Annotated in this window: 34 protein-coding genes and 3 pseudogenes; 13 read left to right on the plus strand and 24 right to left on the minus strand. The window is 63.0% G+C overall.

Annotated features, from left to right (window positions below; genetic code table 11):
* The 3 genes from AZG88_RS23080 to AZG88_RS23090 form a co-directional block, all read left to right on the plus strand.
* On the plus strand, positions 1 to 597 hold a 597-nt coding region (locus tag AZG88_RS23080; RefSeq protein WP_156517590.1), incomplete at its 5' end, for an aldehyde dehydrogenase family protein.
* Between the two features lie 102 nt (positions 598 to 699).
* On the plus strand, positions 700 to 963 hold the full coding sequence (locus tag AZG88_RS23085) for a hypothetical protein (RefSeq protein ID WP_061699299.1): 264 nt from the start codon (positions 700 to 702) through the stop codon (positions 961 to 963).
* A gap of 861 nt (positions 964 to 1,824) precedes the next feature.
* Entirely contained in the window at positions 1,825 to 5,136 is a 3,312-nt protein-coding gene (locus tag AZG88_RS23090) for a protein kinase domain-containing protein (RefSeq protein ID WP_061699346.1), read from the plus strand.
* 200 nt (positions 5,137 to 5,336) lie between these two features.
* Here AZG88_RS23090 and AZG88_RS23095 read toward each other — a convergent pair whose 3' ends face one another.
* The 21 genes and pseudogenes from AZG88_RS23095 to AZG88_RS23190 form a co-directional block, all read right to left on the minus strand.
* The gene (locus tag AZG88_RS23095; protein WP_156517591.1) at positions 5,337 to 5,744 is read right to left on the minus strand and encodes a hypothetical protein; all 408 of its coding nucleotides are present in this window, start codon (positions 5,742 to 5,744) and stop codon (positions 5,337 to 5,339) included.
* Positions 5,745 to 5,782: 38 nt separating this feature from the next.
* Entirely contained in the window at positions 5,783 to 6,595 is an 813-nt protein-coding gene (locus AZG88_RS23100; protein WP_061699303.1) for an N-acyl homoserine lactonase family protein, read from the minus strand.
* 11 nt (positions 6,596 to 6,606) lie between these two features.
* Positions 6,607 to 7,725, minus strand: a complete 1,119-nt coding sequence (locus AZG88_RS23105) for a zinc-binding dehydrogenase (RefSeq protein ID WP_063886871.1) — start codon at positions 7,723 to 7,725, stop codon at positions 6,607 to 6,609.
* The gene (locus tag AZG88_RS23110) at positions 7,722 to 9,170 is read right to left on the minus strand and encodes an aldehyde dehydrogenase family protein (RefSeq protein WP_061699307.1); all 1,449 of its coding nucleotides are present in this window, start codon (positions 9,168 to 9,170) and stop codon (positions 7,722 to 7,724) included. Before AZG88_RS23110 ends, AZG88_RS23105 begins: the two co-directional genes overlap by 4 nt.
* 1 nt (position 9,171) lies before the next feature.
* Positions 9,172 to 10,890: a flavin-containing monooxygenase gene (locus tag AZG88_RS23115; protein ID WP_061699309.1), complete on the minus strand. Its 1,719-nt coding sequence runs from the start codon at positions 10,888 to 10,890 to the stop codon at positions 9,172 to 9,174.
* A 38-nt stretch (positions 10,891 to 10,928) separates the two neighbouring features.
* Positions 10,929 to 12,371 (minus strand): aldehyde dehydrogenase, encoded by a 1,443-nt coding sequence (locus tag AZG88_RS23120; RefSeq protein ID WP_061699311.1) that lies wholly within the window; start codon positions 12,369 to 12,371, stop codon positions 10,929 to 10,931.
* A gap of 26 nt (positions 12,372 to 12,397) precedes the next feature.
* A complete protein-coding gene (locus tag AZG88_RS23125) occupies positions 12,398 to 13,363 on the minus strand; it encodes a PDR/VanB family oxidoreductase (RefSeq protein WP_061699313.1) in 966 nt (321 codons plus the stop codon).
* A 7-nt stretch (positions 13,364 to 13,370) separates the two neighbouring features.
* Positions 13,371 to 13,886 carry an SRPBCC family protein gene (locus AZG88_RS23130; protein ID WP_082833439.1) on the minus strand — a complete coding sequence of 172 codons (516 nt, stop codon included), beginning with the start codon at positions 13,884 to 13,886 and terminating at the stop codon, positions 13,371 to 13,373.
* Positions 13,850 to 14,050, minus strand: a complete 201-nt coding sequence (locus tag AZG88_RS23135; protein WP_061699317.1) for a ferredoxin — start codon at positions 14,048 to 14,050, stop codon at positions 13,850 to 13,852. The genes AZG88_RS23130 and AZG88_RS23135 overlap by 37 nt, the downstream gene beginning before the upstream one ends.
* A 19-nt stretch (positions 14,051 to 14,069) precedes the next feature.
* The gene (locus tag AZG88_RS23140; protein WP_082833440.1) at positions 14,070 to 15,254 is read right to left on the minus strand and encodes a cytochrome P450; all 1,185 of its coding nucleotides are present in this window, start codon (positions 15,252 to 15,254) and stop codon (positions 14,070 to 14,072) included.
* Between the two features lie 849 nt (positions 15,255 to 16,103).
* Complete coding sequence (locus AZG88_RS23145) at positions 16,104 to 17,243, minus strand: citrate synthase 2 (RefSeq protein ID WP_442971740.1); 1,140 nt, start codon at positions 17,241 to 17,243, stop codon at positions 16,104 to 16,106.
* Positions 17,244 to 17,312: 69 nt separating this feature from the next.
* The gene (locus tag AZG88_RS23150) at positions 17,313 to 18,536 is read right to left on the minus strand and encodes a CaiB/BaiF CoA transferase family protein (RefSeq protein ID WP_063886872.1); all 1,224 of its coding nucleotides are present in this window, start codon (positions 18,534 to 18,536) and stop codon (positions 17,313 to 17,315) included.
* Complete coding sequence (locus AZG88_RS23155) at positions 18,533 to 19,714, minus strand: FAS1-like dehydratase domain-containing protein (protein WP_061699322.1); 1,182 nt, start codon at positions 19,712 to 19,714, stop codon at positions 18,533 to 18,535. Before AZG88_RS23155 ends, AZG88_RS23150 begins: the two co-directional genes overlap by 4 nt.
* A gap of 21 nt (positions 19,715 to 19,735) precedes the next feature.
* Positions 19,736 to 21,073, minus strand: coding sequence for an MmgE/PrpD family protein (locus tag AZG88_RS23160; protein ID WP_061699324.1), 1,338 nt, complete (start codon positions 21,071 to 21,073; stop codon positions 19,736 to 19,738).
* Entirely contained in the window at positions 21,067 to 23,205 is a 2,139-nt protein-coding gene (locus AZG88_RS23165) for an acetate--CoA ligase family protein (protein ID WP_061699327.1), read from the minus strand. The genes AZG88_RS23160 and AZG88_RS23165 overlap by 7 nt, the downstream gene beginning before the upstream one ends.
* Positions 23,206 to 23,559: 354 nt before the next feature.
* The gene (locus AZG88_RS23170) at positions 23,560 to 24,291 is read right to left on the minus strand and encodes a GntR family transcriptional regulator (RefSeq protein ID WP_169695188.1); all 732 of its coding nucleotides are present in this window, start codon (positions 24,289 to 24,291) and stop codon (positions 23,560 to 23,562) included.
* 341 nt (positions 24,292 to 24,632) lie between these two features.
* Positions 24,633 to 25,355: a PaaI family thioesterase gene (locus tag AZG88_RS23175; protein ID WP_231914148.1), complete on the minus strand. Its 723-nt coding sequence runs from the start codon at positions 25,353 to 25,355 to the stop codon at positions 24,633 to 24,635.
* A 383-nt stretch (positions 25,356 to 25,738) separates the two neighbouring features.
* Positions 25,739 to 27,073 carry an MFS transporter gene (locus AZG88_RS23180; protein ID WP_061699333.1) on the minus strand — a complete coding sequence of 445 codons (1,335 nt, stop codon included), beginning with the start codon at positions 27,071 to 27,073 and terminating at the stop codon, positions 25,739 to 25,741.
* An 873-nt stretch (positions 27,074 to 27,946) separates the two neighbouring features.
* Positions 27,947 to 28,567: pseudogene (locus AZG88_RS23185) on the minus strand (hypothetical protein); the annotation flags it as partial.
* A gap of 86 nt (positions 28,568 to 28,653) precedes the next feature.
* Positions 28,654 to 28,824: a hypothetical protein gene (locus AZG88_RS55670; protein WP_082833445.1), complete on the minus strand. Its 171-nt coding sequence runs from the start codon at positions 28,822 to 28,824 to the stop codon at positions 28,654 to 28,656.
* Positions 28,825 to 29,005: 181 nt separating this feature from the next.
* Complete coding sequence (locus AZG88_RS23190) at positions 29,006 to 30,205, minus strand: CaiB/BaiF CoA transferase family protein (RefSeq protein ID WP_061699335.1); 1,200 nt, start codon at positions 30,203 to 30,205, stop codon at positions 29,006 to 29,008.
* 566 nt (positions 30,206 to 30,771) lie between these two features.
* Between AZG88_RS23190 and AZG88_RS55335 the strand changes: the two genes are divergently transcribed.
* The 8 genes from AZG88_RS55335 (at position 30,772) to AZG88_RS23230 (ending at position 41,541) form a co-directional block, all read left to right on the plus strand.
* Positions 30,772 to 31,050 (plus strand): AMP-binding enzyme, encoded by a 279-nt coding sequence (locus AZG88_RS55335; RefSeq protein WP_331712294.1) that lies wholly within the window; start codon positions 30,772 to 30,774, stop codon positions 31,048 to 31,050.
* Positions 31,051 to 31,109: 59 nt separating this feature from the next.
* Positions 31,110 to 32,261 carry an acyl-CoA dehydrogenase family protein gene (locus AZG88_RS23200; protein WP_061699337.1) on the plus strand — a complete coding sequence of 384 codons (1,152 nt, stop codon included), beginning with the start codon at positions 31,110 to 31,112 and terminating at the stop codon, positions 32,259 to 32,261.
* Positions 32,262 to 32,293: 32 nt separating this feature from the next.
* Entirely contained in the window at positions 32,294 to 33,103 is an 810-nt protein-coding gene (locus AZG88_RS23205) for an enoyl-CoA hydratase/isomerase family protein (RefSeq protein ID WP_061699338.1), read from the plus strand.
* A 49-nt stretch (positions 33,104 to 33,152) separates the two neighbouring features.
* Positions 33,153 to 34,715 (plus strand): long-chain-fatty-acid--CoA ligase, encoded by a 1,563-nt coding sequence (locus AZG88_RS23210; protein WP_061699339.1) that lies wholly within the window; start codon positions 33,153 to 33,155, stop codon positions 34,713 to 34,715.
* 350 nt (positions 34,716 to 35,065) lie between these two features.
* Complete coding sequence (locus AZG88_RS23215; RefSeq protein ID WP_061699340.1) at positions 35,066 to 36,373, plus strand: MFS transporter; 1,308 nt, start codon at positions 35,066 to 35,068, stop codon at positions 36,371 to 36,373.
* Between the two features lie 1,133 nt (positions 36,374 to 37,506).
* The gene (locus AZG88_RS23220; protein WP_231914149.1) at positions 37,507 to 38,832 is read left to right on the plus strand and encodes an MFS transporter; all 1,326 of its coding nucleotides are present in this window, start codon (positions 37,507 to 37,509) and stop codon (positions 38,830 to 38,832) included.
* Positions 38,833 to 38,937: 105 nt separating this feature from the next.
* Positions 38,938 to 40,635 (plus strand): AMP-binding protein, encoded by a 1,698-nt coding sequence (locus AZG88_RS23225; protein WP_061699341.1) that lies wholly within the window; start codon positions 38,938 to 38,940, stop codon positions 40,633 to 40,635.
* A gap of 87 nt (positions 40,636 to 40,722) precedes the next feature.
* Complete coding sequence (locus AZG88_RS23230) at positions 40,723 to 41,541, plus strand: NUDIX hydrolase (protein WP_231914150.1); 819 nt, start codon at positions 40,723 to 40,725, stop codon at positions 41,539 to 41,541.
* A 142-nt stretch (positions 41,542 to 41,683) separates the two neighbouring features.
* Here the strand turns inward: AZG88_RS23230 and AZG88_RS55675 are convergent, their stop codons facing one another.
* Both AZG88_RS55675 and AZG88_RS23245 read right to left on the minus strand, forming a co-directional pair.
* Entirely contained in the window at positions 41,684 to 42,628 is a 945-nt protein-coding gene (locus AZG88_RS55675) for a PaaX family transcriptional regulator C-terminal domain-containing protein (protein WP_082833443.1), read from the minus strand.
* A gap of 1,146 nt (positions 42,629 to 43,774) precedes the next feature.
* A complete protein-coding gene (locus AZG88_RS23245) occupies positions 43,775 to 44,047 on the minus strand; it encodes a hypothetical protein (RefSeq protein ID WP_061699344.1) in 273 nt (90 codons plus the stop codon).
* A gap of 250 nt (positions 44,048 to 44,297) precedes the next feature.
* On the opposite strand from AZG88_RS23245, the pseudogene AZG88_RS54025 reads away from it, so the two are divergent.
* Both AZG88_RS54025 and AZG88_RS52805 read left to right on the plus strand, forming a co-directional pair.
* Positions 44,298 to 44,588 (plus strand): annotated as a pseudogene (locus tag AZG88_RS54025) (ATP-dependent DNA ligase); the annotation flags it as partial.
* Positions 44,589 to 44,784: 196 nt separating this feature from the next.
* Positions 44,785 to 45,036: pseudogene (locus AZG88_RS52805) on the plus strand (DDE-type integrase/transposase/recombinase); the annotation flags it as partial.
* A gap of 285 nt (positions 45,037 to 45,321) precedes the next feature.
* On the opposite strand, the gene AZG88_RS52810 reads toward AZG88_RS52805, so the two are convergent.
* Positions 45,322 to 45,492 (minus strand): hypothetical protein, encoded by a 171-nt coding sequence (locus tag AZG88_RS52810; RefSeq protein ID WP_169695495.1) that lies wholly within the window; start codon positions 45,490 to 45,492, stop codon positions 45,322 to 45,324.
* Positions 45,493 to 46,241 lie beyond the last annotated feature (749 nt).

Below are 46,241 nucleotides of genomic sequence, written 5' to 3' on the forward strand. Positions count from 1 at the left end.
CAGATCTGCTGGCTCGGCACCCGCGTCCTCGCACCCCGATCCCGCTACGCCGAGATCGTCGACACCATCACCGACCTCGCCAAAGGACTGACCGTCGGCGACCCGCTGTCCGACGCCACCCAGATGGGACCACTCGTCTCCGCCCGGCAACGTCACCGCGTCGAAAGCTACATCGAAAAGGGCAAATCCGACGGCGGCCGCGTCACCACCGGCGGCCGCAGACCCGACAACACGACACACGGCTGGTTCGTCGAACCCACCGTCTTCGCCGACGTCGACACCGGACACACCATCGCCCAGGAAGAAATCTTCGGACCCGTCCTGTCCGTCATCCCCTACACCGACGAAGCCGAGGCCATCGCGATCGCCAACCACTCCGACTACGGACTCGGCGGCTCCATCTGGACCGCCGACCCCGACCGCGGCGCCCAGTTCGCACGGGGCGTCGCCAGCGGAACCGTCGGCATCAACGGCTACTCCAACGACCCCACCGCACCCTTCGGCGGAATCAAGAGCAGCGGCCTCGGCCGCGAACTCGGACCCGAAGGCCTCGCGAGCTACCAGCAGCTCAAAAGCATCTACCTCGACGTGCGATGACCCGGTGAGTGCGGCCGCGCGACACCCGCACGGCCGCACCCGCGCACCCGCGCACCCGCGCACCCGCGCACCCGCGCACCCGGACAGAAGAACGGAGACGTCGTGACCAAGGAAGAGCTCGCCATGCTCGACTTCGCAGTCAAGTGGGCACCCTTCGGAGGCGGAGACGAACACATCCTCCCCGAATTCGGGATCTTCCCGGCCGTGTTCTACCGCAGGTTGCAACGCCTCCTCACCCACCACCCCACCCTCAACGACACCGTCCGGCGGCGGCTCGACGAACTCTGCACCCTCAAACTCGCGCCGACACATTCCGACAAGCCACCGTCGTATTCGCGCGTCCCCAGCCTGCATTCGGCAACGTAACCTCGACTAGCCACAGTGTCGGTACACGCTAGGTCGTGACCGATCCTCGGATGGAAACGACCGCCTATCCTGTCGGGAAGCTTGACGGCGTCGACGAGGAGTGCGGTGAGCCACCGCGCCCAGACTTGGGTGCCCTCGCGCCGACACGGGAGCTCCGTTTGTAGTCAGTGAACATTCGAGAAGGGGACTTTGGCCGTCCCGGTAAATCGGCCGCTCCCAGCCCGCGCTCGTCGCCCCGCAGCCACCGAGAGAAACAGGCCGGTCGGCTTCCCCGGCAGCAACGGGGCGTGGTTCTTCGACATCACCGACGGGTGCTTCGGTCTCGACGGCGACGGGCACCTGCTACCTCGGATACGAGGCCGAAACCGCGGCGAGGAAGGCCCTCGACGACACGCTGGTGCAGTTCGGCGTTGTAACCGCCACCTTCGCCACCGACCGGTGCGCGGCTCCATCCTGCACCTGCCGGACCATGCAATGCACGGCCGCAGACCTGCGTCACGGGCGGGCCCCTCCTGCGGGATCGGCGACCTCTACGAGATCACCGGAACTCGACGCAATCGTGGGCGCGCTCAGCTACCAAATCCCGAATCCCCACCGCAGGCCGACTTCGACCAAGCCTGGCCCGAAACACCGAGACGCCACCCAAATCGAACCCCACGCCAATGTTGTCGGAGATCGTCTATACCGCGGTCGTCGCCTCGTTCGGTGCGGTGATTTCGAGTGCCTCTGTATCGCGACATGTGCAGCGATATGCTGAAGAGATGCCCTTGGAGGTAAAGGTGGTGCATCTCCAATTGCCATGCCATGCCGTGGAGGGTGAGCCGGAACCTCCGCCAAGGTCGGAATGAGTGGGACAGTATTATGGTCGATCGTGAGCCACTGGATACGCAGCGTCATGTAACTGCCTCTCTCACACCGGAACTCAGTTCGGCCGGTTTCGAGAACGCTGACGAGATCGGCCATGGGGGTTTCGGAGTCGTGTACCGATGCACCCAATCTGCTCTGGACCGCACCGTAGCAGTGAAGGTGCTCACCGCCGACCTCGATGAGGAAAATCGAGAGCGCTTCTTTCGTGAACAGCGCGCGATGGGGCGGTTGACTGGTCATCCGAACATCGTCAACGTCCTTCAGGTCGGCGCCACCGACTCCGATCGGCCCTTCATCGTGATGCCGTACCTATCTCAGGATTCACTAGATACGCGGATCCGCCGCGACGGCCCGCTCGCATTAGACGAAGCCCTGCGGCTCGGGGTCAAGATTGCGGGCGCTGTCGAAAGCGCGCACCGGCTCAACATCCTCCATCGCGACGTCAAACCCGCAAATATCCTGTTCACTGACTACGGTGAGCCTGCATTGACCGACTTCGGCATCGCCCACATCTCCGGAGGTTTCGAGACTGCCACCGGCACCATCACTGGTTCACCGGCATTTATCGCGCCGGAAGTGTTGCGGGGTGATCCACCGAGCGCCGCTTCCGATATCTACGGGCTCGGCGCGACAGTATTCGCTGCTGTCACCGGTCATGCCGCTTTCGAACGCCGACAAGATGAACAAGTGATCGCGCAGTTCCTTCGCATCACCGCACAGCCGATACCGAATCTGCGCGAAAAGGGGTTTCCCGAGGACCTATGTGTCACGATCGAACGAGCCATGTCCGGCGACCCTCAGGAGAGACCCCTTACCGCAGCCGAGTTGGGTGAGGAGTTGAGACAGGTCCAGCTCCGGAACGGCTTCCCGGTCGATGAAATGGCACTGGCTAACGTGCCCGGCGCTCCGGAGCCTCACCGGGACCGTCCCGGTCCGGAAGGTGCCGGGGACACGTCCGCGCGGCGGTACCCGCCGGTGGTGGCAACACCGAGGCGAGGATCCGCCGGGAACCTTCCGTTGGAGTTGACCAGCTTTATCGGTCGCCGACGTGAGCTGACCGAGGTGAAGAAGCGGTTGTCGAGCTGGCGTCTGGTGACACTCACGGGTATCGGAGGCGTCGGTAAGACGCGTCTGGCGCTACGGGCAGCGACGAACGCCCAGCGCACATTCCCCGACGGCGTATGGCTCGTCGAGCTGGGTGAGGTCCGAGATCAATCGCTGGTCATCGATGTGGTGGCCACTGCTCTCGGGTTGAAGGATCAGCCCGCGCGATCACTACAGGCTGTAGTTGTTGAGTTCCTTGCATCGCGCGATCTTCTGCTCATGTTGGATAACTGCGAGCAGGTGGTGGAGGCAGTAGCCGAGCTCGCAGAGACGTTGCTCCGGTCCTGCCCGAGAGTACGGATCCTGGCCACCAGCCGTGAACCGCTCGGCATCGGCGGCGAGACCGTTGTGCGCGTGCCACCACTCGACGCCCCCGCTCCCGGCGACGACCCAACTCTTGAAGGGATGCCGCGATTCGATGCAGTGACGTTATTCACCGAACGAGCCATTGAGGCCGTCCCCGAATTTATCCTGACCGACACAAATCGAGCTGCGGTAGCCGGAATATGTCGCCAGCTTGACGGCCTTCCCCTTGCGATCGAGTTGGCCGCGGCTCGACTACGCGCCATGTCCGCCGAGCAAATCCTGCAACGCCTCACCGACCGATACGCACTGTTGACAACGGGAAGTCGGAGGGCCCCGACACGGCAGCAGACACTGCGGTTGTGCATCGACTGGAGTTACGAGTTGTGCACCGAACAGGAACAATCGGTGTGGAGACGGCTTTCTGTGTTCGCCGGCAGCTTTGAGCTGGACGCGGCCGAGGAAGTAGGCGGCCACGGCCTGGCACCTCAGGATCTCCTGGACTCATTGACCTCACTTGTCGACAAGTCGATCCTGATCCGAGAACAACGTGCCTCGGTGGTGCGGTTTCGAATGCTCGAGACTCTCCGCGACTACGGCCGCGAAAAAGCGGAGAACATCGGCGAGCATCTGGAACAAGCTCGCAGGCACCGGGATTGGTATCAGCAGTTAGCGCTCGAGGCGGAGGCTGACTGGGTCAGCTCGCGACAACTCGAGTGGATCTCCCGACTCGAGTGGGAACAACCCAATCTGCGTGAGGCACTCGAGTTCAGCCTGTTCGAGAAGGCCGAAGAACAGAGCGTCACAGCGCTACGAATTGCCGGCACCCTGTTCACGTTCTGGCTTTCTCGCAACCTTCTCAGCGAGGGACGCTACTGGCTCGGTCGCGCCTTAGCGCACGGCTCCACTCGACCGACAGAGGAACGAGTCAAGGCCCTATACGCCGCCAGCGTGCTGGCCGAACTGCAAAGCGACCTGGACTCCGCAGCCTCCCTGGTCGAGGAAGGACAGGCATTGGCCAAGCAGATGAACGATCCGGTGGTCAACGCGCGCATCGCCCATGCCGAAGGACTTCTGGCGCTATACAGCGGCGATCTCCCGCGCGCAAGCACGAAGCTCGAAGCAGCATACGACGAATTCCACACACGGGGCGATCTTTCCCTGGAAGCGTGGATCCTGATGATGCTCGGTTTGGCGTACGAATTGAGAGGGGATCTCGCACAGGCGATTAGCTACCACGAGAAGGTCCTTGCGATTACAGAGCCTCGAGGCGAATCGGTGTTTCGGTCGTACTCGCTGTGGGCCATGGGTGTTGCGGTCTTTCGGCAAGGTGACTTTCCCCGCGCGGCCCTGCTGCTGGAACAATGTCTGCGGCTTGCCCGACCTGTGGACGAGCCCCTACTGTTGGCGATGTGTCTGGAGGCGGTGGCGTGGGTCACGTGCGCCGATGGCCGTGCGGAGCACGCCGGGGTGCTGTTGGGTGCGGCTGAGGTTCTGGGATCAGGAGTGGGAAGTTCCTCGGTCCTTTTCCATAACTTGGTCGCCGACCACGAGCAGTGTGAACGATCAGCGGTCGGCGCACTCGGTCAGCAAGCCTTTGAAACCGTCCGCGAGCAAGGTCGGGCGTTGACTGCCGAGAAGGCAATCGCCTATGCCCTCGGCGAGCAACCCGCGGCGACGTCTCGATCGTCCGACGGCACAGTGCATCCCCTGACCAGACGTGAACGGGAGGTCGCGGATATGGTGGCCCAAGGGTTTACGAACAAGAAGATCGCTGCCGAGCTCGTGATATCTCCACGAACAGCTCAGGGTCATGTCGAGCATATCCTTGAGAAGCTGGGTTTCAACTCTCGATCGCAGATTGCCGCCTGGGTGGTGGAGCGGACGAAGCACGCCTAGCGAACGGGTCGTGCGTGCGCACGATGACGGGCAGGGTTCCGGCCAATGTTGCATACGAGAGGACCTGGTGGGCTGTTAATTTAGTCCGCTTCCGGAGCCCGTGTCAGCGCTCGAGCGACGCTGTTCGCTTCGCAACAAGACGCAACGCTCAGACGTGCCGCCGCGCACACGTCCTCAGAATGGTCATTGATGAAGGCAATTCACTGAGCCCCCGTCTCCCGCCTTTCGGCGGGTATTCGCACCCAATCACGCATGCGGACGGCAACTCCGATGTTTTCCAGTAGGGAGAGGTCCATCGAAACATCATCGAGTGGGCCGCATGACCCGATCGAAAATTCGATCGCATAGACGGCCTCGCGGAGTACACCCGTGGCCCGATCCGCGGCCTCGGTTCGCATGTGTTCGAGACCGCGGCGATGCTTGTGCCCTGTCGACAACTCCTGCCATCTCCACGAGGTGGTCTCGGCGAGATTGCGCACGTGGACCGAGGACTCACCGAAGTATTCCGTCAGCACACTGCAGGCCTCGCCATGCCACACCTGATCTTCCAGGCTCTCCCGGGACTGGATGAGATCGACGAGTGCGTCGATCGCCGTCTGTGGATTCATGGACGCAACCGCCGAGGAGTTCTTCTCACGCATTCCTTCTACCGCACCCGGAATACTCGTGGCGTTCGGCCCGGCCGCCACAGTGCATCGCCGGTGCCGAACACGTCGAATACCTGGGAGTCATGACCCGGGACGAGGCGATCGCGGGCTCCGCCGATCAAGGTGCGGATCCGGTCATAGCTGTCGTACATCACCGGCAGGTCCGAGAAGACCGTGAACGGGCGGTTGCTGAACACCTCGTCGTAGTAGTGCGCAGCGTCCGCGGCCAGGAGTAGACCGTCGACGCCGCCGACTTGAAGTCCGATCTGCCCCACCGAGTGCCCCGGGAGGTGCCGCACAGTGATGTCCGGGGTGATCGCAGATCCCTCGGTGACGAAGTCGACGCGGCCGTCTCGGATCGCGCGGATCAGGAAGACGATATCGTCCAGTTCGACGATGGAATTAAACTGCGCCCGAGCCAAATTCGGACCGGTCCAGAACTCGACCTCCTTGGGGTGGATAGAGATCCGGGCACCGGGGAAGTCGGGTATCCCTCCCGAGTGGTCGTAATGCAGGTGCGAGATGACCACCGTATCGACCACAGCGGGGTCGATGCCGAGTTCCCTGACACCGTCGGCGACCGAACCCATGTAGTTGATCCCACGTTGACCGGCAACAGCCCTCGATGCTCCGGTGTCGAACAGTGTCAGCCTGCCGGCGTGACTGATCAGCCAGGCGAAGAAGACGAGAGGTCGAACACTGTCCGGCTCGCTGTACGTCTTGAACCGATAGAACTGATCGGAATCCGTTCGTTCGTCCTCCGCCCATGCGATGGCGTAGACCTGCGGGCCTGCTTCTCGGACTGCTGACATTGCACTTAACCTCAGAAGGACACCGCGGGCTTGATCTCGCCCTCGGTGGTCATGGCGGCGATTGCATCGTTGATCTTCTCGAGCGGCCGTACACTGCTGATCATTCGATCCCAGTCGTAGCTGTCGGCGTGCCGACTCAGGAACTCGAGTCCCCGTGCGTAGTGATTGACCGCGCCCGACACCGAGCCGACCACGGTAGCGTGCTTGACAACGATCTGACTCGGATTCACTGGAATGCTATTTGCGTGCAGCTGACCGACCAAGACGTACCGTCCGCCGCGGGCCAGAATGCCCAGTCCTTCTGTGAACGCCGTGGTCGCGCCCGACGCCTCGATGACGACATCCGCGCCCCGACCTCCGGTCAGCTGTCGCGTCACCTCCGCACGGTCCTCGGCCGAGGGCACCTCCGAAATGTCGATGACATTGTCGGCCCCCCATTCCGTCGCCAGCGAAAGCCTGGCGGAAGGTCCACCGACTACCGTGATCGATGAGGCACCCGATTCCTTCGCCAGCGCAACAGCGAACAATCCGAGAGGCCCCGCTCCCTGGATCACCACCGATTGCCGCTCTTGGATCCGCCCGAGCCGATCGAAGGCGTGGACCATAGTCCTCAGGGCACACGATGCAGCGGACGCCACTGCATCGGAAATGTTCGACGGAACCCGAACGCGCCCCGACGTCGGAAACACGTACCCGTACTCTGCGAATGTTCCATTCAGATGGGGATAGATCTCCGGACCTGCCGCCATGTATCCGCGCCGACGTTCACACAGCGTCGGAGAGTTCTCGACCGTGCACTGACGGCAGCTTCCGCAGAATCCGTGAGTCCAGATGACCCGGTCGCCGACCTCAAGGCGGTTCCCGACCGAGTCGTACTCGGTGTTGTTCATATCCACGATCTCGCCCACCGCTTCGTGGCCGGCAACGATGGGAAGAGATTTTCCGACACTGGTGGATGCCATCGCATGACCCGCGCACAGGTGCACGTCGGTGCCGCACACCGTTGCCATCCGGTTGCGCACCAACAGCGCATTGGTTTCGAGTGTGGCCGGAATCGAGACCGTCTGGATCTCGAGAGGACTACCGTACTCGACAAGAACGGCGGCTTTGCACTGCATGGTTTTTGTCATGACTCGTCCGATATCTTCATCTGAATGCTTTTCACCCGTGTCATTTCCATGAATCCGTCGATTCCGCTGACCCTGCCGTAGCCGCTTTCGCCGTAACCGCCAAAAGGGAAGGCCGGATCTGTTCGCCGGTACTGGTTCACCCAGACGCTACCGGCGTGCAGCCGTTGGCTGACCCGGAACGCGCGACTGAGATCCCGCGTCCACACACCGGCCGCGAGCCCGTACCGCGTGTCGTTGGCGATCCGCACCGCCTCCGCCTCGGACGTCGCCGGCAGGCACACCAGTACCGGGCCGAACACCTCCTTCTGCGCGATGTCGGCATCCGCAGGTACACCGGACACGACGGTTGGAGGATAGAAGTTGCCGCCGAGTTCGCGCACGCCGGCCGCCTCGACCACCCGTCCGCCGGCCACCCGTGCCGACTCGACGAGACCGGCGACATACTCGCATTGGGCCGCACTGATCAACGGACCGACATCGGTTGTCGGGTCCCGTGGGTCGCCCACGCGGGCGCCGCCCACCGCAGCCTCGACTCGTTCCCTCACTTCGTCGAAGACGTCGATGTGGACGACCGCCCGTGACCCCGCGACGCAGCTTTGGCCACTGGAACTGAGAATGCCCGCGGCGATCGCTTCCACCGCGCGCTCCAGATCGGCGTCGGGGAAAACCAGGTTCGCGCTCTTCCCGCCGAGTTCGAGTGTCGAGGGCACCAGACGCTCGGCACCCTTGCCGGCAACGATGCGACCAGCTTGTGGGCCACCGGTGAACGCAAGCCGCGCCACGTCGGGGTGATCGCACAGCGCCGCCCCCACCGACGCCCCGTCGCCCGAAACAACGTTCACCACACCGTTCGGGAATCCGGCATCGGCGAACAATTCGGCCAACGCCAACAGCGAACACGGGGCCATCTCGGAGGGCTTGATCACCACGGTGTTGCCCGCGGCCAGGCACATGCTGGCGATCTGGGCGAGTAGGACCGACGGTGAATTCCACGGAACCTGCACGCCGACCACACCGTAGGGCTCACGCACCGTCAGACTCACCACCGAGGGGTCTGCACCAAGCGGGCTCGTGAACGGGAAGGTTTCCGCCACCGATGCCGCGTACCGATACCACTGGGGGCTCTTGGCGATCGACCCCGACACCTCGCGGATCGGCTTCCCGTTGTCGGACGACTCCAGCAGCGCGAACTCCGTAACGCGCGCCTCGATCAGGTCGGCCAACGAGCGCAGACAACGAACGCGCAGCGCGACGTCCGTCGCCCACCCGGAGGACTCGAACGCGCTCACTGCCGCCTTGACCGCCAGGTCGACGTCCTCGGCGGCACCGTCGGGATATGCTCCGACCACGGCTCCGGTGTACGGGTCCCGTGACTGGGCGGCCTCACCGGAGAGCGCGGGGACCAGTTTGCCGTCGATCAGCATCAAATATGCGTGCTGGGTCATGTCAGATAACCGTGCTACTCAGCGACATTCCGAAGCGGGTCTGCAGGTTCGGGTCGTTCGGAGGGCCCGGCCAGTTGTCGGACGAGGACAGAACTCGACTGTCTCCGCTCAAGACCCGGAACCCGGGATATCGATCCTCGGCGACTGACTCACAGATGATCCGATACACGTTGACCCCTCCGATATACGCGAGGTAGACACGAGGCTTCCCTGGGACGTTCGCGCCGACATACTGGGTGTCGTCCCGAGCGATGAGCGTGCTGTTCACCGTGTCCGCGACGTGTTTGGTCCAGAGTTCCTCGGCGGGCGCCGCGACCTCCACCTCGTCGCCGGCGGCCGACTCGATCGACGCGACGAACTCGGAGAGCCAGTCAACCTGTTGCTCGATCGAGACCAGCACATTCGCGCGAATCGACGGGCTGCCGGGCGCCGCGGTCATGAACATGTTCGGAAAGCCCTGGGTCGCCACTCCCAGATAGCTGTTGTGACCGTCCTGCCACTTCTCGGACAACGCCACACCGTCCCGGCCAACCGGGTCGATCGCGAGTAGCGCCCCAGTACCCGAGTCGAATCCGGTTGCAAGAACGATCATATCGAGCTCGATCAACCGACCGGATTCGAGTTCGACGCCGGTCTCGACGACCCGGACGATGGGGTCCTCGGCGATATCGACGAGGTAGACGTTGTCGTAGTTGAACAGCTCGAAGTAGTGGTCCTCGTTGAGGTGCCTTCGTGATCCGATGAAATGTGTTTTTGCACAAAGTTTTTCTGCTAGGTCCGGATCTTTCACCCGTCGGCGGATGTCGGCATGCAGGTATGCCGCGACGCGCCGGTTGGACTCTTCGTCGAGCACGAGATCGCTGATGCCGTTGAGGATCGCTGGACCGCCGATTTTCCACAGCTGATCCATCAGCTCGAAGAGTTCCTCGTCGGTGAGGTCCTTGATCGGGCCTACGGGAACCTCACAGAGCGTTCCCGACCCCGATGTGCGCACCTTGTCCCAGAACTCTGGATACCCGCGCTTGACCTCGCGCATGTCGTCCTCGGAGAGCGGCCGGTTCCCGGCCGGCAGAGCATAGTTCGGGGTTCGCTGGAACGCGAACAGCTCGTCGAAGGATTCGTGTGTGCCGATCTGCGTCACGACCTGCATACCGCTGGATCCGGTACCGATGACGCCGATCCGCTTGTCGGTGTAGTCGACCGCCTCGCGCGGCCATTGGGACGAAAGATACATCTCACCGGTGAAGGACGACAGCCCCTCGATGGCCGGGTGGACCGGCTTCGAGTATGGGCCCGTCGCCAGGATCAGATACTTCGACGTGTACACATGTTGACCATCGGAGGACGAGGTGGGGACGCGCCAGCAACGGTTGCTCTCGTCGTAGACGGCGCCGGTCACCTCTGCGTCGAACGTGAATGCACTACGGATATCGAGTCGGTCGGCGACGAAGTGTGCGTACCGCTCGATCTCGGGCTGCGCCGCGTAGCGCTCGGACCAGTTCCAGTTGCCCCAGATCTCCTCCGAGAACGAGAACGAGTAGTTCACGCTCGGGATATCGCATCGTGCGCCGGGGTAGCGGTTCCAGTACCAGGTGCCGCCCACGTCGGACCCCTTCTCGATCCCGAGAACGGTCAGACCGGCATTGCGGAGCTTGTACGCGGAGTACATTCCGGCCCACCCGGCACCTACAACGATCGCGTCATAGTCGGTAGAGCTCATTTGAGTGCCTTTCACTACTGCCGATTCGAAACGGCAGGTCAATTCTTGAACTGAATAAGCTTCTTCTCGAGGAACGTGTCCATTCCTTCGACGCTGCCCTCCCGGCCGATGCCCGACTGCTTGAATCCACCGAACGGTTCGGAGGTGCACATGTCCCATGAGTTCACCGAGACCTGACCCGTGCGGATGCGGCGCGCGATGCTCTCCGCCAGGTCGTTCTCACTGGCGTAGACGGCGCCCGACAAGCCGAAGTCTGAATCGTTCGCGAGGTCGATCGCTTCCTCAACCGAGTCGAACGGGATCACCCCGACCACCGGACCGAAGATCTCTTCGCGCGCGATTCGCATAGAGTTGTCCACCTGAGCGAACAACGTGGGCTCGACGAACCATCCGGTCGACAGGTGCTGCGGACGACCGCCACCGGTCACCAGCTTCGCGCCCTCGTTCTGGCCCACACCGATGTAGTCCTCGACCCGATCGCGCTGCCGTTCTGCGATCAGCGGCCCGAGGTGGGTACCCGCATCGCGAGGGTTCCCGACGACGACGCTGCGGAACGTCTCGGCGAGGGCCTCCGTTACCTCGTCGTGCCGTTTGCGCGGGACCAGCACGCGCGTCAACGCGGCACACACCTGTCCCGAGTGACCGATGCCCGCGAACGCCAAGTCGGGCAACACCCGATCCAAGGGGACATCGTCGGCGATGATCCCGGCGGACTTGCCCCCGAGCTCGAGCGCGACCCGGGTGATGTTCTGACTGCACAGACTCATCACACGTTTTCCTGCTGCGGTGCTGCCGGTGAATGTCACGGCGTCGACCAGCTTGTGGGACACGATGTACTCGCCGAGTTCGCGACCACCCGGGATGATGCTGACGACCCCCTCGGGCAAGCCGGCCGCCTCGATCGCCTCGGCGAGGACCATCGTGCTGACCGGACTCTCCGGGGCGGGTTTGAGGATCACCGGGCATCCCGCCGCGAGCGCCTGGCCCATCTTGCTCGAAGCCGAACAGATCGGTGCGTTCCACGGGATGACGACCGCCACGACGCCGACCGGTTCCTTCACCAGCAGGCCGTGTCCGCCCGGCCATTGCCGCGGGTCCTCCAATATCGCGCGTTCGGGAAGGCTCGCATTGTCGTCCCACATGTCCATTGCACGGCCGTGGAATGCTGTTGCCGTCGCGAGCGGCGCACCGACCTCGGCGACGAACGTCTCCTCGAGCTCGGCCCGCCGCTTCTTTACTTCGTCGCCGATTCGCCGCAGGTAGGACGCCCGCTCCGCGGGGGCCAGGCGAGGCCATTCGCCGTGGTCGAACGCACGGCGGGCGGCGCGGATCGCGCGCTCCGCATCGGCGGCGGTGCCGTCGGGGACTCGCGCGATGGCCTGCTCGGTCACCGGCGAGATTACCTCGATGAACCCGTTGCCCGCGGGGGCCACCCACTGGCCGCCGATGAACAGCTTGTCGAAGCTCCTGATGTCGTCCATCTTCCGATCCTCCGAGTACGTCGTTTTTACAGATCTAGGGTGAGAGTGTTTCCGGCGGAGCGTGATACGCACACGATGATCGTGTCGCCGGCTTCTCGTTCGTTCTTTGACAGGACCGAGTCCCGGTGATCGGGGACACCGTCGAGCACGCCGACCTCGCAGCTTCCGCAGGTGCCCTCTTCGCAGGAGGACTCCACCTCGTATCCCGACTTCGACAAGGCCCCCAGGATCGAGCACTGCGGCCCGATCTTGATTTGTTCCCCCGTTGAGGCGATGGTGACGAGGAAGGGCTGATCATCGTCGTCCAGGGAGTTCGAGGTGCCGCGGAATCGCTCCATGTGTAGCTCGTCTTCTGGGAATCCGCGCTTGTTGTATGCGGCTTCGACGGCATTGAGCAGCCCGTCGGGTCCACAGCAGTACACGTGCTCGCCGGTGCGCCGACGGGAGAGCAGCTGCTCGATGTCGAGGAACCCGTCACGGTCCTGAGGAACGATGCGGACGTTGTCGCGATATGTCTCCCGAAGAGAGTCGACGAAACTCATCGAATCCAACGATCGTCCTCCGTAGACGAGACTCCAGTCGGCACCGGCCTGTTCCGCTGTCGCGATCATCGGAATCAGTGGAGTGATACCGATCCCACCGCCGATAAACAGGTACCGAGGTGCCTCGACGAATTCGAACCGGTTGACAGGATCCCTGACAACGATCTCGTCACCACACGCCAATTGTCTGTGGATGTGGCGCGAACCGCCACGGCTGTCCGGTTCCTCGAGCACCGCGATCTGCCATCGGGACAGGTCGGCGGGGTCGCCACACAGCGAATACTGGCGCTTCCACTGGCCGGCCAGATCCAGCTCGATATGGGCACCCGGCGCCCAGGCGGGTAGGGTCCCTCCTTCGGGCCGGGCCAGTTCGATGAGCAGGACCGACTCCGCGACCGATTCGCGGCGGGTGACGACGACAGTTGTTCGGTGTTGCGACCTCTCAGTCATGGGCGGCCTATCGCACTTCCCCGGAATGCACCGTTCCGAGAACGGTGTCCAGGTACTCTTGCAGGCCCGTCAGGCCCGCCCGATACATGTGCTCGACCAATGCCGCTGTCTCGGCGCTCGAATCGTCCTTGTCGAACTGTGCCGACCAGGACACCTCCGACGCGTCGGGACCGCACGGGTTGACGGTGAATGTCGAGGTGAAGTTCGACATCGCGAGCGGTCCGTCCACGTACGCGTAGCTGTAGCTGCGGTTGCTGTCGTCGGTGGCGGTGATTCGCTCGAAAATCACCGCACCTCCTTCCATCACTACCTCGCGCACATAGTTTTCGAGCTTCGAAGACGTGATGCCTGGGTGCCACAGGTGGAGGGACGCCGGGCTCTTGGCCACCTCCCAGACCTTCGTGGCCCCATGATTCGTCCGAACCACTTCCGAGATGATTTCCTGTTTCGCGGGCATTGTCGGTGTTCCTATCTGGCCGGCTGACTTCAGTCGTCGAGGATGGTGATCGCGCCTTCTGGGCATGAGTGCGCGCCGTCCTTGGCGTCGCGTTCGAGCGTCGGGGCGATCACGCGGTCCTCGTCTCGACGGTCGCAGAATCCGTCGTCATCTGGTTCGAACACGTCCGGTGCATGGGTGTAGCAGCGTCCGTGTCCCGTGCAGAGGTGGTTTTCTACTCTCAGTTTCATTGGAGTACTTCCGTGACGATTACGATGTGGCCTTGACGCCCGGCTCGAACGTGAGCTGGAGCGACGTAGTGGACCGCAACTGGCTGGTTTCGGTGACCGCCGTAGTGCCGGCCTTGATGATGAAATTCGGCATCCGCTGCAGGATGCGCTCGAGAGTGACGCGCAGTTCGATGCGTGCGAGGTGCGATCCGATGCACCGATGCGGGCCGTAGCCGAAAGCGGCGTGGGCGGCCTCCTCGCGGTCGATGTCCAGAACGGACGGGTTCGGGACCAGCTCCGGGTCACGTGACGCAGCAGCGAAGTTAAGGGCGACCCACTCCCCCTCTTTGAACTCGACGTCGGCGATGGTCGCATCCTTCGTCACGTACCTTGCTGGTGCGATGACGGGGCTGAAGAGCCGCACGAACTCCTCGACAGCTTTCGGGATGAGGCCGTGGTCGGCGACGAGTCGCGCACGCAGGTCCGGGTTCTCGGCGAGATAGCCCATTGCAGCGGTCATGGCGTGGGTGGTGGTGGCCAGGCCACCGAATACGAGGTCCAAGATGACGGCGACCTTGTCGGCTTCGGAAGCAGGCGTTCCGTCGGGTGTGTCGACACCCGCATTGATCGTGTCGACGACGTCGTCACGTGGCGGTTCCGAGCGCCGTGCCGAGAGATAGTCTGCGAGATAGTCGCCGACGAACTTGAAGTGCTTCGCTCGCTCCTCGACGGGTCCGAACGTGCCGCTGTCGATTCCCTCGAACAAGGCGGGCAGGTCCTGCTCCGGCACGCCCATGATGCACTTGAAGAAGACGCGGCCGGGCAGGTGCGCGGAGAAGTCGGCGACGAAGTCGCATTCGCCGCGTTCGATGAATCCGTCGATCAGTTCGTCGGCGATGTCCGTGATCGCGTCTTCGAATCCGGCGACCGTGGTCGGCGACAGGAAGGGGTTGAGCACCTTTCGCCAGGAGTCGTGGTAGGGCGGGTCGCATTCTTCCGGAAGGATCAGCGACGATCCTTCGGGCCGGTTCACCATGTAGCCCTTGGCGGAGCTGAAGGTGCGCCAGTCCTGCGCGGCCTTCTTGACGAGCTGGTAGGTGTTCAGCACCTTGTATCCGTGGCCGGCGTTGCTGTGCGCCACCGGGCAGCTCTGCGCGAAGGCATTGATCACGTCGTCGAATTGCTCGTTGAACTCCGGCGATTCGAAGTCGAAATCGTTGAACATGTCCCGGTCGAAGGGACATTGCCGAGTCTGTTCACTTTGCTCTGTCACCGACAGTTACCTCCTGTTGAATGCCGCACCGTGCGGCGAAGTGCTCCGATTTTTCGGGGTTCCGGCGGAGCTGACGCTGATGGCCTCTTCGCGAGGCTGGCTGTGATGTGAGCCACTGAAACCCTATCCAAGTACTATTGTTAATGCAATAGGTCTTTGGCTGTCTTTGCTTGGATGTACGCTGGGCTCCGCCGACCTTCCCATGCGCGGGCACAGCGGCTATCGACATTCCGAATTATCAAGCGCACCAAGCAGATCGGGCATCCAAGCAAACGAGATCGGTGCCGCTTCAGTGGCAAATGCAGCGCCTCGCCGCCCGGCTCCGCATGCGGTGCGTGCCGATCCAACCGGCGCCCTGCTGACCAAGTGACCCGGTCCTGAGCAGCCCGAGCGCGGCCCGAGAGATTGCCTGGTCCAATAGCTCCACCGCCGGTGTCCGCGAGGCACACATGACGCCTCTATGCGGGACCGGGACGGCGACTAGCGGGACGGCGAATGGTCGGAGGACACGGAACAGCCGGCAGGACTTTCGGTGATCTCGGGTCATGGGCCCTCGGTCGGGTTGCGGAGTGATGGACACCTTCGAGCATCCCCGTCGACGCACCGGCGCACAGCGGCTAAACGACCCCGTGCGGGTACCTATGTTTATCTGTTTCCGGATCCCTATGCAGGTCAGGCCTGTGTCCTGGGCTTGACGGCACTCGGTTGCGACGACTGCATTCGACTCGCGCACCGCCAAACGTACCGTTCGTTCGGTCCGAAACGATCCACGAGATCGAGCCGCCGGTTACCCGCGCGTGATCAGCCGTGCTGCCCGGAGGCGCTGCGGTTCACGGTCGTCGCCCAGTTCTCCACCTGGCGCACCGAGCGTGAATCCGCGCCAACGTAGACAGCAGACGGCCGGACGAGCCGTCCTAGACGCTTCTGCTCGAGGATGTGGGCACACCACCCTGCCGTGCGACCACACGTGAACAACGCCGGCATCATCTGCGGCGGCACGGCCGCGTGGTCCAGTACCACGGCGGCCCAGAACTCGACGTTCGTGTGGAGTACCCGATCGGGGCGGCGAGCCCTCAGTTCTGCGAGCGCTGCCTCCTCGAGCGCGACGGCGACGTCGTATCGGGGGGCGCCGAGCCGTTGTGCGGTCGCCCGGAGAACGGCCGCGCGGGGGTCTTCGGCTCGATATACCCGATGCCCGAACCCCATGAGCCGCTCGCCTCGGTCGAGGAGATTTTTCACGAACCGGTCTGCCCGTCCTGCCTTCTCGACCGCGTCGAGCATGGGAAGCACGCGCGCCGGGGCCCCTCCATGGAGGGGTCCGGACATGGCGCCGACCGCGCCGGACACCGCCGCGGCCACGTCGGCCCCGGTCGAGGCAATGACACGGGCGGTGAAGGTGGACGCGTTCATCCCGTGCTCCGCCGCCGTCACCCAGTAGGTGTCGATCGCCTCGGCATGGTCGGGATTCACCTCGTCCTTCCACTGCGCCAGAAACTGTTCCGACAGGGTGCCGAAGGACTGCACCACCGGTGCCGGCACGGGCGTCTTCTCCGGGCCCCGGGCGGACTGCGCGGCGAACGACAGCGTCGATGCGGACACCTTCGCGAGCTGACCACGGGCCGTCGCGTCGTCGATGTCGAGCAGCGGCTCGAAGCCCCACCGGGATGCCAGTGCGGCGACACCCGACTGGATGTCGATGCGTACATCACCGGCCGTGTACGGCAGCGTTGGGGCCTGTGTCAGGTCGATGCGGTCGCCGAAACGCCCGTCCACCAACAGCGACCACACGTCGTCGAAGCGCACACCCTCGGCGACCAGTTCCCGAACGTCGACACCGCGATAGCGTAGTGCGCCACCGGACTTGTCGGGCTCGGCGATCTCAGAGGCGAATGCGATCACGCCATCAAGACCCTCGGTACGTTCACGTGCCATGACATCCACTTCAAACTCCCTCGTACAGTGCGGTTACCGCATCAGGATGCCCGCCGTCGGTGCAGTGCAGCGCCATCCCTAGATGACCCGGGCGTCCCTGAGCGTGCTCAGGTCGTCGGTGGACAATCCGAGCTCATCGGCCAACACCTCGGCGGTGTCGGCGCCGAGCGAAGGCGGGGGGCATTCGATCGGCATCCTGTGATCGTCGACGAGGTACGGGGCGACCACCTGATGGATTTCGCCGTACTCGGGGTGTTCGATGGCGGCGATCAGTCCCTGCGACCAGAGCTGGGGCTCGCGGAACGCTTCGCTCAGCCGGTTCACGGGCGAACTCGGGATCCCCTGACTCTCGAAGATCGCCTGCCACTCCGATGTGGGCTTGGTCGCCATTTCCTTGTTGAGAATCTGTTCGAGTTCGTCGCGGTGCTGCACTCGATGCACGTTGGTCTCGAACCGCAGGTCTGTCACCAGGTCGTCGCGCCCCAGCAGCTGGCACAGCGAGCGCCATAGCTTGTTGGTGCCGGTGGCGATCACGATGTGCCCGTCCGCGGTGTCGAAAGCGGCGAACGGCGCCAGCTGCGGATGTCCGGAACCCATGGGCCCGATCTCGGCGCCTCCGTCGATGACGGCGACGGAGTAGTTCATGAGCAACGAGACCATCGCGTCCAGCAGGGAGATCTGGACGGTCGACCCCTTTCCCGTCACCGAGCGCTTGTGCAGCGCCGCCAGAATCGCCACCGTGAAGTGAGCGCCACCTCCAAAATCCGCGATGGACGCGCCGGGCTTGACCGGACGCGGGTCATCGGCGTAGCCGGTGATCGACATGACCCCGGCCCGCGCCTGGATGGCGACGTCCATGCCGGGTTGACCGGCAAGTTCCCCACCCACGCCGTAGGCGGACAACTCGGCCACGATCAATCCCGGATTCACCTCACGAAGGGCATCCACACCCAGCCCGAGGCGGTCCATGACTCCCGGCCGGAAGTTCGACAGGACGATGTCCGCGTTCGCGGCGAGCCGCAGAGCCAGGTCCCTACCTTCGGGCAGGCTGAGGTCGATTCCAACCGATCGCTTGTTGCGGTTGATGGCCAGGAAGTAGTCGCCGCCGAATTCCTCGGCGCCCGAGGCGAACTTGTCGCTGACGTTCATGTACCGAGTGGGGTCGCCGCGGCGCGGCCGCTCAATCTTCCAGACCGCTGCACCGAGATCGCCGAGGAGCATCGATGCGTAGGGCCCGGCGACCCCGTGTGTGAAGTCCAGCACCTTGACACCGGTCAGGGGTGCCTCCCAATCGTTACTCACAACTTGCTCCCGTCTGACAGTAGGAAAAGGTCGCGCACGTCCTTCGACGGAAGCCGCACGGTAGCGGTCCCGATGACGTTGACGCGATCGTCTTGGTTGATGCCCTGGAACTCGATATCGACGAGATGTTGATCGCCGGCAACCCGTTTGCCCGAGACGGTTCCCTTCATCCACGTCGTATCGCCGACGAGGTTGGGCGCCAAGAGCTTGTGGTTGAGCGACTCGATGAAGGACATGTCGCCCGCCCAGTTCGTGATCAGGTGGCATCCCCAGTTCGCACGCTGCCAGCCCTGGTCATACGCGCGAGGCATGCCGATCTCGCGTGCGATCTCGTTGTCCATGTGGCCGGCGGCGGGGTGCATCGGGATGCGCGTCGTCGGGGAGTGATAAACATTGCCCGGATGACGCTCACGATCGAGAACGGCAAGCTTGAGCGGAGGGTAGGTATTACGACGTCCCGAATAGAACGCCATGATGTCGACGAGTGTGAGCGGCCCCTTCACCACGGGGCGCAATACATCGCCGGGCTCGACGTCCTCCCAGTACCGCGGTTCCGCGCCGCGCCGCGCCTCGGTGAGGTATGCAGTTCTGATCGCGTCCAACTGCTCGTCCGTGTAGGTCGGCGGGTCGTTACGGTCCTCGAACCCGCGCAGCCCGGAGTTCTTGCCCGAGTTGCTCCGCGGAATACGGAGCACATCGCTCTCGGCGATCGAGACGAGTTCGCCGCGCTGATTTTCGAACACGGTCTGACCGATCTGCACGAAGAAGCGGTTGGCGTGTTTGCCGACCTTTTCCTCCATTCCGATGACACGCGCCCGGGCGGTGATCTTGTCGCCGACCCGAATGGGCACATAGTTTTGCCACCGGGTGCCGCCGTAGATCCACTGGATTCCTCGGAATCCCGGGGCGACGATCGTGGAATCGAACGTGTACAACAATGTCGGCGGAGCGATCTGTCCACCCCAGAACGAATGGGCGGCGTACTCGGGGTCGGAGTACAAGGGATTGTCGTCACCCATGCTGTACTCGGCCCAGCGCCGAATGTCGATCGGCGAAATCGACTCGGCGTACGTCGGTACGTGCACGTCTCGTCTCAGCCACACGCCGACGAGCGCTTGGGCCTTCTCCACCATCTCATCGGTGATGTCGGGATTCTTGGACGCAATGACTGCGGTCATGTCTCGAACTCTCCAGACTGCTTAGAACTGCTCGGTCAACTCATTGATGGAACCCAGATCCGCGATACCGCGACAGGCTCCAAAGATCTTGTCCGCGGACGACTGGTCGATCGCTCGACTCGCGCACATCATGAACTTGTCTTCCACTTCGGCAGGGGTGAACCAGCGAGCCCGCTTCCCGGGCGCCAGGGGAACGAACTCCGTGTCGGAGTGCCCGTCGGACCAGGACACCGAGACGCGTGTCGCGAATTCGCTGTCACCGGCGACCTCGGCCGACTCGGACACCGTGATCGACGGCAGAACCGATTGGATCGAGGGATCCTGCACGGCGGTGTCGGTGAAGGAGTCGAGTGTTATCGCGCCCCGCGTCAGCGCGGTGGCGACGCAGTACTCCATGCTGAACTTGCCCTCGAGGCCCGATCGCGGGCGGTCGTAGACCAGGATCTCCCGCGAGTAGGCCGGCGTCTCGACCCGAATCTGGTCGATCGTCGCGGCATCACGTCCGGTGTTGCGGCGGAAGATTCGCAGCGCCGACTCGATCGCGGGATGTGTTGCACCGCAGGCGGGATACGGCTTGAGCGCCAACCCGAACGGGGAGATCGTCTCCCAGTCCTCGCCGAGGGTGCCCCAGCATTCGTGCTGCGCTGCCTCGGTTCCGTCTCCGAGTACATCGAAGAAGCCGAACTTCCCGTCCACGGCGCTGGCCGACGCCGTCAGTCCGCAGGAGGCGAACTCGACTGCTCGAATACCATTCGACGCCGCGAGGCCGGCGTGGAGCGGCTTGGTCATCGTTCCGAAGTTTGCTCGTACCCCACTGGCCATCGACGCCGCGATTCCGAGCGCGGACACCGCCGCCGCCTCGCTGCAGCCGCTGAGGACAATCGCGGCGACTGTGCTCGCGATCGTTCCGAACGTCCCGGTGGCGTGCCAACCGTGCAGGTAGTGACTCATGTTCATTGAACGGCCGAGTCGTGCCTCCACTTCGAGGCCGAGGGCGTACGCCCGGAGGGCATCTCGGCCGGATGCTGCCGGGTGCGCCAGAATGGTCGCGACGAGGTGGGAGCTGGGATGGGAATATGCGGGGTGGTTCGTGTCGTCGAAGTCGAGCGCATGGATCGCGGTGCCGTTGAAGCATGCCGCCGACGCTCTGTCCCGGCGCACACCGTGCCGTCCGATCAGCGCGTGGTTTCCGGGGTAGTCGGCGGTCGCCGCGACTAGCGAATCGCACGCGGGCTCAATGCTTCCCGCGATCCCTACGCCGATCGCGTCGGTGATCGCGTCGGTGACGGTGCTCCGCACGTCGTCGGGCAGATCGTCGTACTGGATCGATTCGACGGCCCGGAGGATCTCGCTCAACATGGTTGCACCACCGTTTCTAGGACAGCGCCCGCCTGACCGGCTGCGCTTGGATCGCCGATTCCCGAGACGGTGAGGACATCCACCGCAGTCGATCCCTGTGGGCCCACGATGAGCGGGTTGATCTCGATTTCCGCCCCCGGGCGGCCGGCATAGGAGAAGTAGTCCGCGAGGGCGTGCGCGCTGGCGACGACCGACTCGACGTCGCACGCGGTCGCATTGCGGTATCCGGACAGCAACTTCCACACATCAAGTTCCGCGACGGCGCTGCGGATCTGCTCCTTCGACGCGGGGATGGGCAGAATCACGATGTCCTGCAGTAACTCGGCCAAGACGCCGCCTGCGCCGACGACGAGCAACGGCCCGAAGTCTGAGTCCCAGCGGGTGGTGAGGAGCATCTCGACATCGCCGCGCGCCATTTCCTGCACGATGCAGGGAACGCCCGCTCCGACGACCTGTGTGTATGCGGCCCAGGCTTCCTGAAGGTCTTGCGGCGTCTCGAGCCCGACGTGGACGAGTCCGAGCTCGGTCTTGTGTTCGGCGACATCCGATGATGCCTTGAGAACGAGCGGATAGGCGAGCTTCGACAGCGCCGCGTCGGACATGACACCGTCCCACATGCACCACTGCGGTGTCGCGATCCCCACGTTGGCGAGCATCTGCATGCTGGCCTGCCACTCTTCGGGGACCACCGCAGGATTTCGTCGTTCGTCCGGTTTCGGTAGCCGCTCCTTCGACCCGTTCGACGTGGTGTCGGCCCAGTTGTAAAGCCAGCCTGCGATCTTGATGGCCTCGGTCGGGTCCTCGGCGTGGAGCAGCCCATTCGATGTGATGAGCCGTCGCACCGTGTCATCGACTCGCCCGAGTGTGCTGATAATCAACGGCTTGCGTTCGTGTAGATCCGTGCGATCGACGACGCCCGCAATGTGTTGACGCAGAATATGTTCCGCACCGTTTGCGTATTGGAGGATAATACTGTCGGTGTTGACGTCGGCGCCGACGATGTCCATGACCGCTTCTAGCATCTCCGGTCGTCCGACCACTTCGCCAGTCACGTCGATGGGGTTTTTGTGGTAGCCGAACCGCGGAAGGACCTGCTCCAGACGATTTTCCGAATCGGCGTCGAACGAGGCCATTGGTACGTCGAGTTCTTCGGCGGCGTCGGCGAGGAGTGCGCGACTTCCTCCGGACAAGGCGATGACACTTACGCCACCGGTCGCGCCGTTGCTACCCCTGGCGGGAACGGACGGGGCGATCGCCGCCGCTTCGGTCGCCGTGATCAGGTCCGCAATCGAATGCACCTGCACGATGCCCGTTCGCTTGAGCATCTGGGTGTAGACGAACGCGGGCGCCGACAAGCGGCCCGTGTGCGTCGCGGTCGCTTGCTTGCCGAGACTCGACGTTCCCGCACACAGTGCAACGAGTCGGATGTTGCGCGCCGCTGCCCGGGCGCCGAGCTGGCGCAGCCGCACGCCGTCGGAGAGGGCTTCGATGAACAAAGCGATGACCCGGCTCGAGCCCTCGTCGATCATGTATTCCAGGTAGTCGAGGGTTGTGAGGTCCTGCTCGTTTCCGGTACTGACGAAGTACCTGCATCCGATTTCTCGGTCTTGGAGTTGGCGAACGCATGCGGCGCCGATGCTGCCGCTCTGGCTGATGACGCTCACCGGGCCGGGAAGAAGCTGCGGTCGATTCGCAGCACTACCGAACGTCAACGCAAGGTTTTCTGGCACAGACCAGATGCCTTCGCAGTTGGGCCCGACGATTCGGACGCCTGATTGCTTGGCGGCCTCGGCGAGTTCTTGGGTGAGATGGGCGGACGATCCGTCCTCGGAGAAGCCCGAACTGCAGATCACAGCGAACTTCACGCCGGCTTCGCCGCACTCCTTGACTGCATCAGGCACGAGGGGCGCCGGCAGAAGGATTAGTGCGACATCGACGGGTTTCCCGATCGCTGCGACATTCGGGTAGGCGGCGAGCCCCCCGACCCGCGGGTGTTTGGGATTGACGGCATAGATATCGCCGGTGAACGGATGTTGTAGCAGTCGTGTGAGCGCTCGTCCCGAGAGCTTCTCCGGGTCACTCGACGCGCCTATCACACAGACCGATGAGGGCGAGAACAGGTCTTCAAGCATGAGCCTACAGTATCTTAGTACGTACTATAGGACAATAGGCTCGACGAGGGTTTTCCCGCCGTTCTTTGCCGAACCCATCCCCCACTTCGACACAAAGCAAGTCCGCTCGAGACCCCGCGGTGACCAGCATGTCGTCATGCGCCCGAGCGGTCGGAACGGCGGCGGCCGGGACACGGTGCGCGGTACGACGTGCCGCTCCTGGGCACCGCCCTCCTGCGGAACAGTCGCCGGTCGTCGGCGATCACCGCCGCGTTGGCACAGGAGGCAAACTTGTTCCATCGACTCGCGACGAGCATCCACACACGGGAGCGCCTCGGCCGCCACCCAGAGGCATTCACAATCGGGCGGAACCCGTCAGAGGGAATTGCGACCCGCGCGTCCAAGTCGAATCTCGAAGTTGAAACGAGAACCGGGGTAGTACATTTCGACGAACGCTAGCGGTCCGTCCTTGTCGTACAGGGTGCGCTTGGAGTACAGAACCGGATCGCCGGTCTTGATATCGAGTTTCTCGGCGATGTCCGTCGTCGCGACGTCCGCGTGAATCGACTGATGTGCGGAAACGATGGGGGCCGATTCTCGCGCATCCAGCAGACTGAGCAGCGACCCGTGACGAAGCTCTGCTTCGGGTAGCTCGGCAAACGCATCTTCACGGACGTAGTCGATCAGCCACAGACGCGGTTCTCCATGCGCCATCCGCAGACGGCGGACGACCCCCACGGGACCCCCACCGAACAGCGATTTGACGTCCGCGGGGACCTCCGTGGTGGTCTCGGCGTGATATTCCACCGTCTCGGCCGCGTCGGACTGGTAGATGACGTCCTCGAGGTAACCGGTGAACTGAACGGCGCCGCGCGCCTGCACATCGTCGGCGACGAATGTCCCGAAGGACCGCCGCCTGACCACCAGACCTTCCGCCTCCAGCATTCCCAAGGCCTCGCGGATTGTTACGCGACTGACCTCGAACTGCTCCGCGAGTTTGGCCTCGGTCCCCAGCCGTGATCCTGCCGCGTAGTAGCCCGAGGTTATGCGGGACCATAGAATCCGCCACACCGCGTAATACCTGGGAATTCGCGAGTTAGTGTTCACGTGCACCTTCCCCTGACGGGTCGCATCGTAGCTAGATCATAACAAACGGTCCAACACTATTGGATCACCGTACAGTGTCAAGAGTGATCCAAGCGCCCGCTCGGGGGTGCGTCGATGCGCTCCGGGAGCTGAAGAGAGCGGTCCGGCGGCAGTACCTCGGGATGCGTCAGTGGAAGGTGCCGCGCACCTTCGTCGCCTTCATCGGGGCAGCGAGGAGAGCGATCCGCGCCCGGGTAGCTACGCGCAACCGAAGTAGGTGAGCAGTTCTCGCGTCTATCCTCACTGGTCAGTGGTTGCCGCAACTGGGACAGGGACGGGCGCCGGTCCCGTCGTCGGCGAAGTCACACGTTTCCGTCGGGCATGAAGGTGCCGTGCGCGGTTGTCAGAATCCGGCCGGACCGGGATGTGATGGACGCTGTGACGGTGGTGATGCGGCGCCCTTGGCGATCGATGACCGCCTGCAGCACGAGGTCCGGTTCGGCGAGAAGGCTGGCGGGGCGATGGTAGACAAGCGAGAGGTCAAGCAGCTCGTAGTGACCGGGCCGAGTCGAGGACAGCACACCGCACATCACGTGGTCGATGAGGGTGATGTGGAGACCACCATGGACGATTCCGAGGTGGTTGCAGACGCTGCTCGAAGGACGGATCGTGAGCGTGATCTTGTCGGCCTCGGCACGTGCGTCTCGGACGCCGATCGCCTCGTGCAGCCAATCAGGCCGGTATGCATGGTGTTGATCTGTTCCCGTGGGGGGCGTAGTCACGCCCACGGTGGGCACGGCGACGAATCTGCCCGTACATATGGCGAAGGCGCGACCATCGTGGTCCTTCAACGTTGATCTACTCAGTCCGGATCGGGTGACGGTGCCACTCGACTCACCGTGGCCGGTCGCGATCGAGCCCGCCGAAGGCAGACCGTCGAGCCGGTCGAGCCGGAGATTTGCAGTGCGCAGACCGTAGCCGTCGGGTAGATGACTGACGAGCGCCTGTGCCGCGGAGACATCCGCCAAAGCTCCCATCCAGCCGATCGTCCCCTCCTCCCCCGCCCGCAACGTCGGTACAGGCATCGTCGCGGTGGCCCAGCCCGAACCCCTTCGGACGACGCGACAGCCCGTCAGCGCTTCCGCCGGGTGGCGGGGCCCATGGGCGCCCGGTTCTTCGCCGCCCGGAGGGGCGAAAGAGGGCGTATCGGGGGTAGATCTCAATGGAGCATTCCTTACCTCGCGCGCAGGCTCCCGGGTCACGGTGATCGAAGTTGCGCTGAATATCGGGATCAAGCAGACGAAGACCATGCAGGGCCGGCATCATTAACGCCGGGCCCCACCGATGGACAGCTCGAAGGCCTCATTGCTTTGTGGCCGAACACAATTGACGACACCTCAGTGCCAGCCATCGTCCCTGTGGTTGGTCAGTTCGAGCCTTCGGTCAGGAATTACCAATGCCGGCCATCTCAGTCCGGCAGCGGACGATTGGCCGTTTCCGAGACAAAGTAGGAGACGATCAACGACGGCACCACCGTAAGGATCAGGTAGATGCCGGGAGCGAAGGGACTACCTGTTACTTCGATGAGGAAGGTCGAAACATAGGGAGCCGTACCACCGAAGAGGGCGACGAGCACCCCGAATGTGGCTGCGGAGCCGGTAAATCTGATATTCGTACTAAACCTCTCAAGGCCTGGGGTGAGGTTGTTCGCCTGGGCGGCGGCAGTGGGCAACACGAGCAGGATCAGGCCAACGATCGCGGTACCGAGATGTCCGCTATTGAGCAATACGAAGGCCGGGTAGGTGAGCACAATGAACCCGGCGGCTGTCAGTCGGAGCAACGCACGTCTCCCGATGAGATCGGAGAGCCTGCCAAAGGTTGGGACCGCGATCATCTGGATAGATCCTGCGATCGCAATGATCGCCAGGGAGGTTGCCACGGTGAAGCTCATCTCCTTCTTCAAGAAGGTGGGCATGAAGGTCATCAGCAGGTAGAAACTCACCATCGACGGCATGTAATAAGCTGCGGCAAAACCCATTTCCTTGAAGTTGGTTCGACCCCGGAGTGCTGCCACGAGGGGCGTACGAACCACGGCCGCGTCGCGCTTGACCGACTGGAAACTGGGCGTCTCGTCGACCTTCAATCGGATGTACAAGCCGACAACACCCATGGGACCGGCCAGGAGGAACGGGATCCGCCAACCCCATGCTTGCATCGCGTCGTCGGACAACAGGGCTGCGACCGCCGCGGCCACGAAAATTCCTGACACGAACGCCGCGGTTGTGGCGACCTGCAACAAACTGACGAGGAATCCTCTACGTCGATTCGGAGCGTGCTCGGCGACGAAGATGGCAGCACCTGTAATTTCTCCGCCGGCCGAGAGTCCCTGGACCAGACGCAAGATCACAAGCAGAATCGGCGCCGCCACTCCGATCGCGTGGTAGTCCGGTATCAAACCGATGAGGACGGTCGCAATCGAGATGAGGAGGATGATCGCCGACAACGTGCGCTTACGCCCGATGCGGTCCCCGACAGGCCCCCAAACGAACCCTCCGAGCGGTCGTGCCACGAAGGCCAGTGCGAACACCGCAAAGGCGCTCAGCAGTGCGACGACCGGATCCGCGTTGGGAAAGAACGCCTTCGCGATGATCGGTGCCATCGATCCGTAGATCGCGAAGTCGTAGTACTCAATGAAAGTGCCGGCCGTGGCCGAACCGATCACCCGCCGCAGCGAGCTTCCATCTTGCTTGGAAGCGTCTGGCGCGGGCGGTGATTGAACGCTGATTTCCGAGGTAGTGTCCACAGCAATCCTTATTTCGTTCGTGCCGACGAGCGGCGGGAATGACTCTCTAGACACCGAGGCTGTCGGGCCCGGAAATACCTTGGGGAAGGCATGGGGATATGGAAAACGTGCGCGCGATCTGTCCATATGGTGCAGATCACTGTATCTTAGTACGCACTATAGAACAATAGGTTGAAGGCTGTTCAACTCGCGGACGACGACGACAACTTCCGCTTCCGCACCGTCTCCCATGGGACGGAACGTCGGTACGGTTGTTGTTCTGAACGGAATCGACATCGACGTCGGACACCACCTCTACCCTGCTGCAACCCGGTGAAGTTGCGGGCGATCCCCACATAACATGCGTCTGGGAAGCAACCGGAGCAATACGACCTGCTGCGCCGCAACCTCGCCAGCCCCCTCGCGGATATCCGCGGCGCCGCCGACCGCACCATGCGATCGCCGCCGTTCGTAGCGGACTGGCGAACGACGAAGACACCCCGCCCATCGAAGGAGGGATCCAGGCCGAAGCCGCCGGATCACCCCTCATCCTGTGGTGCTACGCACCACGGCGTTACGGCGCTTCAACGCTGGTACGTCAAGTTAGCCTTCCCACGGCGGACGACCTCGTCCTTCGACCCAGACCCTAACCTGACGGCACCGCCACACCGTCGAACGCGGATTCAACCGGCTCAAGCACTGGCGCGGTGTCGCGAACCCGATACGACAAGTAGGCCACCCCCTACCTCGGGGTGTGCTCCTCGTCTCCACAATCAGACCCACCGACTACGCAAATCGGCAGACAGAACTAATCGCGTACTGATGAATTCCCGCTGGGTTTCGTTGGTACCAGCCGTAGATGGGCGGAGCCCGGTGATTGACGGCGGATCTGTTTCATTTTGTATCCGCGGGTGTACGACACAATCCCGAGGCCCAGTTGGGATTGACGTAATAGATGACCGGAATGACCAGAATTATCTTGGAACTTGGGAACGTTCCGGTCAGGGCCGCAGCAGCTCGGCCCAGTACGCGCGCGGGCACGAGCAGGGCGTCGCGGTACGCGAGCAGCCCGGCCGCGTCCTGCCGACCGGTCCAACCTTCGCACAGCTCGGACGGCAGCCAGGGATCCTGCGAGACCATGTCCTGCAGAACCCCATCGACCTGCAACAGCAACCGGACCGCATCGGGGCCGGACTCTGGCTCGGGGGCGGCGGCAAACCGATCCATCGCCGCCCGGTAGTCCCTGCTCACGGAGTCGAGGTCCCAGGCGCGGGCGACGAGCTCCGCGTCAGACAACCCGATCCCGCTCGCTTTACCGACGAACGAGACGGCTGCCTTATCGAGTTCGAACCGCAAGAGGGCGGCGGCGATCCGACCGCGCCTGTCGAGGTGGGCCGCAATCCACATCCCGGGCACCGGCGTCCCGCACCCGGCCCAGCTCAACGCCCGATACACCTTCTGCCGGATCACCCTGCGCTCATGGGGAACCGAAACGACCAGGACGAGCCAGTACCCGCTCCACGGTCCCGGTTCCTCCCGAGCTGCCGGGCCCGCGCGTTACCGTCGACCACGAGGTCCTTTCCTGCCGCAGTGAGCGACCATCAGGTGCTTCGCCCGTCCTTCTCGCCGGTGAGCATCCCCGTCCGCGCGCACCGGGACACCGCCTGTCGCGGCGCGTAAGTACCGACACCGGCCTCCGCGAGGACCGTTAGAAGCGCCGTGGTCGGTACCGGCTCGTCCGTCGGATACGCGAGGTCACCGAGGACGCGGATCGCGCGCTACCATGCTGCGTCCCTGCCGTTTCGGCAGCCGCAGCCGCTGAGGGGCGATCGGCCAGCATCCGCACATTCTGGCAGAGTCGAGGCGACACCTGCGCCATCTGCCCCCGGTAACCCTCGAACGTTCGATCGGCGCCATCGAACAGAGCTTGGCGTCGATGCCGCCGGAACTGGGTCACATTGCGCAGCTGCCTCCTTGCAACTCCGCCGCGGCACCCGACTCAAGCCACGCCGAAATCGATTCCGTATCAATGTCCCAATCGATGAGAGCCGATACGGTGTGCTCACCCGGAATCGGCGGACGCCGGTCTACTTCAGCCTTGGAACGACTGAAACGCGGAGCTGGGGCCGGTTGAACAAGCCCATCTATCTCGACAAATGATCCGCGTGCTGCGTTATGAGGGTGAGCCGGCGCTTCGGATATGTCCAGCACAGGTGTCACACACGAGCTCAGACCTTCCGCGGCAGTCATCCACTCGTCTCGGGTACGCGCCCGAATCGCTTCAGCAAAGATGCGCTTCATCCGCGGCCATTCGGTCTGGTCGTGCTGATCAGGTAAGTCGTCTGGAAGATTGAGCAACTTCACCAGGTCCGTGTAGAAGCGCGGTTCCAATCCGCCGATTGCAAGCCACTTCGCGTCAGCTGTCTCGTATACGTCGTAGAAAGGTGCCCCGCTGTCGACGAGGTTCGTGCCCCGCTCGCTGTGCCACACGCCTGTCTGCCCGAACCCCACGAATGCAGTAGCGAGCAGAGCCGCTCCTTCCACCATGGAGGCGTCAATTACCTGGCCGATTCCGGACCGCTCCCGTTCTAGGAGCGCGGCGAGTATCCCCAGCGCCAAGACCATTCCGCCTCCACCGAAATCGCCGACGAGGCTGAGGGGCGGCGTCGGCGACTGGTCTCTCCGCCCGATCATCGAGAGCACACCGCTCAGCGCGACATAATTGATGTCGTGACCAGCCGTCTGAGCCAACGGTCCGTCCTGGCCGAAACCTGTCACTCGGCCGTACACGAGACGTGCATTTCGGGTAGCGCACTCGACAGGACCGAGACCAAGACGCTCCATCACTCCCGGGCGGAATCCCTCCAACAGTACGTCGGCCTTCTCGACCAACGACATTATGATCGCCACCCCATCCGTCGTTTTCAGATCTACTGCAATGGATCGCCGACCGCGGTGAAGTAATTCCGCGCGGAAGTCGTCATTCGGACCGATCAACTCCGCGGCACCGATTCGGTCCACGCGGATTACATCTGCCCCCAGGTCGGCGAGGAGCATCGCGCAGAAGGGCCCTGGGCCGATGGACCCGATCTCGACGACCTTCACCCCCGCGAGCGGCCCTGTAAACGATCGTTCTTGACGTCTCTGCGTCATGCGTAACCTCCGATGGATTCCCGGGCGGACCGATGGTCTGTCTAGCGCTCGCCATGCCCGCCGGTTCGTTGCTCTCGCGCGGGCAAAGGGTATTGACAGGCCACCCGCGATGCTTAATATTAGACCAAAATCACGTTTTGAACATCATTCATGTCCTATATTTGGTTCGTTACACCCTCACCTCTCAGGACGAAGGACGCGATCGGCGCCATGACCCACACCCGCTTCCCGCTCTCAGTCGAGAATCGCTATGGTCCCGAGGCCCCGACGCAGTTCCGCGCCGCGTGGTATTGGGCCGACGGCGCGCTGTGCGAGTGGCTCGATCGATGGGCACGTGAGAATCCCGACCACCGCGCGGTGACCGACGGCGTCCAATCTGCTACCGCGGTCCCGGCGCAGTCCTCGGCTACTGGAACGACCCGAACAAGACCCGGGCTGCGATCGACGACGAGGGCTGGCACCACTGCGGAGACCTCGGCAGGCTCGACTCCGACGGTTGCCTCCGTGTCACCGGACGCCTCAAGGACATCATCATCCGGGGCGGGCAGAACCTCAGTGCCCGCGAGATCGAGGAGCACCTGATCATGCACCCCGACGTCCGTGACGCCGCGGTCGTCGCGTATCCCGACGCGCGTCTCGGCGAGAAAGTGTGCGCTTACCTCGTCACGGAGCCGGGGGCATCGCTCACGGTCGAGACGATCAAGGACTACCTCGTTAGGCAGCGGGACATCGCGATCCAGAAGGCCCCGGAGCGGGTGGTCGTCGTCGACAAGTTCCCTACGACCGCCAGCGGAAAGATCCAGAAGTTCCTCCTGAGGCAGCAGGCTGCGTTGGTCTCCGGATGATCCGCCGCCGCGCTATGCGCACCTCATCACCGAAGACGAGCACAATTTAAGGACAAAGAATGGAATTCGCACTCTCAGAGGACCAGCAAGCACTGGCAAACGCTGCTCGGGAGTTCTCCCGCGTGGAGTTGGCACCGCACTACCGACGCCGGGAACAGGAGGGCCTCCTCGACCGGGACGTCCTGCGCCGCATGGGCGAACTCGGGTTCTTCGGCATCGAACTGCCCGAGGCGTATGGCGGACTGGGCCAAGATGCCGTGACGGCGGGACTCGTCCTCGAGGCCCTGTGCGGCGACGACATGAACTTCGGCTACGTATCCGTCACCGTGTCCCTGCTCGGCCAAATCCTGCAGAACTACGGCAAGCCGGAGGTGGTACGCCCCTGGATCGAGGGCATGCTGGCGGGCCTTGTCCTGCCGGCCATCGCGCTCACCGAGCCGCGGGGCGGGTCGGACGCCGCGCACCTCGTGTTCAGCGCCCGCCGGGACGGCGACCACTACGTCCTCAACGGGGAGAAGACGTCGATCAGTCTCGCGACGCAGGCCGACTTCTGTGTCCTGTTCGCGCGCACCGGCTCTGCCGAATCCGGCGCACGGGGCGTCAGCGCGTTCCTGGTTCCCCTCGACGACCCGAACATCAAGAAGACGGGATTCGAGGACCACGGCACAATCAGCGTCGGACGAGGATCACTGTTCTTCGACGATGTCAGGATCCCCGCAGACCACCTCCTAGGGGAACAGGACCAGGGCTTCATCCAGGTCATGCAGGGATTCGACTACAGCCGCGCACTGCTCGGCATCCTGTGTCTGGCCGTCGCCCGGCGCTCGCTCGACGAGGCATGGGAACACACCCGAACGCGGGAGGCCTTCGGCAAACCGCTCGCCGCATACCAGGGCGTATCCTTCCCGCTCGCGGAGGCCGAGACGCACATCCTCGGAGCTCGGCTGGTGTGCCTATACACGCTGTGGCTCAAGGACCAGGATAGATCGCACACCGCTGAGGCCGCGATGTGCAAATGGTGGGGCCCCAAGCTCGCCTACGACATCGTCAACACGTGTCTGCTGACCCACGGTCACGGTGGGTACTCCAAGGAACTCCCGCTCGAGCAGCGGATGCGTGACCTCCTGGGTCTCCAGATCGGAGACGGCACCGCCCAGATCATGAAACTCGTCATCGCCCGCTCACACGCCGGCCGTGACGTCGTCGCCTAACTTCCCTGACCACTCTCGCGAAGGATCCCCCAATGACCACCACCGAATCCCGCCTCTCCACCGAGTCCTGCTCCGTCGAGATCATCGACGGCATCGGCCATGTCACACTGAACCAACCCGACCGCGGCAATCCGTTCGACCTCCGCTTCAACACCGAAATCAGCCTTGTCGCCACCGAGATGGACGAAAACCCCGACGTCCGGTGCGTCCTGCTCGACGCGGCCGGCAAGTACTTCAGCGTCGGCGCCGATCTCAAGACGATGACCCGGGACCGGGATGAACTGCCCCGCTTCATCAAGAACGCCACGGCGGGCTTGCACATGGCCCTGTCCCGCTTCGCTCGGATGGATGCGCCGTTGGTCGTCGCGGTCCACGCCCTCGCGGTCGGCGGATCGGTGGCATTGTCGGCAGCCTCCGACTTCTGCATCGCCGCGCGATCGGCTAAGTTCTACGCCGCCTACACCGGCATCGGACTCGTCCCGGACGGCGGCGGTACCACGTTCGTCCCGCAGCGAGTCGGACTGCGCCGCGCCACGGAGTTTTTCATGAGAAACGAAACCTGGACCGCCAACCAGGCCTGTCAATACGGCCTGATCAATTACGTCGTCGACGACGACAAGCTGACGGACGAGGCTTGGACGCTGGCCCGCGAACTGGCGGCCGGCCCGACCCTCGCCTTCGGGGAGATCAAGAACCTCTTCCGGTCCGCATGGGAACAGCCGATCGAGGCGCAGATGGAGCGGGAGGCCCGCGCGATGTCCCGCGTGACGAAATCCGAGGACGGGTGGAACGCCGTTCAGTCGGTCCTGGCCAAGCACAAGCCCACCTTCCGCGGGCGCTGACCATCCGTACCCGGCACTGTCCGGCGTCGTCGTCGAAAGGTAACACAGCATGCGAGTCCTTGACCTGTTGACTCATGCGGCGCAGGGCAATCCGTCCGGTCCCGCGACGATCTTCCGGGATCGATCACGTACCTGGAACGAGGTCCACGATCGGGTGGGACGGTTGGCGGGTGCGCTCCGGGCATTGGGAGTGAATGCAGGTGATCGAGTCGCCGTCCTCGGACTGAACTCCGATCGGTTCCTCGAGATCCATTTCGCGGTTCCTTGGGCGGGCGCGGTTCTGGCACCACTGAACATTCGCTGGGCTGCTCCGGAAAACCTGTTCGCACTGAACGATTTCCGGGCCAAAGTTCTACTGGTAGACGACGAGTTCCTGGACCAGGCAACCGAACTGCACCGCAACTGCCCTGACCTGACGACCCTGATCTACATCGGGGAACAGGTTGCGGCGCCCGTGGGTACGCTCCACTACGAGGAGTTGATCACGGCGCAGGAGTTCGTCGAGCCCTTCGACGGTGATCCCGACGATCCGTATATCGTCTTCTACACCTCGGGGACCACGGGTCAGTCCAAGGGTGTGGTCCTGACCCACCGCAATGCTGTCACCACGGCCCGGGCCTTCTGCGAGACGATGCCGCTGGACCGGCGCTCCGTCCACCTCCACGTGATGGGCATGTTCCACGTCGGAGGTTCACAGCCGATCTGGTACATCACCATGGTCGGCGGCACCCACGTCGTGCACGCGAAGTACGTGCCAGCCGACGTAGTGGAGGCCGTCGAACGCCATCGGATCACGAACATGGTGCTGGTGCCGACGATGATCAGCGCGCTGTTGGACGAGCCGGGGGTGGACGACCGAGACCTGATCTCGGTGCGCACCTGCGTGTACGGAGGCTCACCGATGCCTCGACAGATTCTCGACCGGGCCCTGAAAATGTTGCCGAGCTGGGGATTTCACCAAATTTACGGCATGACGGAATCGAGCGGTTACGGGGTCGCGCTGCGGTGGGAGGACCACCTGATCGCGCTGTCCGACTACCCGGACCGCCTCCGGGCCGCGGGCAGGTCTATCCCGGGGACCCGTGTCGCGGTACTGGACCCCGACGACAAAGAGGTCGCGCCCGGCACCGTCGGACAGATAGCGCTCTGCGGAGACAACATCATGGCGGGATACTTCGGCAACCCTGCGGCGACCGCCGAGACCCTGGCGAACGGATGGCTGCATACCGGCGACGCCGGCTTCATGGACACCGAAGGGTTCGTCTACGTGTCGGACCGGGTCAAGGACGTGATCATCACCGGTGGTGAGAACGTGTTCTCGGTAGATGTCGAAAGGGCCCTCTACGCCCATCCCGCGGTGCGGGAGTGCGCTGTCATCGGCATCCCTGATCCCAAGTGGGTCGAGGCGGTCCACGCGGTCATTGTTCTCCGGGCCGGTGAATACACCTCGGAAGAGGAGATGATCGCGCACTGCCGCAACCTGATCGGTGGTTACAAGTGTCCGCGCAGCATTGAGTTTGTCGAGGGACCTCTGCCGACGACCCCGTCGGGCAAGATCCGCAAGAACGTGCTGCGTGAACCGTGGTGGAAAAAATTACAAGGGATGATCTGAGACCATCGTCGGCCGCATACGGGCCCCGGCTCATGTCGGTAACCGACATATCCTCGGCAGCCCTGGACATCCGGCCCATCTTGCGGATCCGGCGTCGCTGCGAGCGATCTTCTCGATGGCTTCCCGATGCACCACGGCTAATACGTAGTCGGGGCCCAACCCGCGGAAGGAGAACCGAATCTGGGGGAACCCGCCGAGGCGTATCGGCTGCGTGGCGCAGACATCCCGGTGCATGACGGAAGAAGAAGAATTGACGACGGACATCCACGCGTCCATGGTCGTCGATGTGTAGTCCTACCACCTCTCCGGCCCTGGTAGCCGGACCATCGAACCCTGAGGAAGTCACCGATATGACCACAAGTAGTGGTGCACAGGCGACGGCGATCGCCGAGGCAGAATTCACGAACGCCCGAAAGGCCATAGTCGCTGCAAGTTTCGGCACGTATGTCGAGTACTACGACTTCGTGGTGTACGGGTACGTAGCCGCTTACATTGCGGCAGCATACTTTCCCTCCGAAGATCCTTTCGTCGGGTTGTTGCTCACCTTCGGTGCGTTCGCAGCGAGCTATGTGGCACGGCCGTTGGGCGCGGTGATCTTCGCCCCCTTGGGCGACAAGTACGGTCGGAAACGCATTCTGGCCGTCGTAATCCTTCTGATGACGATGGCGACGGCAGCCATTGGTCTGCTACCAACCTACGCGCAGATCGGTATGACGGCGCCGGTGCTCCTGACGCTCCTCCGGGTGCTGCAGGGTATCTCGGCTGGCGGTGAGTATGGCGGTGCGATCTCGCTCATCGGCGAGTTCGCACCGCCTCGCAAGCGTGGCTTCTACATCGGATTCATCGCACTGACCACCGGATTGGCGTTGTTGTCGGGATCCGCGTTCGCGCTGATGCTGACGAGGGCACTATCCGAGTCGTCGATGCAGTCCTGGGGTTGGCGGATCCCGCTGCTCCTGTCGCTCCCCCTGGGTTTGATCGGTCTCCACATCCGGTTCAAGCTCGAGGAGACTCCTCATTTCACGGCGCTGGCGAGGAAGGAGATGGTGGACGCCTCTCCGCTCGTCACCACCCTCAAGCGTGATCGCCGGACGGTTCTCGTAGCAGTGGGGATCGCCGCGGCGAATGCCTGCCTGCTAAGCGTGTACTTCGTCTACATGCCCTCGGCGTTGAAGCAGTTCTCGCACTTCGCTCCCGCCAATGCACAGCTCGTGATCTTCGCCGGACTGGTCGCATACTGCATTAGCGTTCTCCCGTTCGCAAAGCTGGCCGATCGTGTCGGCAGGCGGCCGGTCCTACTCGCTTCTTCGATCGCGCTGGCTGTGCTCGTCTACCCATCGTTCGTGTTGTTGTCCCGGGGCGTGTTGCTCGCGGCGGTGATCGCGATGGTCGTTATAGCTCCGGCCATTGCGGCAAACGTCGCAGCGACTCTTCCAATGCTGACCGAGATGTTCAGCACGGCTAACCGGTACACCGGGCTTTCGTTGGGTTGGCAAGTCGCAACGACGATCTTCTCGGGGCCGACTCCGCTCGTTCTGGCTGCCTTGGCAGGTACTGGTGGGGCCACCCAACCGGCGCTGTACGTCATCGCGGTACTGATCGTCTCCATCGTCGCCGGGTTCGCCACCAAGGAGACATTCAACCGGCCACTACGGTAAGCCGGGACCACCCTTCCGGATACTCAAGCAACAGGAGTTGTGTGTTGCGTGCGATTCGGTGGCGAACCTCTTCGTCCCGCCCATGGTTCCGGCGGGGATCTGGCGCACTTACCCTGAAGATGCTGCACGTATCTTCGGTGTGTGCTGACTGCGGTGGGTGAGGATCATAGGCGTGCGATTTCGAGAGTGTGAGGTTGCTGCCGGCCCCATTGGTCGGTGTCGTCGCATGGGACCGTCGACACCGACGGAGAACCCGCACTGCGATCCTTCGCTGCAGGTCTGCGCAGGGGACCCCGCCGCCGCAGTCACCACAGTTCCGAACCCGTCGAAGGCCACATCAACCGGCATCAATTGCTCAAACGCCAGATCAGCGGACGCGCCTCGACCTGCGCTGTAAACGCGTGATTGAAGCCGTATAGCCACGCTCCACAACAGAATCACGGAGAGAACATCAGATCCAACTTCACTAAGCCTCCTCCCGGGCCGCGCGTCTTCACCGCCGGGACGACTGGACTGTCCAAGTGTGCTGATCACACGAACGTGCCAGCCACGGATTTCCGCGCCCGCATCGACGTCGTCTTCGCCATCGCTTCCTCCTTCCTACCCCGCCAAATGGCGACACCAGAGTATTGACAGATCCTCCGCAGGATCTATTATTAGACCAAAATCACGTTGCGAACACCTTCACTGTCTGATATCCACTCGGAGCAACATGCCGATCTCTGATGACAAGGACGCGGCTGCCCATGACCCGACACCCTCACTCGTTGCACCACAATGGCCCATTCCGTTAGGAGCAGTTGTAGCGGGCACCGATGAAACGCTGCGCAAATAGCCAGACCGATGGGTTCAGAAGCGTTAACCCTTCCGTCAAGTAGGGGAAGAACCACCCACAGCCGGAAACGTACGAACCCATCCGTGCGCCGGGAAGTTTCACTGTCGGTCGGGCTGGTGCTGTCGGTGGAGTACCCACAGCGAGCATTTCGGCTTCCGCCGCTAGTCCGCACTGGCGTATGCATCCGCTAGGAGATGTTCCCTGGAGAGCCTAATCACGATCACCAATATCTCGTCGTGCGGCAGCCGTGTCGCCGTGTCGCCCACTGCTTGACCGTCCGTAACGAGGAGGCTCTGAAATGACAGCGGAATCCATGGACGCGAGGCCGATCGACCCAGTCTCGCGGGACGCCGATTTAGAACTGCGCCTCCGGGCCAGGAGGGCCGCCATCGCCGGCGGTGTTGGAACGCTGATCGAGTACTACGACTTCAGCCTCTACGGATACCTGGCTATTGTGATGGCGCCGTTGTTCTTTCATTCGGACAGTGCGGCGACCTCGTTGCTGTCCGCGCTTGCCGTCTTCGGGACCGCCTATCTCATGCGACCACTCGGCGGACTCGCTTTTGGCTACATCGGCGACAGGTTCGGTCGGCGCCGCGCGCTGCTCGGAACCTTGATGTGCATGGGTGTCGGCAGCGTCGCGATGGGGCTGCTGCCGACGTACGAGCAGGCAGGGGTTTGGGCGGTGATCCTTCTCGTCATCATCCGCCTACTCCAGGGCTTCTCCGCGGGTGGTGAGGTCGGCGGATCAGCGACCTTCATCTCGGAGTCGGCGCCGAAGCACCTCAAGGCCACCTACGCTGCCTTCACACCTCTGGGCTCGACGTTTGGTTTCGGTCTCGCCGCGGCGGCCGCAGGTGCGGTGTCTCTGATCACCACGGATGCGCAGATGAACTCGTGGGGATGGCGGCTCCCGTTCCTGCTGGCCCTGCCTCTGATGGTGGTGTGCCTGTGGGCGCGGCGGCGAGTGGACGAGACCTACCTCCCCGATGAAACGGAGGTGCGCGAGAGGCCGTTGCTGACACTGTTCCGCACGCACAGCCGGGCCGTGGCTCAGGCCGTCGGGTTATCGCTGGCGATTAACGGAACTGCTTACATCTGCCTGACCTATATGAGTATCCACCTGACCAAGACGCTTGGTTACGACCGCACCGCCGTGTACTGGATCTCCTTCGGCGTACTGGTTATCAGTGCCCTCGGGATGCTCGTCGGTGGACGCCTCGCGGACCGTTTCGGGCGAGTACGAATCACCGCTGTCAGTCTTGTATTTATCTCAGTCGTCTCGTATCCCGCAATGGCAGGTATGGATCTGAACCTACGGACTGCCGCCATCCTCTATCTGTTGATGATGCTCAGCACCGTGGGTATCCAAGTGGGTGTGTTGACGTTGATGCCGTTGCTGTTCGATCAGAATGTTCGCTTCACCGGCGTGGCCACGTCTTACAACATCGGCGTGATAATCGCCGGAGGGAGCGCGCCGCTGATCGCGGTATCGCTGGTGGAGTGGACCGGCGATAATCGGGCGCCGGCCTACTTCGTGATGGCCGTAGCAGCGATCGGCTTACTGTCCCTTCTCTCCATCACCAGAAAATCCGCTGTCAGCGCCAGACATTCGGCGACCTGAGGAACGTACAAGTGGGCCGACAACGGACAGGAGCTTCAGCTATGCCGCTAGAGCGCTTGATAAGCGTTCCATCACACTCTCCTCGCGGACAGAGAGGTAAATGATATGTCATTGACAACGGCTGGCGACGATCACGGGATCATCGAGGCCCGATATGGCTCCGAAGCAGCGATGCGCTTCCGAAATCAGGGATTGTGGGTCGATGACTCGTTGAGCTCGTGGGTTGATCACTGGGCCCGCGACCGGCCGGGCTCACGGGCTGTCTCCGACGGTGTCCGTGAGTTGACTTTCGCTCAGCTGAGCGACCAATCTGCACGGCTGGCCATCCGACTGCTCGAACTCGGTATCCGCATCGGCGACCGAGTCGCCATACAGCTGCCCAACTGGGTGGAGTTTGTCGTGTCTTACGCAGCGATCAACCGTGTCGGCGCAATTCTCGTTCCAATAATGCCGGTCTATCGCCACACCGAAGTGTTACATATCCTGCAATCAGCAAAACCGAAGGTGGTGTTTACCACAGGAAACTTCCGCGAGTTCAATCATGCGGCAATGTTCCGCGAACTGCGTCGCGAAGCATCCAGCGTGTCCCGGTTGATAGTCGCACGGTCGGAAGTTGTCGACTCGTCCTTCGAAGAAAGGATCGACGACACGGTCGCAGAGGGACAATCCGCAACAGCTTTGGCAGCACGATTGGGGCCATATCCGAATGCCGACCAAGGCCACGCGATCATCTACAGTTCGGGCACCGAATCAACAGCCAAAGGGTGCTTACATACCTGGAACACGGCCGCGTTCACTGCGCGATTCCTCGCTCGTGACGTCTTCCGGCTCACCACCGCTGACACGATGTTCATGCCCTCGCCCCTCACGCACACAACGGGCATCGAGATTGGAATCTTGGCTCCCCTTATTGCAGGTGCCCAGATCCACCTTCTCGACGCCTGGGATCCTGAAATGGGACTTGCCAGAATCGAGCAGTTCGAGTGCACTGCCACCGCGACAGCGACACCTTTCGTGCGAATGGTCCTCGACGCAGCCACTTCCCGTCGGCATGACCTGTCGAAGATGCGGGTCTGGCTGTGCGCCGGTGCCCCGATTCCAACCACTCTTGCGCTGGAGTTTAAGGAGGTCTTCACTCGGGGCACACTGCTGCCGTTGTACGGGTGTACCGAGGTCGGTGTGACGACGGTGTGCCACCCAGACGATGACCTCGAGACCATCTCAACCACGGATGGAACGGTTTTGGCGCCGGGCGTCGAAATCAAACTCATCGATCACCTCGGTGAGCGCGTCCTCCCGGGCCAAGAGGGAGAAATCTGCTACCGAGGGCCAGGAGCGATGTTGAGTTACTGGCGTGATCCCGACAAGACCCGATCCGCGATAGACGACGAAGGCTGGCACCACTGCGGGGATCTCGGACGGGTGGACTCAGACGGCTACCTGCGAGTCACCGGTCGACTAAAGGACATAATCATTCGGGGAGGCCAGAACCTCAGTGCCCGAGAGATCGAAGAGCACCTTCTCACGCATCCCGCAGTCAAGGACGCCGCGGTAGTCCCCTACCCCGACGAGCGCCTCGGGGAGAAAGTGTGCGCGTTCATAACCGTTCAGGTTGGGACACAGCTGTCCGTCTCGGACGTACGTTCGTTCCTATTGAATGATCGAAAGGTCGCCATACAAAAGGTCCCGGAGAGGGTACTTACGCTCGACGAATTACCTCGAACTGCCAGCGGCAAGGTCCAAAAATTCATGCTGCGCAAACAAGCTTCTTTCGTTGCCCAACAAGGATTGGCCAAGCATTAGCGGGACTTGCCCATTCGTCGTTGATCGGTGACGTCTACCAGAAGTAATCGCTGACGAAACCGAACGATAGAAGGGAAGAACGATAAGATGATGCCCGACATCATGCAGAAGCACTACCGGCATGAGGTAGTACCCACCAAAGACGCGGCCACGGTCATGCTGGTACGCGACCGCAACCCGGGTGTTGAAGTGTTCTTGCAGCGACGGGTGAAAGACATGCCCTTCGCCGGAGGAGCAACAGTGTTTCCGGGCGGCGGAGTCGACTCTACCGACGCAGATGCCCAGGTCACCTGGGCCGGCCCGTCAGACACATGGTGGGCAGATCGGCTCCGAACGGAGCCGACGACGGCCAGAGCGCTCGTGTTGGCGGCCGTCCGCGAGACCTTCGAGGAATGCGGTGTCCTGCTCGCCGGCTCGACTCCGGACACCGTTGTCGACGACACTTCTCGATTCGCACACATTCGAAAGGCGCTCGAAAGTAGGCAAATGACCTTCGGGGACTTCCTCGAACGTGAGGACCTCGTCGTCCGAACGGATCTCCTGCGACCCTGGTCACACTGGATCACCCCGATCGGAGAGCAGCGCCGGTACGACACCCGATTCTTCATCGCGGTGGCACCGGAAGGACAAGTTGCAGACGGAGCCACCACCGAGGCAGCGGCGGTGGTCTGGCAGACGCCGGCCGATGCCATCAATCAATGGCGCACAGGTGGAAGCATGCTGATGCCGCCGACCTGGAGTCAGCTCACCACACTAAGCGAGTATCGTTCGGTCGCCGAGATTCTCGAAGTCACGCCAGAACTTCCGGCGATCCTGCCTCAGATCATCATGGACGGCGCACGGATGCGTGTCGGGTTTCCTGGACAGGAAGGCTACTACAGAAGCGGCGGGCCGCTACCGTGGTAGACGACCCCACGCCCGATCGTCTTAACAAAGTGCGCCAGATCCAATTTCGGCGGGCACCGTTGGGGACGTGAGGTCTTAACTTATCCGGTCGAGGAGAAGATCTGCGCTCTATGAGGCTCACGACCCGCCCTCGAATTCGAGCTTAGCGTCGGAGCACTTCGTCCCAATACGCACGCGCAGGCACGAGCAACACGTCGCGAAACGACAGCAGTCGTGTTGCGTCTTGTCGCCCAGTCCAACCGGGACACAGCTCAGAGGGAAGACAGGGATCCTGGGAAACGAGCCTCTGCAGGACCTCGTCGACGTGTAAGAGCAAGCGGAGGGCGTGAGGCCCGGACGTCGGCTCGAGTGCGGCATCGAACTGGCTGACCGCCGCACTGTAGCTCCTACTTACCGCGTCCAGATCCCAAGCTTGGCTCACAAGCTGTGTCTCAGATAGTCCGATCCCGCTCGCCTCGCCGATGAACGACACCGCTGTCTGATCGAGCCCAAACCGTTCAAGCGCGACAGAGATTCGCTCGCGTCTGTCTGGATGAGCTGAAATCCATATTCCTGGCACCGGGCTACCACAACCCTCCCAGCTCAAAGTCCTGTACAGCTTCTGCCGGATCACCCTGCGTTCATGAGGCACCGAAACGGCCAACGTGAGCCAGCGACCGTCCCACGGTCCCGGTTGCGCACCGAGCTGCCGGGCTCGGGCGTTGCCGTCAACGACGAGGTCCTGACCCGCATCAGTCAACAACCACCGGGTGCTCCGTCCGTCCTTCTCTCCCGTAATCGCGCCCATCCGCGCGCACCGTGAGATAGCTTGACGAGCTGCGTGCGTACCGAAGCCCGCATCTGAAAGAACCGTCAGCAACGCCATAGTCGGCACTGGCGTACTGGTCGGATGTACGAGGTCACCGAGGATGCGCAGCAGGACGATCCGCGCACTTCCCTGCTGCATCTCTACCGTTTCGGGGACTGCAGACACAGATGGATCAGAAGCGCACACCCCGCAGATTATGGCAGAAGACGCCCCTGCCCGACGATTGGTACGCCGACCGACGGATCCTCCATCGCCACATTCACCGGCCTGGGCACGCATCCAGTTGTCCCGAGTGACACGAAATCTCGAAAATGACACGCGAGCGACATGAAATCTGGAAAGTGACACCGCTTCTTTTCATGGTTGAAATCTGTCTCACCGGCCACGTCAGCCGCGCCCTATACTCGGGCCACACAGACCAGTCCGAATGGGACGCCCGCGTCGCCGCCTGCGACGGACTCGCCACCTTCCTCGTCGACAAGACTCGCGAATGCACCCAACTGTCCCATCGACTCGACCCCGTGCGACCGCAATCGCCGGGTTGCACCACGGCAATACACTGACACGCCAAGAACTCGACCACCGCGGTCAACTCGTCGCCCTCGGTACTCACCGCGGCCACGCCTGACGGCGAGTCCACCCAGTCGGGTAGACGACGTCTCACGAGCCAGTCGGTGCAGGCGATCCGACCGCCGGCGCGATCCCATCGCTGACCAGCCTCGGCGCCAGAACACGGCTTCGCGGAACCTACAATCACGAGGACCTACGACACGGATTTCTGCCGGCTTCATGTCACTCATGGTTTGTGCGCACTCGGCAGCGATAATTTCAGTTACCTCAACGTCGCCGCGAAACCCCACGTCACAACCTTTTTGCTATGCAGAGTGTCGGTTTGCGGCGGGAGCCTCGGTCACGATGCTGGCGGACAACATTGAATAGCGTCGGGGCACTCTGGCGGTGGATCGGTCTCTGTTGGCGGCGAAACCGTGAGGCAGAACCAGCCCGCCGCAACTTCGGAACAAAAAGACGGAACAAAGGTGAATTGCAGCGGGTCGCCCGGCAAGCAACTTGTAGTGCAGTCGGAGTGGCCATCGCCGAAACGCCTCGAAGCATGGGATCGGACTCCGGCGTGGTGCACACATTCGGCAACCGCTGGCCACCGATCTCAGCATCCACCCTGAGATCTTCATGGTCGAGGACCGCACAAGTGATAGCGGGGCTGGTGGAGTCCGCGTCGAGAATCGGATGCGTTCCGCCGCTTATCGCGATCCCCACACCGTGTGGTCCCGTGCCAGCATGCAGGACGTCGACCATGCGCTGAGAATGATGCTGTCGGCCGTGATTGCGATCACAGCGCCCACCAAGGTAGGCCACGACGCTCGCGACAGCACACGACACCGAGGACCATGGCGCAGACCGCGGTGATCACTGCGCGCCCCCTCGCACGGCCGCGGCCTTGGCCTTGGCCGGCTCACGGGTGACCGCGATCAGGGCGCAGGTCGCCGCGCTCGCGACCACGAGGATCAGCAGCAGGGGCAACGAGAACGTGGTTGCGGTCACCGCCCCGACTGTCGTGGCCATGAAGGCGAGCACGGCGAGCACCCAGAGGACGCGGGCCGCCGCGGTGTGATGTGTGAGCTGGGCGGCCGAGCCGCCGACGACCAACAGGGCGCCGATCCAGAGGGTCCAGGTGGTCATGGGGTGGTGCGGGGTCCTTCCGGTGTTCGGCGGGCGTGACGTGTCGACTGACAGGGTGTCATGCCGTCGGTGGTCGAGCAGTCCGGGCGGCCTCGCGGGTCGATGATCGCGCCGCACCCTCGGCGCCGCGAACCGGGAAGGTCGCCGGAGCTGGGCAGATGGGCGCACAATCGGCTCTATGCGGCTGATCGCGCCGATGCTGGCCACACCGGGTGACCCACCGGAAAACACCGGCGACTGGGCGGCGGAAATGAAATACGACGGCTTCCGCCTACTGGCTGCGGTCGGCGACGGCGAACCACCGGTGCTGTGGACCCGCAACCTCAACGCCGTCACCTCCTCATACCCGGAGGTGGCCACGGCACTGTCCGAGACGTTCGACCGGCGTGGCCGCCTCGTCTTCGACGGTGAGAGCGTGGCCCTCGCCCAGGGGCGACCGTCGTTCACGCGCCTGCAGAAGCGGGCGAACACCCTGCGCCCGACCACGGCCCTGCGCCGGCAGGTACCGGTCACGTACCTGCCGTTCGACGTCCTCGCTGCCCACGGCGGTGATCTGACGGCGGCCCCGTATCGGGAGCGCCGGGCCGCCCTCACCGACCTCGGCCACGAGCTGCACGGCGCCGGCCTGCCCATCCAGATCTTGCCGCACTGGGTATCCGTGGATGCCGCGGTCATTCTGGAGGCTGCCGACAAGCTGGCCAGCTACATCCGTCGCGTATCGCGACCTGCTCGGCTCCGTCGAGCATCGACGATCCAAGTACCTGAACAATCGAGCCGAGAACTCGCATCAGCCGACCCGGCAGCGCGAGCGGGCGATGAAACGCTTCGAATCGATGCGGCACGTGCAGCGATTTCTGTCGGCGTTCTCGTCGATCTCACCACACTTCCGGCCACACCGACACCGATTGTCGGCGGGCGAGTATCGGCAGGTGATGGCCGACCGGTTCACCATCTGGTGTGAGATCACCGACACCGCGGTCGCCGCCTGAACCACTCACAGCAACATCCGACTCGGACAATGCCGCACCCGAATCCGATGCCCTGCAGAACCTCTCAGTTAACGTGACAATGCCGTTGAGAGCTCGAGAACCTCATCGACCGCGGAGGTCGGGATGCGGAAGTCTTCGTCCTCCGACGCGCAGGAGACAGTCGCGTACGTAGGCGAGCATGGCGAGTTCACGCTCGAGGTCTGCTGCGGTTCGATCTCCCACGGCCTCGTCCTGCCCGGAGGGGGCGGTAATCAGAGCGCGCCGCTCGACACACGAGAGGCACCGTCAGTGCGGCGCAGCATCTTGGTCACGGGGAGAGATTTGGCGGTCAAGCAGCTCCGTCAACTCCCCAATGGTGATCTCCACGGTGCCGAACATGGGATCACCCTCCATGGCGACGCGGGCGACAGCCCGGCCGAGACGTTCTGTGAGGTCGGCGTGCAGCGGATCCGTCATGACTCGTAAGTCTGCTGCAAACCCGCACCACCTTGCTCATCCGTGCGCCCACATGTCCCGCATAGGTGATACGTACTCGGCGGTTCTCATCGGGGGTATGCGCTCGCTAAACTGCGTATCTCTTCTTGGGCACAATTCGATTCAGGAATCACCCGCCACAAACGTTCGATGAACCGGCGCCTTGTCATTCCGAACTGGACAAGGACCTCCTCCTCGGTAGCGCCCCCATATGGTGCCCACATGCAAGCGAACTCGATCAGGCGCTCGGCTTCGTAGTCAGGATGTTTGCGTTTGCGGTTGGATTCAGCCCAAGCGGCGCGTGGCCTCTGGCGCCACTGGCGATACTCGTCAGGGTTCATGACATTCCCACTGAAACAACGGATTCGACGGACTTCTCTATCGTGGACATCGCCGATCGAGAACAATCAGCGCCATGCTGGTAGGCGCGCTGACATACACGAAACTTGCAGCAACTCCGACATGGCCCGCGATCGCGGAATACACCAGCGAGCCGACGCCAATGCCGGCATCCAGGCCAATATTCCACGCAGCACTCACGCGCGCAGTACGTGCGGGTCCGACAATTACGCACCCCTCCACCAAGGCGTCGTTGATGACCGAGCCGAAGGCAACGCCGAATGCTAGGGCATGTCTCCCAATAATTTAAGCCATTCGACGATGCCGGCGAGCAGGAATCCGGCCCGGTAGGTCAGGGCAAGCTTGTCATATCGGGTTGCCACCGCTCGCCA

The sequence above is a fragment of the Rhodococcus sp. LB1 genome, from assembly GCF_001583455.1.
GTDB lineage: Bacteria > Actinomycetota > Actinomycetes > Mycobacteriales > Mycobacteriaceae > Rhodococcus_F > Rhodococcus_F opacus.

What these genes read in the sequence shown, in the direction of transcription:
- AZG88_RS23135 (WP_061699317.1), bottom strand. Translation starts at nt 14,050, where the DNA reads ATGAAACTGAGAGTAGAAAACCACCTCTGCACGGGACACGGACGCTGC.
- AZG88_RS23175 (WP_231914148.1), bottom strand. Translation starts at nt 25,355, where the DNA reads ATGCCTGTACCGACGTTGCGGGCGGGGGAGGAGGGGACGATCGGCTGG.
- AZG88_RS55675 (WP_082833443.1), bottom strand. Translation starts at nt 42,628, where the DNA reads ATGCGTGCCCAGGCCGGTGAATGTGGCGATGGAGGATCCGTCGGTCGG.
- AZG88_RS23155 (WP_061699322.1), bottom strand. Translation starts at nt 19,714, where the DNA reads ATGACCGCAGTCATTGCGTCCAAGAATCCCGACATCACCGATGAGATG.
- AZG88_RS23105 (WP_063886871.1), bottom strand. Translation starts at nt 7,725, where the DNA reads ATGACAAAAACCATGCAGTGCAAAGCCGCCGTTCTTGTCGAGTACGGT.
- AZG88_RS23165 (WP_061699327.1), bottom strand. Translation starts at nt 23,205, where the DNA reads ATGCTTGAAGACCTGTTCTCGCCCTCATCGGTCTGTGTGATAGGCGCG.
- AZG88_RS52810 (WP_169695495.1), bottom strand. Translation starts at nt 45,492, where the DNA reads ATGACGGATCCGCTGCACGCCGACCTCACAGAACGTCTCGGCCGGGCT.
- AZG88_RS23225 (WP_061699341.1), top strand. Translation starts at nt 38,938, where the DNA reads ATGTCATTGACAACGGCTGGCGACGATCACGGGATCATCGAGGCCCGA.
- AZG88_RS23190 (WP_061699335.1), bottom strand. Translation starts at nt 30,205, where the DNA reads ATGACGCAGAGACGTCAAGAACGATCGTTTACAGGGCCGCTCGCGGGG.
- AZG88_RS23140 (WP_082833440.1), bottom strand. Translation starts at nt 15,254, where the DNA reads ATGTTCAACGATTTCGACTTCGAATCGCCGGAGTTCAACGAGCAATTC.
- AZG88_RS23100 (WP_061699303.1), bottom strand. Translation starts at nt 6,595, where the DNA reads ATGTCAGCAGTCCGAGAAGCAGGCCCGCAGGTCTACGCCATCGCATGG.
- AZG88_RS23220 (WP_231914149.1), top strand. Translation starts at nt 37,507, where the DNA reads ATGACAGCGGAATCCATGGACGCGAGGCCGATCGACCCAGTCTCGCGG.
- AZG88_RS23160 (WP_061699324.1), bottom strand. Translation starts at nt 21,073, where the DNA reads ATGTTGAGCGAGATCCTCCGGGCCGTCGAATCGATCCAGTACGACGAT.
- AZG88_RS23230 (WP_231914150.1), top strand. Translation starts at nt 40,723, where the DNA reads ATGATGCCCGACATCATGCAGAAGCACTACCGGCATGAGGTAGTACCC.
- AZG88_RS23125 (WP_061699313.1), bottom strand. Translation starts at nt 13,363, where the DNA reads ATGACTGAGAGGTCGCAACACCGAACAACTGTCGTCGTCACCCGCCGC.
- AZG88_RS23210 (WP_061699339.1), top strand. Translation starts at nt 33,153, where the DNA reads ATGCGAGTCCTTGACCTGTTGACTCATGCGGCGCAGGGCAATCCGTCC.
- AZG88_RS23095 (WP_156517591.1), bottom strand. Translation starts at nt 5,744, where the DNA reads ATGAATCCACAGACGGCGATCGACGCACTCGTCGATCTCATCCAGTCC.
- AZG88_RS23215 (WP_061699340.1), top strand. Translation starts at nt 35,066, where the DNA reads ATGACCACAAGTAGTGGTGCACAGGCGACGGCGATCGCCGAGGCAGAA.
- AZG88_RS23090 (WP_061699346.1), top strand. Translation starts at nt 1,825, where the DNA reads ATGGTCGATCGTGAGCCACTGGATACGCAGCGTCATGTAACTGCCTCT.
- AZG88_RS23245 (WP_061699344.1), bottom strand. Translation starts at nt 44,047, where the DNA reads ATGACCACCTGGACCCTCTGGATCGGCGCCCTGTTGGTCGTCGGCGGC.
- AZG88_RS23110 (WP_061699307.1), bottom strand. Translation starts at nt 9,170, where the DNA reads ATGACCCAGCACGCATATTTGATGCTGATCGACGGCAAACTGGTCCCC.
- AZG88_RS23130 (WP_082833439.1), bottom strand. Translation starts at nt 13,886, where the DNA reads ATGCCCAGAAGGCGCGATCACCATCCTCGACGACTGAAGTCAGCCGGC.
- AZG88_RS23115 (WP_061699309.1), bottom strand. Translation starts at nt 10,890, where the DNA reads ATGAGCTCTACCGACTATGACGCGATCGTTGTAGGTGCCGGGTGGGCC.
- AZG88_RS23200 (WP_061699337.1), top strand. Translation starts at nt 31,110, where the DNA reads ATGGAATTCGCACTCTCAGAGGACCAGCAAGCACTGGCAAACGCTGCT.
- AZG88_RS23205 (WP_061699338.1), top strand. Translation starts at nt 32,294, where the DNA reads ATGACCACCACCGAATCCCGCCTCTCCACCGAGTCCTGCTCCGTCGAG.
- AZG88_RS23120 (WP_061699311.1), bottom strand. Translation starts at nt 12,371, where the DNA reads ATGGACGACATCAGGAGCTTCGACAAGCTGTTCATCGGCGGCCAGTGG.